This is a genomic window from Clostridium beijerinckii, assembly GCF_036699995.1.
GTDB classification, from domain to species: Bacteria; Bacillota; Clostridia; order Clostridiales; family Clostridiaceae; genus Clostridium; species Clostridium helianthi.
The window spans coordinates 1,333,700-1,391,370 of sequence record NZ_CP144906.1 but is presented as its reverse complement, the minus strand read 5'-3'; the positions used below and the strand labels follow the sequence as shown (position 1 = coordinate 1,391,370).

At 30.3% G+C, this 57,671-nt stretch carries 56 protein-coding genes (2 of these 56 running past the window's edge); 3 read left to right on the top strand and 53 right to left on the bottom strand.

Annotation, left to right across the window (positions count from 1 at the left end; all coding sequences use genetic code 11):
* The 9 genes from smc to pta form a co-directional block, all read right to left on the bottom strand.
* Window positions 1–1,220, bottom strand: the 5' portion of a protein-coding gene (smc, locus tag PZA12_RS06490; protein WP_103698119.1) for a chromosome segregation protein SMC. The gene continues 2,338 nt to the left of window position 1, outside the view; only the first 1,220 of its 3,558 coding nucleotides appear in the window; it begins with the start codon at window positions 1,218–1,220; the stop codon falls past the left edge of the window.
* Window positions 1,221–1,610: 390 nt separating this feature from the next.
* Window positions 1,611–2,642, bottom strand: coding sequence for an elongator complex protein 3 (locus tag PZA12_RS06480; RefSeq protein WP_078114857.1), 1,032 nt, complete (start codon window positions 2,640–2,642; stop codon window positions 1,611–1,613).
* Complete coding sequence (rnc, locus tag PZA12_RS06475) at window positions 2,635–3,333, bottom strand: ribonuclease III (protein WP_103698118.1); 699 nt, start codon at window positions 3,331–3,333, stop codon at window positions 2,635–2,637. The genes PZA12_RS06480 and rnc overlap by 8 nt, the downstream gene beginning before the upstream one ends.
* Window positions 3,334–3,607: 274 nt before the next feature.
* Complete coding sequence (acpP, locus tag PZA12_RS06470) at window positions 3,608–3,838, bottom strand: acyl carrier protein (RefSeq protein WP_009169140.1); 231 nt, start codon at window positions 3,836–3,838, stop codon at window positions 3,608–3,610.
* An 80-nt stretch (window positions 3,839–3,918) separates the two neighbouring features.
* A complete protein-coding gene (gene plsX / locus PZA12_RS06465) occupies window positions 3,919–4,920 on the bottom strand; it encodes a phosphate acyltransferase PlsX (RefSeq protein ID WP_103698117.1) in 1,002 nt (333 codons plus the stop codon).
* 242 nt (window positions 4,921–5,162) lie between these two features.
* A complete protein-coding gene (gene rpmF / locus PZA12_RS06460; RefSeq protein WP_011968506.1) occupies window positions 5,163–5,345 on the bottom strand; it encodes a 50S ribosomal protein L32 in 183 nt (60 codons plus the stop codon).
* A 3-nt stretch (window positions 5,346–5,348) separates the two neighbouring features.
* Window positions 5,349–5,855 (bottom strand): YceD family protein, encoded by a 507-nt coding sequence (locus PZA12_RS06455; RefSeq protein WP_077844564.1) that lies wholly within the window; start codon window positions 5,853–5,855, stop codon window positions 5,349–5,351.
* 346 nt (window positions 5,856–6,201) lie between these two features.
* Window positions 6,202–7,404, bottom strand: a complete 1,203-nt coding sequence (locus tag PZA12_RS06450) for an acetate kinase (protein WP_103698116.1) — start codon at window positions 7,402–7,404, stop codon at window positions 6,202–6,204.
* Between the two features lie 96 nt (window positions 7,405–7,500).
* A complete protein-coding gene (pta, locus tag PZA12_RS06445; protein ID WP_087701578.1) occupies window positions 7,501–8,502 on the bottom strand; it encodes a phosphate acetyltransferase in 1,002 nt (333 codons plus the stop codon).
* A 560-nt stretch (window positions 8,503–9,062) separates the two neighbouring features.
* On the opposite strand from pta, the gene PZA12_RS06440 reads away from it, so the two are divergent.
* Together PZA12_RS06440 and ylbJ are read left to right on the top strand one after the other, a co-directional pair.
* Window positions 9,063–10,268, top strand: coding sequence for a nucleotidyltransferase (locus PZA12_RS06440; RefSeq protein WP_103698115.1), 1,206 nt, complete (start codon window positions 9,063–9,065; stop codon window positions 10,266–10,268).
* Window positions 10,269–10,320: 52 nt separating this feature from the next.
* Entirely contained in the window at window positions 10,321–11,502 is a 1,182-nt protein-coding gene (ylbJ, locus tag PZA12_RS06435) for a sporulation integral membrane protein YlbJ (RefSeq protein ID WP_103698114.1), read from the top strand.
* Here the strand turns inward: ylbJ and PZA12_RS06430 are convergent.
* The 6 genes from PZA12_RS06430 to PZA12_RS06405 all read right to left on the bottom strand — a co-directional run bounded on the left by PZA12_RS06430 (window position 11,482) and on the right by PZA12_RS06405 (window position 17,527).
* Window positions 11,482–12,024 carry an ATPase gene (locus PZA12_RS06430; protein ID WP_077838835.1) on the bottom strand — a complete coding sequence of 181 codons (543 nt, stop codon included), beginning with the start codon at window positions 12,022–12,024 and terminating at the stop codon, window positions 11,482–11,484. The genes ylbJ and PZA12_RS06430 overlap by 21 nt on opposite strands.
* Before the next feature lie 174 nt (window positions 12,025–12,198).
* Window positions 12,199–12,678 (bottom strand): pantetheine-phosphate adenylyltransferase, encoded by a 480-nt coding sequence (gene coaD / locus PZA12_RS06425; RefSeq protein WP_077838834.1) that lies wholly within the window; start codon window positions 12,676–12,678, stop codon window positions 12,199–12,201.
* A 3-nt stretch (window positions 12,679–12,681) separates the two neighbouring features.
* Window positions 12,682–13,239: a 16S rRNA (guanine(966)-N(2))-methyltransferase RsmD gene (rsmD, locus tag PZA12_RS06420; protein ID WP_077838833.1), complete on the bottom strand. Its 558-nt coding sequence runs from the start codon at window positions 13,237–13,239 to the stop codon at window positions 12,682–12,684.
* Between the two features lie 189 nt (window positions 13,240–13,428).
* A complete protein-coding gene (recG, locus tag PZA12_RS06415; RefSeq protein WP_278286274.1) occupies window positions 13,429–15,519 on the bottom strand; it encodes an ATP-dependent DNA helicase RecG in 2,091 nt (696 codons plus the stop codon).
* A 3-nt stretch (window positions 15,520–15,522) separates the two neighbouring features.
* A complete protein-coding gene (locus PZA12_RS06410; RefSeq protein WP_103698112.1) occupies window positions 15,523–17,163 on the bottom strand; it encodes a DAK2 domain-containing protein in 1,641 nt (546 codons plus the stop codon).
* 13 nt (window positions 17,164–17,176) lie between these two features.
* Window positions 17,177–17,527: an Asp23/Gls24 family envelope stress response protein gene (locus PZA12_RS06405; protein WP_041894943.1), complete on the bottom strand. Its 351-nt coding sequence runs from the start codon at window positions 17,525–17,527 to the stop codon at window positions 17,177–17,179.
* A gap of 799 nt (window positions 17,528–18,326) precedes the next feature.
* On the opposite strand from PZA12_RS06405, the gene rpmB reads away from it, so the two are divergent.
* Entirely contained in the window at window positions 18,327–18,518 is a 192-nt protein-coding gene (rpmB, locus tag PZA12_RS06400) for a 50S ribosomal protein L28 (protein WP_008424849.1), read from the top strand.
* Window positions 18,519–19,025: 507 nt separating this feature from the next.
* On the opposite strand, the gene PZA12_RS06395 is transcribed toward rpmB, so the two are convergent.
* From PZA12_RS06395 to PZA12_RS06210, 38 genes are all read right to left on the bottom strand, one after another.
* On the bottom strand, window positions 19,026–19,661 hold the full coding sequence (locus PZA12_RS06395; RefSeq protein ID WP_103698111.1) for a thiamine diphosphokinase: 636 nt from the start codon (window positions 19,659–19,661) through the stop codon (window positions 19,026–19,028).
* A gap of 4 nt (window positions 19,662–19,665) precedes the next feature.
* Window positions 19,666–20,310, bottom strand: a complete 645-nt coding sequence (rpe, locus tag PZA12_RS06390) for a ribulose-phosphate 3-epimerase (protein WP_077838829.1) — start codon at window positions 20,308–20,310, stop codon at window positions 19,666–19,668.
* Complete coding sequence (gene rsgA, locus PZA12_RS06385) at window positions 20,304–21,176, bottom strand: ribosome small subunit-dependent GTPase A (protein WP_078114848.1); 873 nt, start codon at window positions 21,174–21,176, stop codon at window positions 20,304–20,306. The genes rpe and rsgA overlap by 7 nt, the downstream gene beginning before the upstream one ends.
* Window positions 21,177–21,550: 374 nt before the next feature.
* Complete coding sequence (pknB, locus tag PZA12_RS06380; protein ID WP_103698110.1) at window positions 21,551–23,497, bottom strand: Stk1 family PASTA domain-containing Ser/Thr kinase; 1,947 nt, start codon at window positions 23,495–23,497, stop codon at window positions 21,551–21,553.
* Window position 23,498: 1 nt separating this feature from the next.
* Window positions 23,499–24,218, bottom strand: coding sequence for a Stp1/IreP family PP2C-type Ser/Thr phosphatase (locus tag PZA12_RS06375; protein WP_077844574.1), 720 nt, complete (start codon window positions 24,216–24,218; stop codon window positions 23,499–23,501).
* On the bottom strand, window positions 24,202–25,263 hold the full coding sequence (gene rlmN / locus PZA12_RS06370; RefSeq protein WP_103698109.1) for a 23S rRNA (adenine(2503)-C(2))-methyltransferase RlmN: 1,062 nt from the start codon (window positions 25,261–25,263) through the stop codon (window positions 24,202–24,204). The genes PZA12_RS06375 and rlmN overlap by 17 nt, the downstream gene beginning before the upstream one ends.
* An 11-nt stretch (window positions 25,264–25,274) precedes the next feature.
* Window positions 25,275–26,594 (bottom strand): 16S rRNA (cytosine(967)-C(5))-methyltransferase RsmB, encoded by a 1,320-nt coding sequence (rsmB, locus tag PZA12_RS06365; RefSeq protein ID WP_077840599.1) that lies wholly within the window; start codon window positions 26,592–26,594, stop codon window positions 25,275–25,277.
* A 14-nt stretch (window positions 26,595–26,608) separates the two neighbouring features.
* Window positions 26,609–27,301, bottom strand: coding sequence for a zinc metallopeptidase (locus tag PZA12_RS06360; RefSeq protein ID WP_103698108.1), 693 nt, complete (start codon window positions 27,299–27,301; stop codon window positions 26,609–26,611).
* A 15-nt stretch (window positions 27,302–27,316) separates the two neighbouring features.
* Complete coding sequence (gene fmt, locus PZA12_RS06355; protein WP_103698107.1) at window positions 27,317–28,243, bottom strand: methionyl-tRNA formyltransferase; 927 nt, start codon at window positions 28,241–28,243, stop codon at window positions 27,317–27,319.
* 22 nt (window positions 28,244–28,265) lie between these two features.
* A complete protein-coding gene (gene def / locus PZA12_RS06350) occupies window positions 28,266–28,724 on the bottom strand; it encodes a peptide deformylase (RefSeq protein WP_077844578.1) in 459 nt (152 codons plus the stop codon).
* A 12-nt stretch (window positions 28,725–28,736) separates the two neighbouring features.
* Complete coding sequence (priA, locus tag PZA12_RS06345) at window positions 28,737–30,935, bottom strand: primosomal protein N' (RefSeq protein WP_103698106.1); 2,199 nt, start codon at window positions 30,933–30,935, stop codon at window positions 28,737–28,739.
* A 179-nt stretch (window positions 30,936–31,114) separates the two neighbouring features.
* The gene (gene coaBC / locus PZA12_RS06340; protein ID WP_077840594.1) at window positions 31,115–32,299 is read right to left on the bottom strand and encodes a bifunctional phosphopantothenoylcysteine decarboxylase/phosphopantothenate--cysteine ligase CoaBC; all 1,185 of its coding nucleotides are present in this window, start codon (window positions 32,297–32,299) and stop codon (window positions 31,115–31,117) included.
* Between the two features lies 1 nt (window position 32,300).
* Window positions 32,301–32,519 (bottom strand): DNA-directed RNA polymerase subunit omega, encoded by a 219-nt coding sequence (rpoZ, locus tag PZA12_RS06335; protein WP_077840593.1) that lies wholly within the window; start codon window positions 32,517–32,519, stop codon window positions 32,301–32,303.
* Window positions 32,500–33,138: a guanylate kinase gene (gene gmk, locus PZA12_RS06330; RefSeq protein ID WP_077840592.1), complete on the bottom strand. Its 639-nt coding sequence runs from the start codon at window positions 33,136–33,138 to the stop codon at window positions 32,500–32,502. The genes rpoZ and gmk overlap by 20 nt, the downstream gene beginning before the upstream one ends.
* Complete coding sequence (remA, locus tag PZA12_RS06325) at window positions 33,138–33,410, bottom strand: extracellular matrix/biofilm regulator RemA (RefSeq protein ID WP_011968480.1); 273 nt, start codon at window positions 33,408–33,410, stop codon at window positions 33,138–33,140. Before remA ends, gmk begins: the two co-directional genes overlap by 1 nt.
* 14 nt (window positions 33,411–33,424) lie before the next feature.
* Window positions 33,425–34,306, bottom strand: a complete 882-nt coding sequence (locus PZA12_RS06320) for a YicC/YloC family endoribonuclease (RefSeq protein ID WP_103698105.1) — start codon at window positions 34,304–34,306, stop codon at window positions 33,425–33,427.
* A gap of 426 nt (window positions 34,307–34,732) precedes the next feature.
* On the bottom strand, window positions 34,733–35,158 hold the full coding sequence (locus PZA12_RS06315) for a hypothetical protein (RefSeq protein WP_078114843.1): 426 nt from the start codon (window positions 35,156–35,158) through the stop codon (window positions 34,733–34,735).
* Window positions 35,159–35,600: 442 nt separating this feature from the next.
* Window positions 35,601–37,079 carry a stage IV sporulation protein A gene (spoIVA, locus tag PZA12_RS06310; RefSeq protein WP_011968476.1) on the bottom strand — a complete coding sequence of 493 codons (1,479 nt, stop codon included), beginning with the start codon at window positions 37,077–37,079 and terminating at the stop codon, window positions 35,601–35,603.
* Between the two features lie 356 nt (window positions 37,080–37,435).
* Window positions 37,436–38,428 carry an NAD(P)H-dependent glycerol-3-phosphate dehydrogenase gene (locus PZA12_RS06305; RefSeq protein WP_023973347.1) on the bottom strand — a complete coding sequence of 331 codons (993 nt, stop codon included), beginning with the start codon at window positions 38,426–38,428 and terminating at the stop codon, window positions 37,436–37,438.
* A gap of 2 nt (window positions 38,429–38,430) precedes the next feature.
* The gene (der, locus tag PZA12_RS06300; protein WP_023973348.1) at window positions 38,431–39,747 is read right to left on the bottom strand and encodes a ribosome biogenesis GTPase Der; all 1,317 of its coding nucleotides are present in this window, start codon (window positions 39,745–39,747) and stop codon (window positions 38,431–38,433) included.
* Between the two features lie 58 nt (window positions 39,748–39,805).
* Window positions 39,806–41,140: a DUF512 domain-containing protein gene (locus tag PZA12_RS06295; protein ID WP_103698104.1), complete on the bottom strand. Its 1,335-nt coding sequence runs from the start codon at window positions 41,138–41,140 to the stop codon at window positions 39,806–39,808.
* Window positions 41,141–41,519: 379 nt separating this feature from the next.
* Window positions 41,520–42,182 carry a phosphate signaling complex protein PhoU gene (gene phoU, locus PZA12_RS06290; RefSeq protein WP_077844585.1) on the bottom strand — a complete coding sequence of 221 codons (663 nt, stop codon included), beginning with the start codon at window positions 42,180–42,182 and terminating at the stop codon, window positions 41,520–41,522.
* A 263-nt stretch (window positions 42,183–42,445) separates the two neighbouring features.
* Entirely contained in the window at window positions 42,446–43,108 is a 663-nt protein-coding gene (phoU, locus tag PZA12_RS06285) for a phosphate signaling complex protein PhoU (RefSeq protein ID WP_077844586.1), read from the bottom strand.
* 18 nt (window positions 43,109–43,126) lie between these two features.
* On the bottom strand, window positions 43,127–43,876 hold the full coding sequence (gene pstB, locus PZA12_RS06280; protein WP_077844587.1) for a phosphate ABC transporter ATP-binding protein PstB: 750 nt from the start codon (window positions 43,874–43,876) through the stop codon (window positions 43,127–43,129).
* A 9-nt stretch (window positions 43,877–43,885) separates the two neighbouring features.
* Complete coding sequence (gene pstA / locus PZA12_RS06275) at window positions 43,886–44,770, bottom strand: phosphate ABC transporter permease PstA (RefSeq protein ID WP_103698103.1); 885 nt, start codon at window positions 44,768–44,770, stop codon at window positions 43,886–43,888.
* A complete protein-coding gene (gene pstC, locus PZA12_RS06270) occupies window positions 44,770–45,663 on the bottom strand; it encodes a phosphate ABC transporter permease subunit PstC (RefSeq protein ID WP_103698102.1) in 894 nt (297 codons plus the stop codon). The genes pstA and pstC overlap by 1 nt, the downstream gene beginning before the upstream one ends.
* Window positions 45,664–45,686: 23 nt before the next feature.
* A complete protein-coding gene (locus PZA12_RS06265) occupies window positions 45,687–46,595 on the bottom strand; it encodes a phosphate ABC transporter substrate-binding protein (protein ID WP_103698101.1) in 909 nt (302 codons plus the stop codon).
* 202 nt (window positions 46,596–46,797) lie between these two features.
* Window positions 46,798–48,504, bottom strand: a complete 1,707-nt coding sequence (locus PZA12_RS06260) for a sensor histidine kinase (protein ID WP_078114839.1) — start codon at window positions 48,502–48,504, stop codon at window positions 46,798–46,800.
* A gap of 2 nt (window positions 48,505–48,506) precedes the next feature.
* Window positions 48,507–49,208, bottom strand: coding sequence for a winged helix-turn-helix domain-containing protein (locus tag PZA12_RS06255; RefSeq protein WP_011968465.1), 702 nt, complete (start codon window positions 49,206–49,208; stop codon window positions 48,507–48,509).
* A gap of 15 nt (window positions 49,209–49,223) precedes the next feature.
* Complete coding sequence (gene pgeF / locus PZA12_RS06250; RefSeq protein WP_103698100.1) at window positions 49,224–49,964, bottom strand: peptidoglycan editing factor PgeF; 741 nt, start codon at window positions 49,962–49,964, stop codon at window positions 49,224–49,226.
* A 268-nt stretch (window positions 49,965–50,232) separates the two neighbouring features.
* Window positions 50,233–50,682, bottom strand: coding sequence for a transcriptional regulator NrdR (nrdR, locus tag PZA12_RS06245; protein ID WP_011968463.1), 450 nt, complete (start codon window positions 50,680–50,682; stop codon window positions 50,233–50,235).
* A gap of 70 nt (window positions 50,683–50,752) precedes the next feature.
* Window positions 50,753–51,022 carry a YlmC/YmxH family sporulation protein gene (locus PZA12_RS06240; protein ID WP_041894905.1) on the bottom strand — a complete coding sequence of 90 codons (270 nt, stop codon included), beginning with the start codon at window positions 51,020–51,022 and terminating at the stop codon, window positions 50,753–50,755.
* A gap of 40 nt (window positions 51,023–51,062) precedes the next feature.
* A complete protein-coding gene (sigG, locus tag PZA12_RS06235) occupies window positions 51,063–51,836 on the bottom strand; it encodes an RNA polymerase sporulation sigma factor SigG (RefSeq protein ID WP_103698099.1) in 774 nt (257 codons plus the stop codon).
* 82 nt (window positions 51,837–51,918) lie between these two features.
* Window positions 51,919–52,626 (bottom strand): RNA polymerase sporulation sigma factor SigE, encoded by a 708-nt coding sequence (gene sigE / locus PZA12_RS06230; protein ID WP_011968460.1) that lies wholly within the window; start codon window positions 52,624–52,626, stop codon window positions 51,919–51,921.
* Window positions 52,601–53,443 (bottom strand): sigma-E processing peptidase SpoIIGA, encoded by an 843-nt coding sequence (locus PZA12_RS06225; protein WP_181005986.1) that lies wholly within the window; start codon window positions 53,441–53,443, stop codon window positions 52,601–52,603. Before PZA12_RS06225 ends, sigE begins: the two co-directional genes overlap by 26 nt.
* Window positions 53,444–54,526: 1,083 nt before the next feature.
* Window positions 54,527–55,666 (bottom strand): cell division protein FtsZ, encoded by a 1,140-nt coding sequence (gene ftsZ / locus PZA12_RS06220; protein ID WP_077839694.1) that lies wholly within the window; start codon window positions 55,664–55,666, stop codon window positions 54,527–54,529.
* A 14-nt stretch (window positions 55,667–55,680) separates the two neighbouring features.
* Window positions 55,681–56,934 (bottom strand): cell division FtsA domain-containing protein, encoded by a 1,254-nt coding sequence (locus PZA12_RS06215; RefSeq protein ID WP_103698097.1) that lies wholly within the window; start codon window positions 56,932–56,934, stop codon window positions 55,681–55,683.
* Window positions 56,935–57,033: 99 nt separating this feature from the next.
* Window positions 57,034–57,671 carry the 3' portion of a type IV pilus twitching motility protein PilT gene (locus PZA12_RS06210; protein WP_103698096.1) on the bottom strand. 394 nt of this gene lie beyond the right edge of the window, so the window shows 638 of its 1,032 coding nt (coding positions 395–1,032); its start codon lies beyond the right edge, outside the window — the gene reads right to left on this strand; its stop codon occupies window positions 57,034–57,036.

Below are 57,671 nucleotides of genomic sequence, written 5' to 3'. Positions count from 1 at the left end.
TTATTTAGCATAGTAATCTCATTCTTCATATCTGAGTTACTTCTTAAAAGTTCAAATTCACCTTCTCTTAGAGATTTTATTTCTTCATCTATACTTTTAAGTTCCTTAGAACTTTTTATATTGTTTTCTTCTAAACTTACTATATCTTCTTCTCTTAATCTTTGTTCCTTTAGTCTTTCACTCAATTCGCTTTCTAATAATTTCTTGTTTTCATTAAGCTGATTTACCTTAACTAAAATATCATCCAGCTCATAATTATTCCTATTAATCTTTTCTTCAAAACTCTTAATTCTTTCTTTGTAAAGTTCTATACTTTTTTCATCTTCACTAACAGTTTCTTTTAGGCTATAATATTTCTCTTTTTCTTCTAAATTCTTCTTTTCTAGTTTTTCTATTTTCAGTTCTAACTCTTTAAGTTGTGACTTATAATTAGACACTTCTTTACGCTTATCTTCAATTTCTTTAATTTTTAAATTTAAATCTTCATTAAACCCTTTTAATTCTTCTTCCATTTTGTCTATTGTATGTACTATAAGCGATACTTCTTTTTTCTTCAAATTATTAGATAAGTCAGTAAATTCTAATGCCTTCTCTCTTTCAATCCTTAGGGGTTCTATTCTCTCTTCATAAGTTGATAGAATATCATTTATTCTAACTAAATTTTCATCCGTATTGCTTAACTTTTTCTCTGCTTCTTCTTTTCTATTTTTAAACTTTACAATACCTGCTGCTTCCTCTAAGAGATTTCTTCTATCTTCTGGCTTACCACTTAATATGGCTTCAATCTTACCTTGTCCAATTAGCGAGTAACCTTCCTTACCAATTCCTGTATCCATAAAAAGATTTATTACATCTTTTAGCCTACACTTTGAATTATTTATTAAATATTCCGATTCTCCTGATCTAAATATTCTTCTTGATACAACTACTTCGTTATATTCTGTCGCGAGCTTTTCATCACTATTATCAAGGGTTAGCGAAACCTGAGCAAGGCCCACTGGCTTTCTAAACTGCGTTCCTGCAAATATTACATCTTCCATTTTTCCGCCTCTTAGAACCTTAACGCTCTGTTCTCCCAATACCCATCTTACAGCATCCGAAATATTACTCTTTCCACTTCCGTTAGGTCCTACAACAGCTGTAACGCCTTGTTTAAATTTTAATTCTGTTTTATCAGCAAAAGATTTAAATCCTCGTATTTCTAGAGATTTTAAAAACATGTGTCCTCTCCTTAAAAAGAAAATATACTAGGTAATAATGTTACAACAAAGATTACTATAATAAAAATAGTCATTGCAATCATCATTTTTTCTCTGGTCTTTTTTTTCATATTAAACAACTCCTTATTATAATTTAGTTTATAGTAAAGCTTATTAAATATCAATAATTCACTAATAAAAATGCCGTAAGATTTCTAAGTTACAAGTGAAAAATGATAAGTAATAAATTAAGGTAAAAAGCCCAGGCTTTTTATTCTTTATTAAAGATCTTCTTAAGAAAATTTCATCCTTAATTTGTCACTAATTAACTTTCAAGCTTTTAACTTATCACTTTCAAGTTTTAATTTGTCACCAATAATCTGCATTATTAAAAGCGAGAGTCTCCCCTCGCTAGTATTCTATATCTAAATCTCTATTTTTTAGACAAAGTTTTATATGACCTCTTTCAATATCATCATCTTGTTTTACATCAATAATTTTCCCATTATCTCTAAGCTTACTGAAATATGTTTTCTTATTAGCGTAAAGCTTACTTAAATCCCTTGGGTTAATATATAGAACTCCTATTTTTTCTTCCATCATATTTTTTAAAATGATATCTGACAATAAACTGCCTTCGACCAATTCTCTAAACGATGGATGGAACGGACCTGCCACTATATCTTTTCCTTCATTTATGCTTTCTGTTGGCTGAAGACCAATTCTTATTACATTGATGTTATGCTTTTTATACATCTCATACATAACCTTACTTACGTTAACTGCCTCTTCAAGAGAATACGGATTATACTCTTTATTAATATACATTCTTTCCATTGGAGTATCTTTTATAACTAAAGACGGATATATTCTACAAATATCTGGATTCATCTTAATTGATTCCTTAGTCGTTTCTATATCTCTTTCAAAAGTATCTCCTGGCAGTCCAGGCATTATTTGATGCCCTAATATAAATTTATATTCTTTTATTAATTTAGATGCATTTATAACGTCACTAACACTATGTCCTCTACCAGCTTTTTTTAACACCTCTTCATTTAGAGATTGAACTCCAAGCTCTATTATGTCAACTCCATACTCTTTAAGATATGTAAGTATATAATCATTGATATAATCTGGTCTTGTAGAAAGTCTTATTTTATCTATGAGGCCTTTTTCTTTGAACTCCTTAGCCACTTTTAGAAGTTCCCTTTGTTTTTCTTCCCTAATCCCTGTAAATGTACCACCAAAAAATGAAATTTCAATAGTTGCATTTTTATTCTTTATAGTTTCTAAATAATCATTTATTGTGGTAATTACTGAACTTGCCGTAACCTCTTCATCATCAACACCTGTTATTCTATCCTGATTGCAGAATACGCAATTATGCGGACATCCTTCGTGAGGTACAAATATCGGTATTATATAATAATTTTTACTCATGTTTACCTTCCAATATATCTAATGCCTGTTTAGCTGCATTTTGTTCTGCTTCTTTTTTACTATAGCCTGAACCTTCACCCATTAATTTTTTATCTATAACTACATTCGTAAAAAATTTTCTTCTGTGAGGTGGTCCTTCAAATTTTGTAAGTTCATATTGAATTGCTACTTCTCCATCTTTTTGAAGAAGTTCTTGAAGTTTTGTTTTGAAATCTAATACTATTTCATTATTTATTGCTTTATTTATTATCTCTTCAAAATGAAGCAATATAAAATCTCTTACAAAACCAATGCCTTTGTCTAAATAAACAGCTGCAATGATTGCTTCAACAGCATCTGCTTGTATTGAAATTCTTTCTCTTCCACCTGTAATTTCTTCACCTTTACTCATTCTAATATAAGATCCTAAGTTTATCTTTTTTGCAATTTCGTAAAGAGAATTTTCACAAACTATCAAGCTTCTTATTTTTGTCAGCTCACCTTCTGTTTTATGTTTGTAATTATTAAAAAGGTATTCTGTAATACAAAGCTGCAATACTGAGTCCCCTAGAAATTCAAGTCTTTCATTATATTCCGCATCCTTAAATTGATTTCCAAAAGAGCTATGAGTAAGAGCCGTTTTTAGTAGTGTGTGGTTATTAAAAAAAACCCCTAAATTTTCTTCTATTTCTTTAAGTGTATATCTATTCATGTATTCCACTCCTTGAAGTTTATTCTTCAACTTGCTAACTTATTACTGTATGTCACACATAACAAATTCAAGAATAAACTATTAATTTGATATTTTAGTTACTATATTGATTTTCATTCCTAATTTCCAACTAAAAACATCGTTATCATAGACAGTAACATTTGTACGCAAATATATTACTAAAGTACATTTCTCACTAAAATCTATTTTAAAATGATTTTAAATTTAGTTCTCACTTTGTAAAATATAAAATCCCGCAAGATGCGGGATTATTTTATTCTTCGTGATGAGCTTTTACGTAATTGACAACATCTCCAACTGTCTTGAAGTTTTCAACGTCTTCGTCAGGTATTTCCATATCTAGTTCATCTTCTAGAGCCATTATAAGCTCAACTATATCTAATGAGTCCGCATTTAAATCTTCAATAAATGATGCTTCCATAACAACGCTTTCTACATCGATACTTAATTTATCAGCAATAATTGCTTGGATCTTTTCAAACATTTGTTTCACCTCCCAAGTTCTACATTTAGATAATATTATATATTGTTTAAATCGTCAATATTAGTTTCAATATATTTTAACTAATTTTCCGAAGAAAATTCATTTCTTATATCTTTTAATACATTATTATCATAGAAAATTTTAGTTTGTTTAATAGAATTCTTAAACGCTCTTGCGTCAGAACTGCCATGAGCTTTTATACAAATCCCATCAACTCCCAAGAACGGAGCTCCACCATATTCCTTATAATCAAACTTTTTCATTATATTTTTTAGCACAGGTTTTAGGAGAACTACTCCTATTTTAGATATAATCGACGATTTAAGCACCTCATCTTTAATTATACCTAATATACTCGAAGCGGATCCTTCATACATCTTTAAAGCTGTATTTCCCACAAAACCATCACTTACTAAAATATTAGTGTCGCCAGTAGGTATTTCTCTAGGCTCTATATTCCCTTTAAAATTTATAGAACTCTCTTCCTTCAAAAGCTTAAAAGCAGCTTTTGTAAGTTCATTTCCTTTTTCTTCTTCTTCTCCAATATTTATAAGTCCTATAGTCGGATTTTCAACACTGAAAACCTTTTGATAATATATTTTACCCATCTTTGCAAATTGCACCAAAAATGAAGGTTTGCAATCAACATTAGCACCAACATCTACTATCATAAACTTTCCACGTCTACCCGGCATTATAGGCGCAAGAGCAGGCCTTTCTATTCCTTTAACTCTGCCTACTATCAACGTACACCCAGCTAAAAATGCACCTGTACTGCCTCCTGATACTACAGCATCACAAATTCCTTCTTTAACTAAGTTTAGTGCCTTAACTATACTTGAATCTTTCTTCTTTCGTAGAGCCATAACAGGATGCTCATTAGGTGAAATTACTTCCTTTGCATCTACTATAATAACTTTTTCCTTGGGATAAGTATATTTAGCTAACTCTAGATTTAGAACTTCTTCTGGACCGGTAATATACAATTGGATATCATTATATGCCTTAAGAGCTTGAATAGAGCCTTCTATTACTGCCACAGGTGCATTATCTCCCCCCATGCCATCTATAGCTATTTTCATCTGAATACCTCCCTTCTTCCACTTTAATTATAAATAAATTAGTTTAATTAATAAATAGAATATTCTCTTTTTTAGATAAAGATTATTCAACTTATACTTATGTGGTAATAAACCCAAAGTAGAAACATCGTTATTTCTCAGAACTATGAAAATTTCGCTAAGAAGTTTTAAGTATAAATTTAATAGCACAACATGTATATATATTTCTTTATATAAGAAAAGAAAGTCATAAAGACTTTCTTTTATTTTTCAGAAGCTACAACTTCCTTACCTTTATAATAACCACAATTTTTACATACTCTATGAGCAAGTTTCATTTCGTGGCATTGTGGACATTCAACTATGCCAGGTAAACTAGCTTTAAAAGTTTGAGCTCTTCTTGCTTTTACTTTAGCTTTTCCTGATTTTCTTGCTGGACAACCCATTCATTACACCTCCTTATTATCAAACAAACCTTTCAAGGCCTCAAAACGTATATCTACATCTTCTTTTTGGCACGAACATGAGTTGTGATTTAAGTTACACCCACATTCTTGACATAGCCCTTTACAGTCGTTCTTGCAAACTCTTTTAATAGGTAGTGTTGAAATTATGCTACTTTCAACAATTTCTGTGATGTCTAAAACATCATCCATTACAACAATAGCTTCATCGTCATCACTATCTCTATTAGTTGTAAACCTTTCTTCTATATCAATATCTATTGGATAGATAAAGGTATCTAAACATCTTGAACATATCATTTCTAAATCAGTTTTGATTTTAGCATTTAATATTAATATATCCCCATCTGATGCGATCTTCCCAACAACTTCACAAGGTTTTATTGGCTTAATTATATCTCCCTCAAAATCAAATTGTGGTGCATCAAATGTATAATCAATCTTCTTGCTTCTATCTTTACCTGAAATAATATCTGAAATTTGTACTTTCATAAAATCACAGGATAATTATATAATAAAACTAATGTAAACTATATAATATTTCCTCTTTCACTCCTTAGCACATATATTTATAAAACAAACACAACTAATTATATAAATTGCGTGCCAAAAAGTCAAGAAATTTATTATAAATTCCTATTTCTCCATATGAAAGAAAACAGCAGGCTCGTGATATAAGTGTATTTGTATGTATAATAACTGCTCCCTTTTACGTATATATTTTCTTCTATAAAGGAAGTACAGCCAAATATATTGTAGAAAGCTATTGAAAAAACATGCTGATAAATTATAAATAAAAACAATCAGCATGTTAACTTACTATTTTTTCAATTATGCCTTACTTAACTAATTCTAAAGTTTCTTTAGCAATCATTAATTCTTCGTTTGTAGGTATTACAACTACTTTAACCTTTGAAGTTTCCTTAGAAATTTCCATACCATCTCCGATGTTATGACTTTCGTTCTTTTCTAAATCTACTTCTATTCCTAAGAATTCCATATTAGTTAAAGCTCTTGATCTTATTTCTGGAGCATGTTCTCCTATTCCTGCTGTAAATACAATTGCATCAACACCACCCATTACGGCAGCATAAGCACCTATTTGCTTCTTAACTTGATATCCGAATATATCCATTGTAAGTAATGCTCTAGGATCATTATCATTTTCCACAGCACTTCTAATATCTCTAAAATCTGTTCCTATTCCTGATATACCTAGAACCCCTGATTTCTTATTTAAGGTATCATTTACTTCATCTATAGAATATCCTTTTTCTTTTACTAAATAAGTAACTATTGCTGGATCTATGCTTCCAGATCTTGATCCCATTATAATACCATCTAATGGAGTGAATCCCATTGTAGTATCTACAGATTTTCCACCATCAACAGCTGTAATACTTACACCATTACCTATATGACAAGTTACTATCTTTAAATCGCTTATGTCTTTATCCATCCATTTTGCCATTTCACCTGCTACATACTTATGAGATGTACCATGGAATCCATATCTTCTTACGTGATCTTCTGTGTATAATTCATATGGAAGAGCATACATAAATGCTTTTTCTGGCATAGTTTGATGGAATGCTGTATCAAATACTGCTACCATTGGAGTTTTTGGCATAAGAGCCTTACATGCATTTATTCCAATTATATTTGGAGGATTATGAAGTGGTGCTAATTTTGTAAATTCATCAAGTGCCTTAATTACTTCTTCATTAATTACTACTGAAGTTGCGTATTTTTCACCCCCATGAACAACTCTATGTCCAACAGCTGATATCTCATCCATTGAACTTATTACACCATGGTTTTCATCAACTAAGCATTTTAAAACAAGTTCTATTGCATCTTGATGATCTTTTAATGGTGTTTCAACTACATATTTATCTTTTCCTTCAACTTTTTGAGTCAATATTGACCCAGTAATTCCTATTCTTTCAACAAGTCCTTGAGCCAAAGACTCTTCATTACTCATATCAATAAGTTGATATTTTAGTGAAGAACTACCACAATTTATAACTAATACTTTCATAACTCTACTCTCCTTTTAACATTCAAACCTTTTGTATTTTTGTTTTAACAATCTATAAGCTAACCTACTTTAAATTATCTGTAAAAATAATACTTACTATTTGTTTGTTTGAGCTTGAACTGCTGTAAGCGCAACAACATTTACAATATCATCTGAGCTACAACCTCTTGATAAGTCATTGATTGGTTTTGCAAAACCTTGACAGATAGGTCCAATAGCTTCAGCATTTGCAAATCTTTGAACTAATTTATAACCTATATTTCCAGCTTGTAAATCTGGGAATACTAAAACATTAGCTTTTCCAGCAACAGTACTTTCTGGTGCCTTTTGAGCTGCTACTTTTCCAACTATAGCTGCATCTAATTGTAACTCACCATCTATATCTAAGTCAGGTCTCATTTCTTTTGCTTTTTGAGTAGCATTTCTAACCTTATCAACTAATTCATTATCAGCACTTCCCATAGTAGAGAATGATAACATTGCCACCTTAGGTTCCATGTTACATAAATTCTTAGCTGTTTCTGCAGTAGCTATTGCAATTGCTGCTAATTGATCCTCGTTAGGGTTAGGGTTAACTGCACAGTCTGAGAATATTAATGTTCCTTCTTCACCATAAGATGATCCTGGAACTTGCATTATAAAGAAGCTTGAAACAACAGATACCCCTGGTGCTGTCTTTATAATTTGTAATCCTGGTCTTAATAAATCTCCAGTTGTGTGAATTGCTCCTGATACCATTCCATCTGCATCATCTAATTTAACCATCATCGTACCAAAATATAGAGGATCTCTGACTATTTTATCTGCCTTTTCCATTGTAACGCCTTTTGTCTTTCTAAGTTCATAGAAGGCTTCAATATACTTTTCTAATTTATCTGATTCATTTGGATCGATAATCTCAATTCCTGATAAATTTACATCTAATTCCTTTGCCTTATTATTTATCTCTTCTTTGTTACCTATTAAAATTGGGTAAGCTAATCCTAATTCTTGTATTTTTTCTGCAGCTGCTATATTTCTTTCCTCGTTTCCCTCTGGAAGAACAATTTTTTGTTTATTTGATTGTGCTGCAGTCCATATTTTTTTCATAAGGTCCATAATCTATTTATCTCCTCTCTATATCCTATCTCTAATACTAATATACTCCTTTATCAGTGCTTTTTTCAACACAAATTCTCTATAAAATAGAAGTCTTTAGATTTGAAATAATCTAAATTGTCAGACAATACTCCTGTAAAATAACAATATAGGAAAAGTATAATTTTTAACAATTAAATTTTATTTAAAATTATTTTATAATTTATTATTAAACGCTATCAAATGTTTTAAATTATTGACCCAATATATGAAAAACACATGTCCATTTCCCATTATTTTCATTTAATTTTTCTTAAAAATCTATAGTATATTCGTTCAACTAGCTGTATATAAGCTATTTTCTTGTCAATATTAAGCAATAATTAAAAATTCACCATTCTTTTAATGTTCTGAATATTTTTTAAACTACTTTTTAATTGAGTAATATTAAAAAAGTATATTTTTTAACAATAATTTTATAATATCTTATTGACATTTTACAAAAAATACATAACATATTAAACTCTTAACAACTAATATTATAAAATTACATAATATGCTATACTAGCTTTATAAAGGAGATGATTTTAATACTTACAGGAATAATTACAGAATATAATCCATTTCATAAAGGTCATGAATATCACCTTAGCAAGGCAAAATCTGACACAAACGCAGATGCTATAGTTTGTGTAATGAGTGGTAATTTTATGCAAAGAGGAATTCCAGCAATTATAGATAAATGGAAAAGAGCTGAAATGGCTATTAAAAATGGTGTTGATCTAGTTCTAGAACTGCCTCTAGTTTATTCCATTTCTTCCGCTGAACATTTTGCTTTTGGAAGCGTGTCTCTTCTTAACTCGTTAGGCGTAATAGATCACTTATACTTCGGAAGTGAAGAAGGAAATGTCTCTATATTGGAAGACATAGCAAAAGTTTTAGTTTCTGAACCTTTAAGATACAAAAAACTTTTAAAGGATAATTTAGACTTGGGTTTACCATTTCATTTGAGTCGAGCAAATGCACTTAAAGATTATTTAAACTCAAATAAATTATTAGATACAATATCAAATTCTAATAATATTTTAGGTATTGAATATATAAAATCTCTAATTCGTTTAAATAGCGAAATAGTTCCTAAAACTATTAAAAGAGAAGGTTCATTATATAATGATATCAACATAAGTGCTTCATTCGCTTCCGCTACATCAATAAGAAAACATTTGAAAGAGAAATCGCTGAATGATTTAGCTGACATTATACCAAAGGCGAGCTATGACATTCTTCTTGATCTATCTTCTTCTAAGTACCCTTTTATTTTTGAAGAAGACACATTTAAATATATAAAATATAAATTACTTACTAACGAAAGATCTCTTTCAAATCTGCCAGATGTATCAGAAGGCATAGACAATAAAATATTAAAAGAAATCTTAAGATCCAATTCACTTAATGAATTAATATTAAATTCTAAAAGCAAGAGATATACGTATACCAGGATAAGTAGAATTCTTTTGCAAAGCTTTTTAAACCTTGAAGATTTTGATTTATTAAACTTATCTAAGAGCCCTGTTCCTTACGCAAGAGTTCTTGCTTTTAATTCTACAGGACAAAGAATTCTAAAGAGTATAAAAACCAATTCTAGTATAAATTTAATAACAAAGGTACCAAGAAACAATCAATGTGATCATCTAAAAATAGATATCTTAGGAACAAAAGCATATTCGCTGCTAAATCCAAAAGTAAACCCTATGGATGACTATTTAAAAGGTCCTTTTATAATGTAGTAATATTTTACATAACCATAAGAATATAAATATTATTGATTGGAGTGATTTCATGATATATATTATTGTCTTATGGTTTCTTATTATTAGCTTAATTTTTATTTTAATCAAACAACTTAATATTAAAAAAAATACTATCATTTGCATATTTATATCTGTCTTAATAGTTCTTTTTGTTTTAAACATAAACCAATGCATCATTGCAGCTATTGATGGGTGTAAATTATGGTATAACTCAATATTGCCAACTACCTTTCCTTTTGTGGTTATATGTAATTTACTAATATACTACGATGGAATAAATCTTTATTCTAAATTTCTTGGACCATTAATTTGCAAACCATTAGGTCTTTCTAGAAATTGTTCCTTTCCAATTGTAGCGAGTATACTATGTGGCTATCCATTAGGTGCTAAATATTGTGTAGATTTGTACAAGATGGAGTATATAGACAGAAATGAATACGAAAGACTTTTAAACATAGCTTCTAACGTTGGGCCCTTGTTTTTAATCGGATCTGTTGCTGGAACTTTATTAGGAAATGTATCATTAGGTTATATTTTGCTTCTAGGAAGCAATTTATCAATAATCATAATGGGATTTTTAACGAAAAAAAAGAGAAACTTAAATAATATAAGTTCTCTCCCTTGTCCAAAAAATGAAAGTATGAATTTCGGTAATGCTGTAAAAAATGCAGTTCAAAACGGAATAAACACTACATTATCTATAGGTGGTTTCATAATAATTTTTTCGGTTGTTATATCTCTCGTTAAAAATAATCCTTATATCAACATTGCATTTAGACAGCTAGATAATATTTTAAAATTGCCTTCCCAAACTTTATACAGCATATTTTTAGGAAGCATTGAAATGACTAATGGGTGCAGTATAATCTCTCCCCTAGAAATTTCTATTCCCTTAAAGCTTGGTATAATAAGCTTTTTAACTTCATTTTCTGGTCTTGCTGTAATCGCACAAGTAAGTTCTTTCGTAAGCGATACTAAGATAAATTATAGTAGATATATCTTTTTAAAAGTAATCCAAGGAATCGTTAGTTTTATTATAACTTATGGGTTATGCAAAGTGTTTCCTACAAGTATTTATACATCAAACTTACAAATGAGCCATTCTTCAAGTTTATTTGTATATATATACCCAGCATTAACGATACTGTTATTAACACTTTTGCTAAGTATATTTAATAGAACCTTGAAATTATTTTTTCATGCTGCGTAATTCTTTAATGTTCTCTTTTATAACATCGCATGTACCAGTTAAATTTGTATCTATCTCTTTAGCTACTACTTCAAAACTTTCTTGAAGACTCTTTATTAATTTTATTTTGTGTTCTTCTAGCTCTTGATCTAATTGCGTTAATATTTCATCAGAATAATCTCTAGATCCTAATCTTATAGCCTTGGCCTCTCTCTGTGCTGAGGCTATAATTTCTTGAGCTCTTCCTTTGGCTTCCCTTACTATATCGTGATTCTCGATATTCTGTCTCATCATAGTCATTGTTTCTTTTCTAACAGAATCATACTCTTTTTTAGCTTCATTAAGAATTCTTTCTCTCTCATTCATAACCCACTCAGCCTTTTTAAATTGATCAGGCATATAGTTAATTATTTGATCTATTACATCAACAACTTCTCTTTTATCTATCATAACTTTACCGCTCATTGGTACTTTAGGTGAATTTTCCACCAAGTCTTGTAAATACTCTAATAATTCTATTATATTTACCTCCATCTTTTCCATAAAAACACTCCTTAGATATTTATTCTATAAATGAGCAAAATACCATGAACAAATCTTCATCTAGTACTTCTAATTGCTTTTAGCATTATTAATAGCGTTAATTTTAAGTTAATGCAGCTACTTAAACATAGCACATTCTAATTATGAAAATACTTTTCCTTAGAAAATGATCATTTATAGATTTATTCTGGACATTATATCTGAAATAATTTCATTGGGAACAAGCCCGCTAATATCTCCCCCAAACCTTGCCACCTGCTTAACAGTTGAGGAACTAATATGTATATTTTTAGATGATGACATCATACATACAGTTTCAGTATCATGATCTAATTCTTTATTAATAAACGCCATTTGAAATTCATACTCAAAATCAGAAGCCGTTCTTAATCCTTTTAATATTATATTAGTCTTACATTCTTTTAGAAAATTAACCAAAAGCCCATCAAAGCTTCTTATTTCAACATTCCCAATATCTCTTGTCACTCTTTTTATAAGTTCAACTCTTTCGCTGCTTTCAAAAAGATACTTCTTATCAACATTAACTAATACTGCAACTATTACTTTATCAAAAACCTTTGCTCCTCTTTTTATAATATCGAGATGTCCATTAGTTATGGGATCAAAGCTTCCAGGGTACACTGCAACTCTCATTATTTACTTCTCCTCATGCTTGTAATAACATACTGTTGTATTTCCATACTTCTTACTTTTTGTTAATTTTATATCTTTATACCCTTCATAAATTTCTTCAATAGTATCTATTTTAGTAACTATTATTCCATCATTTTTTAAAATTTCATTATCCTTAACAATTTTCATGGCTTCTGGAATCATTTCTTTGCAATAAGGTGGATCAATAAATATTATGTCAAATTTCTTTCCCTTCTTCGCAAGATTCTTTAAGCCTTCATAAGCATCTATATTCATAGGAAAACAGAAGTCTTGAAATTTAAGGCTTTCTACATTTTCCTTCAACAAAGGAAAAGTCACAGAGCTTTTATCAAATAAATAAACTTCACTTGCCCCTCTGCTCGCTGCTTCCAATCCAAGGCTTCCTGTTCCAGCAAAAACGTCTACAACTACTGCTTCTGGTATATACATTTGAATAGAACTAAACATAGCCTCTTTAACTCTATCTAGCGTAGGTCTTGTTTCCATTGTAGCTGGAGGTATTAATTTATGTCCTCTTGCTTTTCCTGCTATTATTCTCAAATTTTTATTCCTCCTAAAATAAGCATATAAGAAAATCTACTCTCTAGATTTTTTAATTTACAATTTAAAATTAACCTTAGTTGTACACCTCGTGCTCTTTTCATCAATGAAATGATCTTGGTTGCGCTTCGCGCTCTTTTAATAGGTGTATATTTTATATATTAACATATCTATACATAATATTTCAAATTAATTAAAGCATATATATTTACTACTTTTTTCCAAATTTTTACTAAGTTCATTGATTATTTCTCTATTTACCTCAAATTCGTTTTGTAAAATGTTATTCGCCTCTAATTTAGCACATCTTAAAATCTTCATATCATCATAAAGATTTGCAAGTACAAATCCTTCATCACCACTTTGTTTCTTACCAAACATCTCTCCTGCGCCTCTGAGTTCTAAATCTTTTTCTGATATTAAAAATCCATCACTACATTCTGTCATTATCTGCATCCTTTTTTTAGTCACATTACTTTTAGCCTTTGCTATTAATATACAATAAGATGAATACTGACCTCTTCCAACTCTTCCTCTTAATTGATGTAACTGTGACAGTCCAAATCTTTCTGCATTTTCAACAATCATTACAGATGCATTAGGAACATTAACACCTACCTCAATAACAGTTGTTGATATTAGAACGTTAACTTCATTATTCTTGAACCTTTTTATTATTTCATCTTTTTCAGAGCCTTTCATTTTTCCATGAAGTATCTCAACTTTTAATTCCTTAAAGATTCCACTGGTAAGTTTATCATACAAAGTTTCTACCGAATTTAACTCCTCTTTTTCATCCTCCTCAATAAGAGGACATACAATATACACTTGGCGACCTTTTTTTATTTCATCGTATGCCAAATCATAAGCTATATCTCTTTGATTATCAGCATAAAATCTAGTATCTATTTTCTTTCTTCCAGGTGGTAGCTCATCAATTATAGATACATCAAGATCTGAATATAAGTATAACGCCAACGTTCTTGGAATTGGAGTCGCTGTCATAACTAAACAATCAGCCCTTTTTCCCTTGTTTATAAGTTTACTCCTTTGCTCAACACCAAACCTATGCTGCTCATCGGTTACTATAAGCCCTAGCTTTCCAAATTCCACATCATCTTGGAAAAGTGCATGAGTTCCTATCACTAAAATTGGTTCTTTAGTTTTAATTCTTTCTTTGATCCTCTGCTTTTCTTTTGCTGAAGTTGTTCCTGTTAGTAATTCAATTTCTATGTTAAATTCATCATAAACTTTCCTTGCTTCTTCAAAGTGTTGATTTGCAAGAATCTCTGTTGGAGCCATAAATGCACATTGATAACCATTTTTGATCACATTAAAAATAGCTATAAGTGCAATTATTGTCTTTCCACTTCCAACATCTCCTTGTATAAGTCTATTCATTGATGAATTTGATTTTTGATCTCTCAATATTTCACGTATAACTCTTGTTTGAGCATTAGTAAGAGGAAATGGTAACTTCTCTTTAAATAAGCTAAGTTCATCTACCCACTGAAAAAGTATACCATTTTTGTTTTTCTTAATTTTATTTTTAAGAAGTAGTAACTTTAGTGAATATGTAAATAATTCCTGAAATTTAAGTCTTATTATAGCGTTTTCCAGCACTTCCTTATTATCAGGAAAATGGACGCCTCTAATAGCTTCATTTAATGAAATTAAAGAATACTTATCTAATATATTTTGTGGTAAATTCTCCTTAACTGTCATCTTGGACAAAATTTCATTAATTAATTTTTCAAACAATTTATTGCTTATATCACCTTTTAGAGGATATTTAGGTATAATCTCATTCGAAATAGCTTCTTCACATGTGACCATAGGATTAACCACCTCTAAAGTATTTCCTATCCTTTTAAATTTCCCCATCAAATTATATATTTCTCCTATTTTAAAGGAGTTTTTTATATACCTTTGATTAAACCACTTTCCAGATACTTTGTGTCCATTATAATCAAATTCTACAGTTGTTAATAATTTACCAGTTTTAGTTTTTACATCGCTTCTAAATCTAATGACTTTACACTTTAAAATCTGCTTGTCTTCTCCTGTAATATTTTCAAATTCCACATTACTATCTACAAATTCATAATCTCTTGGAAAATATAACAGAATATCTAATATATTAAAAATTCCACATCTATTTAATTTTTCTGTGGCCTTTGGGCCTACTCCTTTTAATGTTGAAATATTGCTATATATATCCAAAGCCCTTCTCTTCCTCCTTAAATAATAAGAGCACCTAGCATTAGGTGCCCTTACTATTTCTTATTCTACTGATATTAAAAAGTAATATAGTGGTTGATTTCCTTTATAAAATTGAATATCTAAGTCTTCGTACTTTTCTTGTAGCTCAGCTTCAAATTCATTTGCATCTTCATCACTTACATCTTCACCATAATATACAGTAATAAGTTCACTTTCATCATCTATCATATCTTCTAGAACTTTACCGGCAACAACCTTCTTGTCTTCGCCTACCTCTTTTATTTTACCTTCTACAAGTCCTAACATATTTCCTTGTTTAATATCTATTCCATCAATTTCTGTATCACGGACTGCGTATGTCACCGAACCAGTTTTAACTACTTCAATTGTATCCTTTAAATTAGTGAAATTTTCTTCAACTTCAGAATCATAGTTAAACATTGTGGCACATGCTATTCCTTGAGGAATAGTTGTTGTAGGTACTACTAATATATTTTTACTTGATATTTCTGCCGCCTGATTCGCTGCCATAATTATATTCTTATTATTTGGCATGATAAAAATATGTTCAGCATTTATTTTCTCAACAGCATCTAAAATATCCTGAGTAGATGGATTCATTGTCTGACCACCTTCAATGACATAATCTATTCCTAAGTCCTTAAAGATATTTGAAATTCCATCTCCCATAGCAACTGTTATAAAGCCGTACTTTTTCTTTTCACTATCGACACCTTCGTCTTCAGATGAATTTTCTGTTAATCCCTTAGTGCTTATTAATAACTCTCTATGCTCTTCTCTCATATTATCAATCTTTATCTTTGATAATTCCCCTATAGCAACTGCCTTTGATAAGACTAATCCAGGATCATTAGTATGTATGTGCACTTTTATAACATCATCATATCCAACAACTATCATGGAATCTCCAAGGCTCTCTATCTCATTTTGGAAATCTTGCGCACGTTTAGCATCACCAAGTATTATAAATTCAGTACAATACCCAAACTTTATATCAATTTCCTCTGTAGCTTTAGCTAAAGTACCATTTGCATCACTTATTTTCATATCGCTTAATTCAGCTTTAATATCATTTTTCAATGCTTCAAACATACCTCGAAGTATAATATAAAGCCCCATTCCACCAGAATCAACCACTTTAGCCTTTTTTAGTGCCGGCAATAATTCTGGAGTTCTATCTAACATTTCTTTTGATTTAACTGTTATCTCTTCCATAAAGGCAACCATATCCTTAGCATCAGATGACACTGCCGCTTCAGCAGCGGCTCTAATTACAGAAAGTATAGTACCTTCAGTAGGTCTCATTACCGCCTTATATGCCGACTTTGATCCTTCTGAAAACGCTACTGCAAACTCTTTAATATCTACTTCTTTTTTTCCTTCTAGGCCTTTAGAAAAACCTCTAAGAATTTGCGATAATATAACGCCAGAATTCCCCCTGGCTCCCATTAAAGCACCTTTAGCTAATTTTTTTGATATTTCTCCTATAGAATAAGTATCCATACCTTCTATTTCCTTAACTGCCGCCTTAAACGTCATAGACATATTAGTTCCAGTATCTCCATCTGGAACAGGAAATACGTTAAGTGCATTTACGAAATCACTCTGCTCTAGCAATTTATTGCTAGCGTTCACAACCATGTTATAAAAATCATGGCCATTTATCTTTGTATATTCCATTTAGTTTAACCTCCTAAACTCTAACCGCTTGCACATTTACTGTTATAGATGACACCTTAAGTCCTGTATAGTTTTCAACACTATAACGTACTTTTTGAATTATATTATTAGATATAACCGATATCTTTGTTCCGTATTCAACCATCACAAACAATTCTATTTGTAATTTTTTCTCGCTTGTTAGCTGTATCTTTACACCTTTGCCAAAATTTTCTATACCAATAAGTTCCCAAAAGCCTTCACTGGCATTTCTAGAAACCATTCCAACTACTCCATAACATTCCATTGTGGATAATCCAACAATTTTTGCTATAACTTCCTCTGAATAATTTATATTACCATTTTCGTTTGAAAATCCAACCATCCATATTCCTCCTAAATTCTTATATCTTATTTTCTATTCTATATTAGAACAATATTTTATTCAAGTATCCAAAAAATATACACCTTATAAAAAGCGCGTAGCGCAATTAAGATCATTTACCTTATAAAAAGCACAAACTGAAATCAAGATCCTTCCATCTAAAAAGTACGCATATATGAAAAGATTTCAAATCACAATTAGGAACTTACTATGGGTAATCAAGTCCTTTCCCTAGACAGAAGAATCGAATCCACTTAAGATGATTCTCAATTTAGAAATCATAAAGTACAACCGTTCATCTTCTCTCTTAAAATACGCAGTATAACCAAAGCTCTTTTTACCTTTAAATAAAACATTCATGTACAAAAAAACTAGTGCCAATTACAATTAAGAGCTTTAAAACCAAAGCTAAAAGTTTTTCTCTTCTTTAAAAATCTATCTCTACAAAGTCTTTCCTTCCAAAAAGTTTTTAAAACATAATCATGAGAATAATTTACCTATGAAATAAATATATATATTGCAAAAATAATTCTTCATCATAATTCTAAAAATATTGCAAGAATTTTAGCCGTAATTGTAAATTGTGAAATGTGCATTGTGAATTGCAACATAATATATATCAAATTTCGGCAGGTATTCACATAAGCTTCACTCCCATTGTAAAGCCCTATATTAGCTGCAATACATATTTTTTATTTTATAATTAATAATTTATCTTGCCTATTACATTTTCCTATGATATAATTTACTCTGTCCTATTGAAGATGATTATCTTTGGAATATAAGGAGGTGTTTTCTAATGGCAAGAAGATGCGAAATTTGTGATAAGGGTGTTGTAGCTGGAGTAAGCTATAGCCATTCACATCGTCAATCAAAGAGAACTTGGGCTCCTAACATAAAGAAAGTAAAAGCTTTAGTTAACGGAACACCAAAAACTGTTCATGTATGTACAAGATGCCTTAGATCTGGAAAGGTTCAAAGAGCAATATAAGTTCATAATAAAAAATGCAATTGTTATCCCAATTGCATTTTTTATTTTTAAGGCATATTAAAGAAAATAACGAGCCTAAAATGCCATGATTATTTTTCATCAGGCGAAGAAGCAGATTGGGCTCATAGCGAGCCTATTAGTACAATCTGTTGATGAAGCATGATGGAAAATGGGCGCTTATGAAAAGAGCAGCTATGCTGCAACAAGGAACTTTTCTTGGCAGATGGACTTGTTATTATTTTTGATTATGCCTAAAGCTATTTAGAAAGCCTAAAACTAAACTATACCTTATGTACCTCTAGCCTTTTTTTCTAAAAAACTTTATTATATTAGATAGAAACTTAGGTAATTTAAAAGCTATTATTTTCATTTATAAATCCTCCCAAATATTAATACATTAAAAATAAAAATCAAAATTTAATCCGTCTTATTATATTAATATTCAGTTACTACTCAAAATGTTCCACTTTATAAATATAAAAAATAATTTAATAAGTTCATGAATATTTAGTCTATGGAATGAATAACTAATAACTCCCCTTCTTCATAAGTTATATCTATTGGTGTATCAATAAATTCATTACATATAGCTCGTGGATCTAACAAGCCCAAATCATAACTTGGTAGATTGTACTTACCACCACTAATTTCAAGTTTGCTTACTTTATCGCTCAATGCATGAAATGATATATTTTCACCATATTTTCCGTATAACCTCATTTTATTTTCTCCAAGATAAAGCCTATTATTATCATCTAATATTTCTAAATTAGCACCTTTTTTTTTCGTAGTTAGCATAAGTCCTATATTTCCTAGTGTATGATCCATTCTAGTTCCAGTCGCCCCGAATAAATATATCTTTTCTGCGCCTCTTTTTATCGCTTCCATAACTGCAATTTCAGTATCAGTATAATCTTTCTCTGGTCGAAATTCTAAGACTTCCTTAACCTTTAACTTCATATTATCCAAAATTTCCTTTTTGGCAGAGTCAAAATCACCTAAAAGCAAGTCTGGAATAATATTATACTTATAAAGACATTCACTTCCCTTATCAGCTGCTATTATAAATTCAACTTCACTAATATATTTCTTTAGTAACTTCTCTGAAGGTGGGTTTCCTCCACTTACAATTGCAACGTTCAAATTATTACCCCCTTAGAGCTTTTATATTCTCATCAATTTCCCCACCATTAAATACTGCTGAACCTGCAACAATGACATTTGCACCTGCTTCTATAACCTCTTTAACATTTGTCTTATCAATACCACCATCAACTTCTATTAAAAGCTCTGGGTTCAATCTATCGCTAAGTGCTTTTATCTCTCTAATCTTATCTAAAGAATAAGGTATAAATTTTTGTCCTCCAAATCCCGGATTAACAGACATTATCAAGACCATATCTAAACTTGGTATTAAATCTTTCAATACGCTTGTTGGAGTTCCTGGATTTAAAGAAACCGCTGCTTTTTTTCCTTTTGACTTAATATAATTAATTGTCCTATCTATATGTTTATCTGCCTCATGATGAATTGTAATTATATCAGCCCCAGCCTCTATAAAAGCATCTATGTAATTTGATGGATTATTTATCATTAAATGAACGTCAAATACCTTCTTTGTTCTATTTCTAATAGATTTTATAACTGGTAAACCAAAAGATATATTAGGAACAAAAGATCCATCCATTACATCTATATGAATAAAATCTGCTCCTCCTTTATCTATTCTTTCTATGTCCTCTCCTAACTTTGAAAAATCCGCTGATAATATTGATGGTGCAATCTTTACCATTTATTTTTTTCCTCCTCAATTATTTCTTCTAATGCTCTTACATAAAATTCATATCTGTATCTATTAATCTTTTCGCTTTCTACAGCCTCTTTTAGAGCACAATTTGGTTCTTTATAATGTAAACAACCTCTATATTTACACTTATCATTATACTGTGTAAATTCAGGAAAACAATATTTTAAAGAATTTTTATCCATTAAATCTTTTATTTCTAGTGTAGAAAATCCAGGGGTATCAACGATATATCCGTCCGCTACCTCAATTAACTCACTATGTCTTGTAGTATGCTTACCTCTTCCAAGCTTCTCACTTACATTACCTGTTTCCATATGTTCTTTGTTGGAAAGCTTATTTATTAATGTTGACTTTCCTGCTCCTGATGGTCCACAAAAAACTGTTATATTTCCTCTAATCTTTTCTTCTAACCGCTCTATTCCTATTCCTTTTTTAGCATTTATAAAAAGAACCTCATAACCTATGACATTTATTCGCTTCTTTATTTCTTCTCTTTCTTCTTCCGATACTAAATCTATCTTATTCAAGCAAACTATAACCTCAATGTTATTATATTCACATAGAATTAAAAACTTATTTAATAAATCAAAATTTATGTCTGGATTCTTAACTGCAAAAACAACAAATGCTAAAGAAACATTTGCCACAGTAGGTCTAACCAATTGAGATTTTCTCTTATGTATCTCTTCAATAACGCCTTTTCCATGTTCCATCTTAATTGTAACATCATCCCCTACCATAGGCTTTATGTCCTTATGTCTAAATTTCCCTCTAGCTTTACATTCTATTAAGCCTTCATCTGTCTTAATATAATAAAAGCCTCCTATGCCCTTTATTATTTTTCCATTCATAATTTCCCTCCATAACTTATAAAATAAATTTATATATTCTTCTATAGAATGTTAATATATGCTGCAATAATTAATCAGATAAACGTAAGTTTAAGATTTTAATAAACCAAGTGCCTAAACCCGACTAGAACTTAACAACTTAATTGCAAAATATATTAAATTTCTAAATTAGTATTTTCTATCATAGTATATTTTCTTTTTAGAGATTTAATGTAGGTCTAAATACAAATATATATTGCAAAAATAATTCTTCATCATAATTCTAAAAATATTTTAAGAATTTTAGCCATAATTGTGAATTGTGAAATATGCATTGTGAATTGCAACATATATATCATAGAAGGAGAGGTTTTTATCAACCTCTCCTTACCTTATTATTGATGGTTTTGATTTGATGTTTTAGTTTGAGTGTTGTTTTGGCTGTTATTTGTATCATCCCATGGGCCTGTAGGATTAGTTGTACCTGGAGTATTAGGAGTCTTTCCTGGTGTATCAGTAGTAGTACCACCTGTTCCTCCAGTGTTTTTATCAGGAGTACTTCCATTTCCACCTGGCTTAGTATTTCCTTGAGGAGGATTATTAGTTACAGGCGGATCTTGTTTTGCAACATATTTACCAACTGTTATAACAATTGTAGTACCCTGCTCTACTCTATTTCCTTCTCCTGTTTGTTTTAAAACTTTACCATTTTGGCTTTCATCTTGTGTTTCTTGGGAATTTACAGATACTTTTAAACCAGCATCTTGTAATTCACCTGTAGCTGTATCTTGGTCTTTACCCACTACACCAGGTACTTTTGTAGTCTTAACTTCCGGTCCTTTACTTACAACGACTGTTATCTTATCATCTGCTGTTACTTCAGTATCTTTTTTCGGAGTTTGACTTATTATTTGTCCTTCTGGTATACTATCGCTAAAAGCTTCGCTTTTATCACTAATCTTAAGTCCAAAGGATTTTAAAATAGTAGTTGCAGTATCTATATCATACTCCTTTAAATCAGGCATCTTAAGTTTTGTTGCTCCTCCACTTACAATGACTCTAATCTGACTTTTTTCTTTAACTTTAGTTCCAGCATCTGGATTCATCTTAAGAATAGTTCCTTCTGGCTGATCGCTTGCTTCAGTTCCACCTTCTACTAAAACTAAATTTAAAGCTTCAAGTGCTTTCTTCCCATCATCCACATTCTTTCCTACTATGTCAGGAACCTGAACTTCCTTACTGTTAGCAGTAGCAGAACTAACCATTTTAAAAGCTGCAACACCTAAAACTATTAATAGTAATGCTAAAACTACACCTATTGTTATTTTCATTATTCTCTTCTTGTTTATTCCACTGCCTTTTTCATCTTCATCATCTTCGTAGTAATAATCATCATCGTCTTCATCATCATAGTCATCATCTTTTTTATTGGGCAACTTTTCCTCTTGCTTTGATATCTGTTCAGTTACGGCAGACATTATTATCGTATGATCATTGTCGTCTTCTTTATCTATCTTTGCATTAGGGTCATCCTTTATTCTTTGGAGATCTGAGATCATTTCCTTAGCATTCTGATATCTCTTAATAGGGTCCTTTTCCATTGCTTTTAAAATTAATTGATTTAAACTCTCAGGAATTTTTGAATTAACACTTTTTGGCGGAACAACCTCTTCCTGAAGATGTTTTAAAGCTATAGTTACAGCAGTATCTGCTTGGAATGGGAGATTTCCAGTAACCATTTCATATAATACAACTCCTAATGAATATAAATCCGTTCTACAATCAATAAAATTTCCTTTTGCTTGTTCTGGAGAAAGATAATGAGCAGATCCCATTATTGTACTAGTATTTGTAATAGTTTCAGAATTTGATGATTTTGCTATTCCAAAATCAGTTACTTTCATAACTCCATCTTCTGTTACTAAAATATTTTGTGGCTTAACATCTCTATGTATTATATTGTTTCTATGAGCACAATCTAAAGCTTTGGCTATTTGAATTGCAACTGATATAGCTGTTTCATAATTCATCTTTCCAACTTGTTTTATAATATCTTTTAATGTTTTTCCTTTAACATATTCCATTACAATATAATTTATTTCATCCTGTGTTCCTACATCTAGTATATTTACTATATTATTGTCAGATAAGGCTGCAACAGCTGTTGCCTCACCTTTAAATTTTTCTACAATATCAGGGTTGTCGCAAAGTTCTTTCTTAAGTATTTTAACTGCAACAAACCTATTTAATTTATTGTCTCTTGCCTTAAATACTTCTGACATTCCGCCTTCCCCTATTTTTTCTAACAACTCGTATCTGTTTCCAAGTACAATTCCATCCATGCTACATCTCTCCTCCAAACAACAATACTGTTATATTATCTCTGCCACCGTTTTGCTTTGCCAAGTATACAAGTTTATTAGCAATGTTTACATAACTTTCTCCTTCAGTGACGACTTGTAGAATCTCTTCTTTAGTTAATTCATTTGTCAATCCATCTGAACACAATATATAAAGGTCATATTCTCTGTTCTCTAACTGAAATATATCTACATTCACATTAATGCTAGTTCCTAATGCTCTTGTAATAATATTTTTCTTAGGATGATTTTCCGCCTCTTTTTCACTTATACTCCCAATATCAACTAGTTCTTGTACTAAAGAATGATCTTTAGTAATCTTTTTAATTTCATTGTTTTTAACTGCAAAACAACAACTATCACCTACATTTGCAACCTGTATAAAATTTTTAGTCATAAAACAAGTTGTAACAGTAGTTCCCATTCCACTTAAATTTTCGCTAGTGTTAGAGAAAGTAAATATATCTTTATTTACTTTCTCTATAGCTTCTACAAGTAAATTTTCTGCTTTACTAGAAGAAAAGTTTTCTTTTACGTAATCAACAATATTCGTTGCAGCCATCTGGCTGGCCACTTCTCCTGCATTATGTCCACCCATTCCATCTGCCACTACATAAATCTTGAATTCGTCTCTTTCTAAATACGAAGCAGAGTCTTCATTTAATGTCCGCCTTAACCCAACATCACTAACTAAACCTACCATTTTGCTCCCCCTCTATTTCTTGGGTATTTATGTAACTTCTTCTAAGTTGTCCACATGCTGCATTAATGTCACTTCCCATTTCACGTCTTGTAGTAACTTCTATTCCATGATTTTTTAGTATTTCCGAAAAATCTTCTATCGCCTTTTTTGAAGATCTCTTATATGTATTTTCCTTTATTTCATTTACTGGTATCAAATTAACATGACAAAGCATACCTTTTAACAATTTGCCTAATGCTTTTGCATCTTCTCTGCCATCATTTACGTCTTTCACTAGTGCATACTCAAACGTAATTCTCCTATTAGTTTTGCTTATATAATATCTACAAGCTTCTAATACTTCCTCAATACTATACCTATTAGCTATAGGCATAATCTCTTTTCTCTTATCATTACTAAATGCATGTAACGATATAGCTAGAGTTATACTAAGTTCTTTACCTGCTAATTCGTATATCTTAGGTACAATTCCACAAGTAGATAATGTTATATGTCTCTGCCCAATATTTAATCCATATTCGGCAGAAACTATTTTTAGAAACTTCATAACATTATCATAATTATCAAGTGGTTCACCACTTCCCATTAATACGACGTTAGAAATCCTTTCATTGATATAATCTTGAACAACCATAATTTGCGATAAAATTTCTCCAGTTGTAAGATTTCTAACTTTACCTTCAATTGTAGATGCGCAAAATTTGCATCCCATCGCACATCCAACTTGAGTGGATATGCATATGGAATTTCCATGCTTATATCTCATTAGTACAGATTCTATTAAGTTTCCATCCTTAAATCCTAACAAGAATTTTTCTGTACCATCTATATTAGATTTATATACTTCTATTATCTTTGGCAAACCTACAAAAAAATTTTCTTTTAGTTTGTGTACTAATGGCTTTGGTATATTTCTCATATCATCGAATTCTTTAACACCTTTATAAATCCATGATAATATTTGTTGACCTCTAAATGCACTTTCACCATTTTCCTTCATCCATGCTTTAAGTTCTTCTAAAGTAAAATCTAGCAAATTGTTCATTTATTCACCTACTATTGTCTTTTTTCTAATTTAGCCACAAAGAATCCATCCATATTTTCATTTGGCATAATAGTTAGAGAACCATCTCTATTGTATACTAAGTTATCTTGTTTACCAATAAAGATCTTTTTCACGCTACAGTCTTTATGTCTGCTAACAAACCACTCAATATTTTCTTCATTTTCTTCTTTATTTAATGTACAAGTTGAATATATCATTATTCCATCCTCTTTTAAATACATCCATGCACATTCCATTATATCTCTTTGAATTTTTATAATTTCTCTTAATTCATTTCTTGTCTTGTTCCACTTTATTTCCGGTTTTTTTCTTATTATTCCAAGCCCTGAACAAGGAACATCTATTAAGATTCTATCACTAGATGCTATTAAATCTGGGTTTAATTTAGTTGCATCACTTGTATTAACTTCAACGTTAGTTATACCTAATCTCTCACAATTTTCTTTTATTAATCCAAGTTTAGATTCATGAAGATCATACGCTAATACTTTTCCAGTGTTTTGAAGTATTTCAGCAATATGAGTAGTTTTACCACCAGGTGCACTACACAAATCTGTAACTGTCATTCCTTCTTCCAATTCTAATAATGGTGCTATAATCATTGCACTTTCATCTTGAACTGTGATTTTTCCTTCTTGGAATAGCGGATTATTTTCTATAGATTTACCACCTTTTATGCAAATTGCTTCTGGGCAAATAGCGCCTTCTTCAACTTCATATTCAAGTTCTTCTAATTTTTCAAAGACTTCATCATAATCTGCTTTAAGTTCATTTACTCTAACACTTACTTGTGGGATTGAATTTAATCCAGACATTATTTTCTTTGATACATTTTCACCATATTGTTTTATTAAAAGTCTTATCATCCAAGGTTCAAATGAAAACTTATATGCATATTCATCAATTTTATTTCCTAGAACTTCAATATCATCAGGATTTTTAGTGAAATTTCTAAGTATTCCATTTACTAACTTTGAATCATTTTCTGATATTTCTTTAGCTTCCTCTACTGCTTCATTACAAGCAGCATAGCTAGGTATCTTATCCAAAAAGTTCATTTGATATATTGCTACTCTTAAAATATTTAAGATATCTTTATTCATTAACTTAAGGTCTTTTACAAAGTTTGAAATTATAATATCTAATGTTTTTTTCCTTCTTAAAACTCCATAGACAATTTCAGTCAATAGTGCTTTATCTTTATCACTTAATTCTGCTTCATTTAACTCTTTTGCTAATACTATATTAGAGTAAGCCCCTTCATTTAAGACTCTTCCTAATATCTTTACTGCTAATTTTCTACAATTCATACGCTACCTCTTTACTAATCATTTCTTCTATTGCTTATAGCAATTAATCTTATTAACTGTGATACTGCCATTAACGTTGCAGCTACATATGTCATTGCTGCTGCGTCTAAAACCTTTTGTGCACTTTTAGTTTCGTCACCATATAATATTCCTCTAGACTTTAATATATTCAAAGCTCTGGTAGATGCATCAAACTCTACAGGTAATGTTATTAGCTGAAAAATTACAACTCCTGAAAATAGAATTATTCCAAGTGTAGTTAATCCCTTAAAACCTAATAATATACCAACAAAGAATAGCATCCATGATACATTTGAGCCAATATTTACAACTGGCACAATAGAATTTCTTATTACTAGTGGAGCATACCTTTCTTTATGCTGCAATGCATGCCCAACCTCATGGGCAGCTATGCCTGCTGAAGAAATAGATCCACCTGAATATACCTCTGGGGACAGTCTGAGGATTTTACTTGTAGGATCGTAATGATCTCCAAGCTTTGAATTTATCAATTCTATTCTAACATCAAAAAGCCCAGCTTCATCTAACATCATTCTTGCAACTTGTTGACCAGTATATCCATTTATTGTTCTTACTTGGCTATACTTACTATACGCACTATTAATTTTGGATTGAGCCCAAAATGAAATTATTATAGCTGGAACTAATAATATCATTGTTGGATCAAAAAACGGATAAAAATGCATTAAACATCAACTCCATTATTGTAAAATTATATTTTCCTCTATTTCATGTCCATTAATATATTGTTCTATTGTCAAAGGCTTACCATTAGGAAACTGTACTCTTTTTATTAAGAGAACATCTTCCTTACATGAAACTTTCACTCCATTTTTGCTTACATCTATAATAGTACCAGGTTCTTTGTTGCTTTTTTCTCTTAGAACTTCTGTTTCATATATCTTCATTCTTTCATTCTTATAATCGGTGTAAGCAATTGGCCATGGATTTAGTCCTCTAACTAAGTTATGAATCTCTTCAGCACTTTTATTCCAATCTATATTAGCGATGTTCTTATCAAGCATCTTGGCATAAAAAGTCTCATTTCCTTGCTTTTCTGGAACTATCTCTCCTTTAGAAATTCCCTCTATACTTTTTACAAGTAAGTCTGCTCCTCTAATCATTAATATATCATGTAATTCACCAGTTGTCATATTATTAGGAATTTCAACTTCATCCTTAAGAATCATATCTCCTGTATCTAAACCAACATCCATAAGCATTGTGGTATTCCCAGAAATCTTCTCTCCATTTATTATTGCCCAATTTAGTGGTGCAGCACCTCTATACATTGGAAGCAAAGATGCATGAAGATTTATACATCCATACTTTGGTATATCCAATACTTCCTTAGTTAAAATCTGCCCAAATGCCACTACTATAATAAAATCTGGTTTGAGCTCTTTTAATTTCTCTATCAAATCTCTATCATCTTTTAACTTTATTGGCTGGTATATTGGGATTTCATGTTTTAATCCTTCTTCTTTAACTGCAGAGTACGCCATTTTCTTTCCTCTACCCTTTGGTTTGTCTGGTTGAGTCAAAATAGCAGTAACATTGTACTCTTTAATCATTCTTTGCAAAGAAGGAACTGCAAAATCAGGAGTACCCATAAATACTATATTCATTATATTATCCTCCTATCAGTATTTATTTTTTTGAAGCCCCTCTACCTTTAACTCTATCTATAAATAAAGTTCCATTTAAATGGTCATATTCATGTAATATAGCTCTTGCAAGTAACTCTTCAGCTTCTATTTCGAATTCTTCTCCCTTTTCATTTAAAGCTTTCGCTCTAACGTAATTAGGTCTCATAACTTCTTCTGTTTCTCCTGGTAAACTAAGGCATCCTTCTTCGTCTATTTGAGACCCACTTGTTTCTATTATTTCTGGATTAATAAATACTAGTGGTCCATCTCCAATATCTACAACAAATAATCTCTTTAATATCCCAACCTGAGGAGCTGCAAGACCAACGCCGTCAGCGTCATACATTGTTTCTTTCATATCTTCAATTAATGTCAATAGTCTAGCATCTATTTTATCAACTTCTCTGCATTTCTTTCTTAGTACGTCATCACCATATTTTCTTATATTTCTTAATGCCATTTTGTATTCCCCCTATGTCATATTATTAGGATTAATATCTATACTAACCCTTATTTCATTATATACACTCTTATTTAATAGATAAAGTGTATCTTTAACTTTTTCACTAAACTCATCATCAAAATTTCCTTTTATTATTATCTGCCATCTGTAATTTTCTTTTAATTTAGAAATTATACAAGGAACTGGTCCGAGAATAGTAAGATCATCTACTACTAATTTTTTCAAATCAGCCTCTAAAGTATACATAAATTTTGTTAATTTTTCTTCAAATTTCGAAGATCCAACAATTAATAATATTTTACCAAAAGGAGGATTTTCCATCAACCTTCTAATCTTTATTTCTTCTTTAAATAGAGATTCATAATCCTCTTCTTGAGCACACTTTAAACTATAGTGGTTTGGCGTATAGCTTTGAACTATTACCTTGCCTTCATCTTCACCTCTTCCAGACCTGCCCGCAACCTGCGTTATTATTTGATATGTTCTTTCAGAAGCTCTGTAATCAGGCAAATTCAGAGACATGTCTGCCGCTAAAACTCCAACCAGTGTAACATTTTTAAAATCTAATCCTTTTGACACCATTTGTGTTCCAATTAATATGTCTGCTTCTCCATTTTTAAAACAATTATAAATGGATTCATGAGAATTTTTATGCCGTGTAGTGTCAACATCCATTCTCAATACTCTTGATTTCGGAAAATATTTTTTCACTTCTAGTTCAACACGTTCTGTTCCTGCTCCAAAAAATTTCACATATTTACTATTACATTTTGGACATACAGTTTTTGATTTCTCTGCCCTTCCGCAGTAATGGCATATCAAATATCCATTTTTATGGTATGTCATAGAAACATCGCATTCTGGACATTTAAATACATATCCACAACTTCTACACGAAATAAATGTTGAATACCCTCTTCTGTTTAAAAATAAAATTACCTGCTTCTTATTTTTTAAAGTTGCCTCTATTTCAGCTAAAAGTTTTCTACTGAACAATGATAAATTCTTACTTTTCAGCTCTTCCCTCATATCCATTATTTCCATATGCGGCATTTCTTTTCCATTAGTCCTTTTATGCATTTCTATTAACTTATATTCACCTCTGATAGCTTTGTAATAGCTTTCAACGCTAGGAGTTGCTGACCCCATAACTAATTTACAGCCCTTAATTTCGCATATGAACTCGCTTACTTCTCTAGTATGATATTTAGGATTATGTTCTGATTTATATGTATTTTCATGTTCTTCATCAATTATAATAAGTCCAAGATCCTGAAGCGGTAAAAACAAGGCACTTCGTGCTCCTATAACTAATTTAGCTTTCCCTTCTTTTACTCTATACCACTCATCAAATCTTTCACCATCACTTAACCTGCTATGAAAAAGTGCAACATTCTCTCCAAATCGGCCTTTAAATCGTTCAATCATCTGAGGGGTTAATGAAATTTCCGGAACTAAAACAATTGTACTTTTATTTTGACTTAACATCTCTTCAACTAGTCTTATATATACTTCTGTCTTCCCCGATCCCGTAACACCTTTTATTAGATATTTTTGATCAGGACTGTTTAAAATCGTATTAAGACAGTTTTCCTGCTCTACTGTAAGTTTCTTATTACTATCAGTATCATATATTCGAGTGTTGTATCTAAATACTGTTTGTTCTTCTGTCCTTAGTATACCTTTTTCTATTAACTTATTTAATAAGTATAAAGAGAAGCATCCATTACTAACAATTTCTGTTTTTGTATAAATCCCATTGTTGCTGGCTATGAAATCATATAATTTTTTGTAATTTTCTTTATCCAGCTGATCCGCTTGTATTTCTTCATTTACTAAAACTACTTTTTTCTTTTTTTCCCTTAGCCCCTTCATAATTCCAACAGGAATCATAAGGCGAATTGCATCAATAAATTTACATAAATACTTTCTTCTTAAAAATTTAATTACTTCCATATCATAGTTTGTTAATATAGCATAATCATCACATATATTTAAAATCTCTTTCACTCTATAATTGAAATTAATTAAATCATCTTCCTGTAATATTGAAAATACAAAGCCTTCTATTGGTCTGCTTTTAGGCCCAAAAGGCACTTTTACTCTAAATCCTATTCCTATTTTATCCTGAAGTTCGCTAGGTACTTTGTATGTAAATGGCTTATCAATTTCCAAAGCATCACTATTTATAATTATTTCAGCATACATGATATTTATACCTATCACCTCACATCTAATCTTATATTAACAATATTCAATATTAGATAATTACCTTCTGATTATTACGTAAAAGCTAATAATCAAAACTATTTCATTCCTATACATCTACCCTCATTTGTGTATTATATGTATAAGTATTTCCAATATTAATAAAAGAAGCGCAAATTCTAGCGCTTCTCAAGTATAATATCAAATAAGTTAGTTGCAATTTTTTCTTTGCTCATCTTATCCAAGTAAATTTCCTTACCTTCTTTAGACAAGATTATTACTTTATTATCTTCTGAGGCAAACCCAGTATCACTTGCTGTTATATCGTTTGCTACAATATAATCTAAATTTTTTCTTTGTAGTTTTGACATAGCATTGTCTTTTAACTCTTGGCTTTCAGCCGCAAATCCTACTAGAATTTGATTTTTCTTTTTGCTTCCAAGCTCCATTAGAATATCATTATCTCTAATAAATTCTATGCAAAGCTCTCCGTCACCTTTTTTTATTTTCTGTGTGCTATAATTTTTAGGCTTATAATCTGCAACTGCAGCTGACTTTATTACTATATCTGCTTCATCAAATATGTTCATAACTTCATTTTTCATTTCTTCATTGGTAGAAACCTCTACAACATTAATATCTTTTGGAGCTATTATTGATGTTGGTCCAGATATTAATGTTACATTGGCTCCTCTATTTCGTGCTTCCTTTGCTATAGCATAACCCATTTTTCCAGTTGATCTATTTGTAATAAACCTCACAGGATCTACAGGTGCTATAGTTGGACCTGCTGTTACTACAACATTTTTATTTAGCAAATCTTTATTTTCATTTAATTCCATTAAAACTTTGTCAACAATAATTTCAGGACTTTCAAGTTTACCTTTACCGCTTGTTCCACAAGCAAGTCTTCCTTCAGCTGGGTCTATAAATTCATATCCAAGTGACTTTAATTTCTTAATGTTTTCTTGGACTATAGGATTCTCATACATATTGGTATTCATTGCAGGTGCAAAAATCACTTTTGCCTTAGTTGCCATTATTGTAGTCGAAAGCATATCATCTGCTATTCCATTTGCAACTTTACCTATTATATTAGCTGTAGCAGGTGCTACTAAGAATACATCTGCTTTTTCTGCTAAGCTTATATGTTGAATCTCCCAAGCTTTCGGTTCTGCAAACATATCGCATGTAACCATATTCTGACTTAAAGATTGAAATGATAATGGGGTCACAAATTTAGTAGCTGATTCTGTCATAATTACATTAACATTAATATCTTTTTTAACAAGTAAACTTACTATTTCTAATGCCTTATATACTGCAATTCCACCACTTACACCCAACACTAAATTCTTTTTCATTTTATTTAAGACCTTCTTCTAAAATTTCAAATTCAACTGCATCTTGATCTACTTCATTTATTGCAATTGTTAAAGGTTTATTTGATTTTATTGAAATCTGAGGTTCTGCACCTTCTATTATTTGTCTAGCTCTTTTTGATGTTAAAATTACTAAAGAATATCTGTCATGTACCTTTTCTAATAAGTCTACTACTGATGGACTAATCATAGAGTTGTTCATGAATAATTCCCTCCTTTGAATCTAATATACTATCTTTTATTCTATCTACTCTGCATTTTTCAGCAGATATTATAGCTTCTAATTTTTCTACAGCTATCTCTACTTTATCATTTACTACAGCATAATTATATTTAGAAATAAAATTAATTTCCTTATACGCTGATTTAAATCTCTTCATTAGAGATTCTTGAGTTTCACTGCCCCTGTTAATGATTCTTTGTTTTAACTCTTCCATAGATGGTGGAAGAATAAATACAAAAACTCCTTCTCTTGTGTTTTCTTTAACTTTTAATGCACCTTGTATATCTATTTCTAGAATAACATCTTTCCCATTTTGTAACATTTCTTCAACGTTAGATTTAGGTGTACCATAGTAATTATCATACACTTCTGCATATTCTAAGAAATCATTACTTTCTATCTTTTCTACAAACTGCTCTTTGGACATAAAAAAGTAATTAATACCTTCTACTTCTCCAGCTCTTGGAGATCTTGTAGTAGCTGATACAGACAACATTACATCCTTATTTTTCTCCATAAATCTTTTACATATAGTACCTTTTCCAGCACCAGACGGTCCTGATATAACTATTAATAGACCTCTCCCTTTAGTAATCATTATTCATCATCCTCATCAACTGCCATATCATCTTTTGTAGATAATCTATGAGCTACTGTTTCAGGTTGAACTGCTGATAAGATGACATGATCGCTATCTGTTATTATTACAGCTCTAGTTCTTCTTCCGTAAGTAGCATCTATTAGCATACCTCTATCTCTTGCTTCTTGAATAATTCTTTTAATAGGTGCTGATTCAGGACTCACAATTGCAACTAATCTATTAGCAGAGACTATATTCCCAAAGCCTATGTTTATTAATTTTATTCCCATTTTTTACCTCCTAATTATTCAATGTTTTGAACTTGTTCTCTTATTTTTTCAATGGTATTTTTTATCTCTATTACTTTGTTAGTCATATTTATTTCTGTTGATTTAGATGCTATAGTATTAGCTTCTCTATTCATTTCTTGAATTATGAAATCTAATTTTCTTCCAATAGGTTCATCTAAATCTAAGGTACTTTTCATTTGGTCTAAATGACTTCTGAGTCTTGTTATTTCTTCATCTACTGCTGCCTTATCTGAAAGAATAGCCACTTCTAATGCTATCCTGCTTTCATCTATATCAACACCAGATAATAATTCTTCCAATCTTTCTTCAAGTTTCTTCTTGTAATTCTTAGGGATACTGTCAGCTACCTTTTCTATTTGTTCAACGTAATTCTCTATAATCTCAATTTTTGATAAAATATCAACTTTTAATTTTTCGCCCTCTTTGCATCTCATATCATTCATTAAATCTAGAGCCGATTCAATCAGAGGCGATATCTCACTAAAAATATCATCTAAATCATCATCCAACTCTTCCAATGTAATAACATCAGGAAATTTAGCTATTTTAGTTGTAGATATATCATCAATAACGTTCAATTCACTTTGGATCTGTTTTAAACACTTATAATACTCTTCAGCTAACTTCATATTTAGATTTGCTTTTCCAACGCTATTTCCATAGGCTTTATAATTAATAAAAACATCAACTTTACCTCTATTTAATCTTTTACTAATTATCTTTCTTATCTTCTCTTCTAAAGCTAACATCGTTCTAGGCATTCTTATATTTATATCTAAATATCTATGATTTACGCTCTTCATCTCTATAGAGAAACTTGACTTTCTTCCATCTTCGCTTTGAGCCCTTCCAAAGCTAGTCATACTTCTTATCAACTGTACACCTCCTTTTAACTTTTAAACAATTTGGAGTTTGCTTAACTAAGTATAATCATAATAAATTTCTATGTCAACATTCTGTTCACAAATTGTTAACATTTATATTTGCAAATTTGATAAATCTTTAAATTCATATACTTACTAAAAATTAGTGACAAGTTAAAAGTGGAATTTTCTTAGAAATTGGAACAACATCATAATTCTTATTTCGTAGATCTATATGTATAATTTCAGATCTTAGATGGTTTATCTATTTAAATAGCAAAAGATTACTTAACAACTATTTATTAAACCATTGTTAAGTAATCTCTCTAATATAATTTATTTTTTGGCAGGTCGGCGTATCCTGCATCTCTGATTACTAAGACTAGCGCGTGAGGAGCCTTTTCTCACCTCAAAAAACAAAATTTATTTCAAAATTAATTATAATATATTTTCTTTTAATTCACTATCTTCAACTTTTATTAATCTTCCCCTATATATTCTAGCATTCATTTTTGACAATGTTATTGGATACATAGTTGCGACATATATATATTGATCTTCTAAATCAACTTCCAATCCTAAAAGTAAGATAATATTATCAATCTTCTTAACTAATTCAAGAGAGTCACCAACTGATCTCTTATAATTTACACCAACATATTGTGGATCTTTAATCACTTTTTCTATAGTATCTATTATATTATCCTTGATTTTTTTTGTGAATTGCCTACCATGTCTTTTTTTTATATGGTTTACAACACCTGGAGAGGCATAAACTATTCTAGGTAAATCAAGCTCTAAGAGCTCACTTATAGAGATTTTAATTTTACCAACTTTCTTATAAGCTTTATACTCTCTTTTCATAATACCCCTCATTTATATCCTTTCTTTTATTATATCCCAGTAGTATGTATTTTTCCACCACTTAAATAAAAAATCATGGTAAAAAAAGTGTTGATTTTATTACTTCACAATACATAAGGCATATACGAGAAAAACGAGTCCAAAATACCATGATTATTTTCATTAGGCATGGAAGCAGATTTCTCTTATATCTAGCCTATTTTGGCTCTCTTCCTCCGTGAGCTGAGAACCAAAACCTATGATTAAGTGTGAATCACTTGCTCATGGATTCCAGCGAGTCGAGCCTCCCCATGTACTTGAAAATAGGTTTGGCATATGCACTCGTTATTCTCTTGATTATGCCTAATATGTAGTATCACTAATATAACTAATTTACTTAACTACAATATAAAATCAACACTTTGTTAGGATTAAATTATAAAAATCTTTATATCAGATTTTTTTAAAGTATTATACAGATTAATCCACCATTACCTTCATTAATAATTTTCTGCAAAGTTTTTTGAATCTTAACTTGAACATCTTCCGGCATTTTATATAGCTTGTTTTGTAATCCTTCTTTTACTAACACTTCTAAAGATTTTCCAAACATATTACTTTGCCAAAGAAGAGCTGGATCTGTTTCAAATTGTTCTAGAAGGCCTTTTACTAGTTCTTCGGATTCCTTTTCTGATCCCATTATAGGGCTTATCTCAGTTTTAATATCACACTTTATAAGATGTAAGCTTGGAGCACTTGCCTTTAATTTAACTCCATATTTATTACCTTGTTTAACTATTTCAGGTTCCTCAAACTTCATTTCTGAAAGTTGTGGTGCAACCAATCCATAGCCACTCTCTCTTACATCCTCTAATGCGTCTTTAACCTTATCATATTCACATTTTGCATGACTTAGGTCATTTATTATGCTGAGTAAGTCACTTTCTGAACCAACTTCTAAATTACATATCTCACTAAGAACCTTATAGAAAATTCCATCTTTAGGTTTCATAGATATTTTTGCTGTTCCACTGCCTAAATCAACTTCATTTATAGTTGCTTTTCCCATAAAGTCTTCATTTTCAAAATCATTTAAGCAGTATTTTATGTCTCTTACCTTAGAGACATCTTGACTCATGTTCATAATTATGTTGAAAAAATCTTTTTTTAGCCAATGGTTACATTCTAATTTCTCTAACCATTCAGGCATATCAATATTTATTTCTTTTACAGGGAATTCCTTAAGTACGTGTTTAAATAAATCCTCAATATCTTGTTCTTCCATATTATAAACATCCATAACTTGAACAGTTACATTATATTTATCTTCTAATTCTTTTTTCAATGCCTTAGTTTCTTGAGAATTAGGCTTATTAGTATTAAGAACTACAATAAATGGTTTATTTAGTGACTGTAATTCATATATTACTCTTTCTTCTGGTTCTACATAGTCATTTCTATCTATTCCAGTTATACTTCCATCAGTTGTAATTACTAATCCTATTGTTGAATGGTCCTTTATAACTTTTCTTGTCCCAATTTCTGCTGCATCCTCAAAAGGTATTTCGTAATCATACCATGGTGTATGAACCATTTTAGTTTCCTCACCATCTAGATATCCTAATGCTCCTTTTACAATATATCCTACGCAGTCAACCATCCTTACTTTAAATTTTATTTCATCCCCTAAATTTATTTCTACTGCTTCATTAGGTACAAATTTAGGTTCTGTTGTGTGAATATTTTTTCCTGAGCCACTCTGTGGTAACTCATCTTTTGCTCTTTCCTTTTTATAAGTATTATCAATTTTAGGTATTACCATAAGATCCATGAACTTTTTGATAAATGTAGATTTCCCTGTCCTAACTGGTCCTACGACTCCTACATATATGTCCCCTTGGGTTCTATCGGCTATATCTTTGTATATGTTAAAATTGTCCACATTTTTCCCTCCCATATTCTTTTTTCCAATATATATATATTCATCCTTTATTTAAAATATACAAATATAATAAATAAAAAATTTTAATACAATTCTAATCACTAAATATATGATTAAAATCATATTAAAATTCCTATCTTTAAAACTAAACATTAACATTAGGCATAATCAAAAAAGAATAAAAAAATAGTAGCCAACATGTTCAAACCTACGGATGGATTTAATCAAACTATAATTTACTAACATTTGAAAATACAAAACCAGCTATACAAAAAATTACTCTTTTTTGTATAGCTGGTACAAATAACTTGAATATAAATTCCTAAAGTATACTTATAATTTCAATGCTATAAATATTAAAATAATTCACTCTTTTTGTCTCTATTCATGAGTTCATCAATAATAGACTTAGCATTCTTTCCTTCAAATAATCCTTTATAGAGCCCATCTGTTATAGGCATTGATATACCTATTCTTTCCTTCAGTTGATAAAAGGCTCTACAAGCTTTTACTCCTTCAACAACCATTCCTACTTCTTTTAAAGCATCTTCAAGAGACATACCTTTACCTATCAGTAAACCAGCTCTTCTATTTCTAGAATGCATAGATGTACAAGTAACTATTAAATCTCCCATACCAGTTAATCCGTAAAAAGTTTCCGCTCTTCCACCAAGTGCTATCCCAACTCTAGAGATTTCCTTCATCCCCCTAGTTAAAAGTGCAGCTTTTGTATTGTCTCCATACCCAAGACCATCTATAACTCCTGCAGCTAACGCAATTACATTCTTCACAGCGCCACCAACTTCTACTCCTATTATATCGTCATTAGTATAGACTCTAAAATATGGTGTCATAAATAAATCTTGAATATCAGTTGCAAATTTCATTTCTTTAGATGTACTAACTATTGTAGTTGGTATCTTCATTACAACTTCTTCAGCATGGCTTGGTCCTGATAAAACTACAACTGGATTATCTAATTCTTCCTCAATTACAACTGATAATCTTTTATCTGTATCTTCCTCAATACCTTTTGCAATAGATATTATTGGAATATCTCTAGGGATTTTCCCTTTAATAGCTATACACATACTTCTAATTACATGGGAAGGTACTGATAAAACTATATAATCAGCACCATCTATTGCTTCTTCAATACTATTAAATGCAGTTACTCCTTTAGGAATTGCAAAATCTTTCATATACTTTTCGTTTGTTCTCTTAATGTTTATTTCATTAACAACATTCTTATCTCTATCGTATATATTAACAACATTATTTTTTTCTGCAAGTAAAACAGCTAAGGCACTTCCAAAGCTTCCTCCTCCTAAAAAAGTAATTTTACTCATAACTATTCCTTTCTTTGTCTGTATTCAATTTGTATTCCAGTTCCTTTGAAATCAAAACTATCTCTCAATTGATTTTCTAAATATCTTTCATATGAGAAGTGTCTTGCACTTTCATCATTTATAAAGAACACAAATTTAGGTGGTTTAGTTGCAACTTGAGTCGCGTAGTAAATTTTCATTCTCTTAATTCCAACAATAGGCGGTTCCTTCATAAGTACAGCTTTGCTTATGACCTCATTTAATATACCTGTTGAAATTCTCTTATTGTAGTTATCATAGCAATATCTTGCTAACTTAAGTACTTTATTAGTTCTTTGACCTGTTAGTGCAGATATAAATAGGTATTCAGCATAACTTAAGAACTTTAAATTTGATTGTAGATCCTTTTTAAAATTATCTAAAGTTTTATCATCCTTCTCAACCAAATCCCATTTATTAACAATAACCATAATAGCTTTTCTCAATTCATGAGCATAACCTATTATTTTTTCATCTTGTTCTGTAATTCCTTCTGTTGCATCAATCATAAGTATACACACATCTGCTCTTTCAATTGCTGCATAAGTTCTTACAACACTATATCTTTCAATTTCTTCTTTTACCTTGCTCTTTCTTCTAAGACCAGCTGTATCTATTAATATGAACTTACCTTCTTCTGTTTCTAAGTAACTATCTATTGCATCTCTTGTAGTACCAGGTACATCAGAAACTATTACTCTTTCCTCACCTAATAACTTATTAATTAAAGAAGATTTACCTACATTAGGCTTACCAATCATTGCTATTCTAATATATTCATCCTCTTCTTCATCATAAATAGATTTGTCAAAATGCTTAACCACTTCATCAAGCATATCACCAAGACCTAATCCTTGACCTGCTGATATTGTTATAGGATCACCTATTCCTAAATTATAGAATTCATAAGCATTATTTTCATCTTTTAAATTGTCAACTTTATTAACAACTAAAACTACTGGTTTTTTGCTCTTTCTAAGCATAGTAGCCACTTCATTATCTGCAGCTGTTAATCCTTCTTTACCGTCGACTATAAATACTATTACATCAGCTGTCTCAATTGCAATATTCGCTTGTCTTCTCATTTGTTTTATAATAATATCATTATTTTCTGGTTCAATACCACCTGTATCTATCATGGTAAAATTATAATTTAACCACTCTGCTTCTGCATACACTCTGTCTCTTGTAACTCCTGGTGTATCCTGTACTATTGAAATTCTTTTTCCTGCCAATCTATTAAACAAAGTTGATTTTCCAACATTTGGTCTTCCAACTATGGCAACTATCGGTTTACCCATTAAAATTCCTCCTCTTTATATCTAGACATACTCAAAAATAACAAGCTATCACGCTATTTTATTTTTCTTCACATGCCTCATTAAGTTTTTCTATTAAATCTTCACCTGTATAGTCGACTACTATCACCTTAACATCTAAAGCTGATTCAATATCTTTAATTTTAATATCATCCAGCATTATCTGCTCGTTAGAATCAGATAATTCATAGCCTTTCCTAAACATGTTATTAGACATTATTAAATACTTAGTATTTATTATTCCCTTCATCTGATTTATTATATCAGTTCCAGTTAAAAGTCCTGCTACAGTAATTGTTTCTCCAAAATAATTATTTATTATCTTATAAACATCAAGCTGTATATTAGGATTTCTTTCCTTTATTTTATTGCTAGCTTCTAACAATTCATCATAAGCCAACGCTCCTGTAACAATTGAAAAGCTTCCTTTCATATTTGAACTTAAATCATCTAAAGTGCTATCTATTGCATCCCTAAAGCATCTAACCATTCCTATACCATCTTCTATTTGATGATAATCATCATAAAATTCCTCATTTGGAATCTCTTTACCTGCTACTAAATAAAATTCATCAGATAATCTTACAAATGGCTTGCCAGTTTCTTTAATATATATATCTTGCAATTCCTTAATATTATTGATTTCTTCAATAGATTGCTCTTTTGTATACGTATTAACATGTTTAAGTCCTTGCCTAAACTTAGTAATACCTATAGGAACTACTGCTACATCTGAAACTTCTGGATAAAGTTTATATAAATCTTCAATTGTTCGTTTAAGTTCATTTCCATTATTTATTCCTGGAACACAAACTATTTGTGCATTCATTGTGATACCAGCATCAGCCAGTCTTTGCATTCTTTCAAGAACATTGCCTGCAAATCTGTTATTTAGCATTTCAACCCTTAGATCTGGATTAGTTGTATGTACAGAAATATTAATTGGACTTATATGATATTTTATTATCCTATCAATGTCCTCATCTTTCATATTTGTTAATGTCACGAAATTTCCTTGTAAAAATGACAATCTTGAATCATCATCTTTAAAGTATAATGTTTCTCTCATTCCCTTAGGCAGCTGATCAATAAAACAAAATATACATTTATTACTGCATGATTTTGCCTTATCCATGATGCCTCCACCAAATTCTATTCCTATGTCTTCACCATACTCTTTTTCAATTTCAATTTCCCATATCTCACCACTAGGTTTTTCTATCTCTAACACAATTTCTTCATCCGCAGACAAAAACTTATAATCTATAATATCATTTATTTTCTTATCATTAATAGATAATAATATATCATTTTCTTCTATCCCGACTTCCTCTGCAATTCCATTAGAGGTTACTTTTGTTATAATATTTTTCATTTTTTCACCCCTTATTATAACATTCTTATCTTTGTTATATTACATTAAACCCTTAGTTAAGTCAACAATTCATATTGTTAAAACATATTTAAACAATTGAAAGAACAAAATCCCAGGCGACTGTGGAGCCGGAGATTTTTTTACGCATCTGCCTTTTCGAACGCATGTGAGAAAAATCTGCACATCAGAAATGGCAGCTATGCTGCATATAAGAACATTTTATGCAGGCGAATATATTTTCTTTTTTATTCTCTTTTAAAAGCCAACCTTCTAAATCAGCCTTTCTTATAAGTTATCCACAGATTATCCAACAATATAATTTCCTAGAGAATAAAAAATGTTCTTAATAAAAAGAACATTTTCCTACATTTATATATCTCTATTCATTTAAATCAACATAAGCTCCCGTTTTTGAAAAAATCGTCCATTCACATATATTAGTTACGTGATCTCCTATTCTTTCCAAATACTTTATTACAAATAACAATTGAGTTCCTTCTTGAAGTAAGCTTTCATCTTTTTTTATTGCTTTAATAAAAGAAGCAAACAGCGATCTATATATAGTATCTATCTCATCATCTTTTTTGCAAATTCTATATGCCATTTCATCATCATCATTAACGTGAGAATCTATAGATGCCTTTATCATATATCTTGCTTTTCTTTCCATATCCCATAAATCCTCTGAGACCTTTTTAAGAGAATTAACATTTTTACCAATTCTTTTTGTTATTTTACAAATATCCACTGCATAATCTGCTATTCTTTCTAAATCTGTCACTATTTTCGAAACAGTGAATACCCTTCTCAAATCTGTTGCCAAAGGCTGCTCTGATGCAATAAATTTAATACACTGTTCTTCAATTATTTTTTGTAATTCATCAACTTTATCATCAGCCTTAATAATTTTATCTGCTACTTCTACGTCACAATTCTTTAAGCACAGCATACTTTCATATATTTGCTTCTCTACCAAGTCTGCCATAATTACTAGTTGCCTATTTATATTTTTTACTTTAGCATCTTGTGATCCTCTTGTCATTCTTCCATTACCCCTTCATACTTAAATTTATCGTTTACACCTAATTACACCTTAGTTACATATAAAAAAATAATCCTTAACTAGATTCTTATTAAATTTCAGATTAACTGCTATGAATCACTTTATTATATAATATATTTACTTTATGCTTTCAATTTATTTTTTTCATATTACATTAATATAATACCTAAGTCAAGAAATTCATGATCAAATGATAAAAATGTCCTCAATAAATTAAGGACACTTTATAATACTCATACATCTTATTCATTTAAATCAACATAGGAACCTGTTTTTGAAAAAATAGTCCATTCACATATATTAGTTACATGATCTCCTATTCTCTCTAGGTATTTTATTGCAAATAGTAATTGAGTTCCTTCTTGAAGCAGATTTTCATCTACTTTTATTGAATTAATCAAAGTAGAGAATAAAGATTTATAGAATGCATCTATTTCATCATCCTTTTCACAAACCTTATATGCCATTTCCTCATCTTCATTAATATATGAGTCTACAGACGCTCTTATCATGGCTCTTACTTTATCATCCATCTCCCATAATTCTTCCGAACCTTTTTCAAATGAGCTAATCTTTTTCCCAATCCTCTTTGTTATCTTGCATATATCTACTGCATAGTCTGCCATTCTCTCTAAATCTGTCACTATCTTAGATGCTGTAAATACTCTCCTTAAATCTGTTGCAAGCGGCTGTTCAGTTGCTATAAATTTGATACATTCCTCTTCTATCATTTTTTGCATGTCATCAACAATATCATCATTCTTAATAACTTGCTCAGCCTTTTCTAGATCATATTTTTTTAAACTTAGCAAACTCTCATATATTTGCTTTTCAACTAGACTAGACATTTTTAACAACTCTCTATTTATATTTTTTACTCTTGCATCCTGCGATCCCCTTGTCATAATTATCATTTCCCCCTTTTAGCCAAATCTACCTGTAATATAATCTTCTGTTCTCTTATCTCTTGGATTATAAAATATGTCTTCTGTTTTTCCGTACTCTATAACTTCTCCATTTAAAAAGAATGCAGTTTTATCAGCTATTCTTCCTGCTTGCTGCATATTATGAGTTACAATGATAACTGTATATTTTTTCTTTAATTCATCCATAAGTTCTTCCATTTTTCCAGTTGATATTGGATCTAATGCAGATGTTGGCTCATCCATCAGAATTACTTCTGGAGAAACCGCCAATGTTCTAGCAATACATAATCTTTGTTGTTGCCCGCCTGACATTCCAAGCGCACTTGATTTTAGCCTATCTTTAGTCTCGTCCCAAAGCGCTGCTCCTCTTAAGCTTTTTTCCACTATTTCATCTAAGATCTTCTTATTTTTTGTGCCGTGTATTCTAGGTCCATACGCAATGTTATCATAAATTGACATTGGAAATGGATTTGGTCTTTGGAATACCATTCCGATTCTTTCTCTTAAATATATATCATCATAGTCCTTATATATATCCTTACCTTCAAAAAAAACTTCCCCAGTTATTTTTACAATCTCAATCAAATCATTCATTCTATTTAAAGTTCTTAGGAAAGTTGATTTTCCGCAGCCTGAAGGTCCAATTAGTGCTGTAACTTCATTTTTATTTATGGACATATTTATATCTTTAAGAGCCTGATTATCACCATAATATAAGCATAAATCTTTTGTTTCTATAATATTCATAACTATCTCCTACTTCCCACTATAAGCTTTCATCAATCTATTTCCAATTAACCTTGCACAAACATTGAATAAGAGAACTGCTATTATAAGCACAGCCGCTGTTCCATTAGCTATTTGAGCTGCATCAACCACCGCACCTTCTGAATTTAGCTTCCATATATGGACAGCTAAAGTTTCTGCTGGTCTAAAAAGTGAAAATGCTGAACTATTCCCAGTCATACTTATAGTATTGAAATTTAAATTTTTAGAACTTAATCCCGCAGTATATAAAAATGCTGCTGCCTCACCAAAAATTCTTCCTGCCGCTAGTATTATACCCGTTAATATCTCTCCCATAGCTGTCGGAACTGTAAGCTTCGCTAATGTTTGCCATCTAGTCGCTCCAAGCCCCAAAGATGCTTCCTTAACCCTTTTGCTCGCTGTATTTATTGCATTTTCTGAAATTCTAGTCATTGAAGGTATATTTAATATACTTACAGATAAAGCACCTGCAAGTATAGAATATCCCCACCCCGCCATATTGACAAAAACCAGTAATCCAAACATACCAATAACAATAGATGGAAGTGAAGACATTGTTTCAAGAGACATTCTTATAAATTTAAGAATAGGCCCTTCTTTAGCATACTCTGCCAAATAAATTCCAGCTCCCACACCAATAGGAATTGTTATAATCAAAGAAATAACAAGCATATAAAACGAATTAAATAACTGCGGTGCTATTCCTCCTCCTGCTCCTGTAAGCTTTGGATTACCAAAAAGGAATGACGGTTTTAACATACTTCCACCTTTATATAAAATATATAAAATAAATGCACCAAGTAAAACCACTATGAACATACTTATTATATAAAATATAACTGTCGCAATTTTATCTACTTTTTTTGCATTCATTATACCGCACTCCTTTTCTCAATTACTCTTACTATAACTATAAATATAAAAGAAATCACAAGTAAAATTAATGCTAATGTCCATAATGCATCATTCCATGGCGTTCCACCTACAGTATTAGCCATATCCATTGTTATTATACTTGTTAATGTTGCCATTGAGGAAGTAATACTATCAGGTATTTTTACAGTGTTACCAATTACCATTTGAACTGCTAACGCTTCTCCAAAGGCCCTTGCAATCCCAAGTACTACACCTGTTAATATCCCTGATTTCGCACCTGGAACTATTATCCTATAAATCGTCTGCCATCTTGTAGCTCCAAGGCCATATGATGCCTCAATGTGATCTTGAGGTATTGTTCTTATAGCATCTATAGATAACGTTGCTATAGTTGGTAAAATCATTAATGATAAAACTAATATCCCTGCAATTAAAGAAAATCCCATTCCTCCAAAATTTCCTTTTATAAATGGTACTAACACAGAAATACCAACCCAACCATAAACAACAGAAGGTATTCCAACTAATACTTCTAATGAAGGTTTAATTATCTTTTTTCCAAATTTACTTGATATGACATTCACAAATATCGCCAAAGCAATAGCAATAGGTGCACTTATAATTACTGCACCTACTGATACTAAGGTTGACCCTAAGATGAAAGCGAGAGCTCCAAAGGAAGGCTCTCCACCTTTGTTTGGCTTCCAATTATTTGTGAATAAAAATTCTGTGACACTATATCCATCTTTTGTGAATATTCTTATCCCTTTTGAAGCTATAAATACTATGATTGATATTGTTATCACTATTATTAATATTCCACATAGCCCTGCAAAGCCTTGGCCCAAATACTCATTTTTAAGCCTTTCTTTAAAACTTCTTTTTTCCATCTTTACTCATCCCTTAATTGAAATTATTTTACTTTCATTTCACTTCCTGAAACAAATCCTAAATTATCTAGAACTGACTTATCAACTTTGTTTGTAACATAATCTATAAAACTCTTAGCCACTCCTGTTGCTTCACCTTTAGTATACATGTGTCCCCATGACCAGAACTTATATGATCCATCAGCTATATTTGCTTTTTCAGCTGCAACTCCGTCAAGTTTTACTATTTTTATAGCATCCTTAGCTTCTTGTGTGTTCATATATGCAAGACCTAAATAACTAATTGCACCATCATTTTGTTTCATTGCACTTAAAACTGCTCCATTTGAATCTTGAGTTACTCCTAATGATTCGTTTTCTGCTGACTTATCTCCACCAAGAATTACCTTTTCAAAAGTTGCTCTTGTACCAGAACCTGCTGTTCTATGAACTAATAATATTGGCTTATCAGGTCCTCCAACTTCTTTCCAGTTAGTTACTTTACCAGAGAATATATCTTTGACTTGAGCTGATGTTAAATTATCTATTCCAAGTGATTTGCTTACCGCAACACCAAAACCTTCTGCTACAACTTTATGATCAACTAACTGACTTGCTTTATCCTTATCTAATTTTTCTTCCGCGAAAATATCTGAATTTCCTACATCTACTGATCCATCTAGCACTTGAGTAAGACCTGTACCTGATCCACCTGCTTGAGCACTAATTTCTGCATCTGGATTTTCCTTATTATATGTTTCAATCGCTTGTTCCATTAATGGAAGTAAGGCTGATGAACCACTTAGAGTTATAGATCCACTTACTTTATCGCTTGATTCAGTCTTTGTACCTGTTTCTGATTTATTTGATGAGCTTCCACACCCAACCATTGCACTTCCTATAACTGTCACTAACAAAGCCCCTACGACTAACTTTAAAGTTCTTTTTTTCATTATAAATTCCCTCCATCAATAAATTCGACATAAATTATGTTGGTTAAATTATTTCTTATTACATATCCTATAATATACCCATTTAGTTAATCTATTATTAGAGAATTGTTAAGTTATATTAGAGGTATGTTAAGAAAATTTAACATACCTTCGATAATAATTAAAAAATGCGCAAAGTTTCTACCACTTTGCGCATTATCTGTTATAAATATGGAATTTTTACTTCAAAACAGGTTCCTACTCCAAGCTCACTTTTAACATAAATCTCTCCGTTAAAAATTTTAACAATATGTTTTACAATTGCCAAACCAAGACCTGTTCCACCTTTTTTTCTTGATTTATCAACTCTATAAAATCGTTCGAAGATTCTTGATATATCTTCCTTAGGTATTCCTATTCCATTATCCTTTACTCTTAAGCAATAATATTTATCTTCATTATAACTTAACACTTCGACTTTTCCGGAAGTATCCTTAGAGTATTTTATTGCATTTTCTATTAAATTCAAAGCTAGTTGATGGAATTTATCTCTATCTCCAAAGATCTTCTCATTATTGTTATCTTTAAATTCTAATTTAATATTTTTATTAATAGCAGTTTTTCTTATTATATTAATCACTTCTTCAATCACTGATCCCGGTTCAAACTCATGCATATCAACTGCTAGATTGCTTTCAATATTAGATAACACCAATATATCATTTATAAGCCTTGATAACCGTTCAGCTTCTTTATCTATAATATCTAAAAATTTTTCCCTTGTTTCATCATCCTTAACAAATTTTAAAGTTTCAGCAAATCCCTTTATAGATGTTAACGGAGTCTTCAATTCATGAGATACATTGGCAACAAACTGGCTTCTCATAAGTTCTACCCTATTTATATCAGTTATGTCTTGAAAAGTTATAACCTTTCCTACTCCTTCCATTCCATCTACCATATCTGATTTCTTAATTTTAAAATCTCTTTCTATTGGATGACGTATTTTTATTTCTTTATCATTTACATCATCTTGTTCTAAGAATTTTATTATATCATAATCCTTTATATGGTCTAATAAATATTCGCCTACAATATTTTTTTTAATGCCAAGCAATGATTCTGCACATGGATTAATTGAAATTACCATATTGCAATTATCCACTGCTATAACACCGCTTTCCATACTTTTTAATATTGATTCTATTTTATTTTGATTGTCTATAACTTCACGAATCTTTATTTGTAACTGTTCCGCCATATTATTGAAACTGTTTCCTAAAGTTCCGAGCTCGTCATTTGTACTAATATTGGCTCTTATTTTATAGTCCCCATGAGTCATTTTCAAAGTTACGCTTTCTAATTCTTTAACTGGATCAACAATTTTTTTTACTAGTCTTAATGATAAAAATAAAGAAAATGGCATAACCACAAGCAATATTCCTAAACAATACTTAATATTTTCTTTGAGCAGTATTGTAACAGAATTTATACTTACAGAGCTTCTAATTACAAAGTTATTATTAAGCCTAGTTGCATAATATATTAAATAAGACTTAATCGTCTCGCTATATCTCTTTGAATAACCTTCACCAGTTTCCATTGCTTTCTTAACTTCTTCTCTGTCCTTATGATTTTCATCACTTTTCTGTTCATTATCATATAATACAACTCCATCATTATCTATAAGAGTAAACCTTACGTCTATACTATTTATTTTTGTATTATTTAATGCTTTTAATTCCTCATAATCATTTCTGCTGATATCAGTAACATCATTAAGTTCAGAAATTAGTGAATTTATATTTCTAAGTTGTTCTTTTGTATTTTTAATTTGCTCTAAATTTATTATTGTAATAAAAGAAGATGCTACAATTAATAGTGCAAATAGCACTGTTATAATAACTGAAGTTAATATTTTGTTTTTCATTTTTACTCAGCTGGGTTAAATCTATAACCTACTCCTCTTATAGTTTCGATAAATCTCGGATTTTTATCATCTTCTTCTATCTTCTTTCTAAGATATCTTATATGAACATCTACAGTTCTTGTTTCTCCTATATACTCATAACCCCAAATCTTATCTAATAAGGTTTCCCTTTTGAGTATTCTTCCTTTATTTTTTATTAGTATTTGTAAAAGTTCAAATTCTTTTAAAGTTAAATCAACCTTTCTGTCATTCACATATACCTCATGACGTTCAAAGTCTACTTTAAGATTTTCTGAATTATAAACATCATCTTCTGCCTCATTAAATGAGCTTGTTCTTCTTAAAACTGCCTTTACTCTTGCAAGTAATTCCCTGACGGAAAATGGTTTTGTTATATAATCGTCAGCTCCAAGTTCTAGCCCAAGTATCTTATCAAGTTCTTCGCCTTTAGCTGTTAACATTATTATTGATGTTTTTTTCATTTCAGAATCTCTCTTTATTTCCTTACAAACATCAAATCCATCCATACCTGGCAGCATTAAATCAAGCAATAACAAGCTCGGCTTTTCAGCTTTAGCTATTTTTACTGCATCAATACCATTATTAGCACTTAAAACCTCATACCCAGCATTAACTAAATTGAAATGTAGCAATTCAACTATATGTTCTTCATCATCTACAATTAAAATTTTTTCATTAGCCATATTCCATCTTCCCCCTTAACGTGAAATAATAAAAGAAAACATTCTACCATAGGAACCCTGAGATTTTCTGTATGAATGCAATTTAATATCACTACTACAATAAGTACATAAATCTAAACTATTTATATTACTCTCATTTATTCCAGCTTTCCTTAAATCGTCTATTATGCACGCTTCAAGGTTAAGATTATTTCCATTAAATAGCTCTTTTTCATTTATTGTATCTTTCTTTTCAATAAACTTCTGCTTTAAATCTTCTGAAACTTCATAACAACATTTTCTAATATGTGGTCCTATATAAGCCTTAATATTTCTTTCATCAGACCCAAATTCATTTCTCATTTTATTGATTGTTCTTAATGTAATAGACTCAAAAGTACCTCTCCATCCACTGTGTATAGCAGCTGTAACCTCTTTTTCTTCATCTACCAATATAATTGGTACACAATCAGCAGTAAAAACCCCAATAATAACATTTTTTTCGTTTGTTATTATTGCATCGCCCTCTTCATCAATAATATTTTTCCCATTACCTTGATATTTTAATATTCTATCACTATGAATTTGCTTTATATATATTATATCATCTGCATTAAATTCTTTTTTTAATGAATTTAATTCTCTAACTCCCTCTTCTGTATTTCTATTGAAACTTCTTCCTTTTTCTGCATTTGTGAAGACAATTTCAAAATTTTTATCCTCCATTATTGTAAAATCATCTTTAATTTCTAAGTCTTTCAACTCTAATGTATTCACTCTAATCCTCCAATAAATTAATACTTTTTAATAAGGCATATGAAAATAAATAAAAGTCGCAAAACCACCATAAAATATTCTTATATATAGCATAGCTACTTTTTATAAGAATAAAATGATTGTACTCTTTAATTCATTTAAATTCTTTACTTAATATTAACATTTTATTAGCTGCTTGACATCTTTATTAACTGAAGTTTAACTTATATCTAACATTTTTAATTATAAAAAGGACATTGAAAACTTTTCAACATCCTTAATTATGTGATTATGTTCTAAGATTTTTTATTTCTTCTAGGAAAGTATCTATATCCTTAAATTGTCTATAAACTGACGCGAATCTTACATATGATATTTCATCTAACTCTTTCAATCTAGCCATAACCATTTCCCCTATTTCATTTGATGGGATTTCAGTGAGCATACTATTAGATATTGTTTTTTCTATATCATATGCTATTTCTTCGATTTGCTTTCTAGATATGGGTCTTTTTTGACATGCAATAATTAATCCATTAATTATTTTTTCTTTGTTGAAATTTTCTCTAGTTAAATCTTTTTTAATTACTAGGATTGGAAAATCCTCTATTTTTTCATATGTAGTATAACGCTTATTACATTTTAAACATTCTCGTCTTCTTCTAATTGTTGTATTGTCATCTGTTGACCTTGAATCAACAACCTTACTTTCTTCAAATCCGCAAAATGGACATTTCATACTTTCATTCACCTCTTTGCTTTCGTATATCAAAACCTATACTTATTATAACTATATTTTTGAAATATGGCTATACATTGTTTGCATTTACTTTATCTTTATCTTTTGCCTTCACCAATATAACATCTGTTCCTATTTTTACTATATCGCTCCACAAAATCTCTTTTTCATCTTCTTTTGCAAACCATGATTTTATTTCTCCTGGTAATATTAACGCAACTATTTTATTTTCATCGCAGTCTATTTTAAAATCTTTTATAAACCCGATTTTAGTTCCTGTTAATATATCTATAACTTCCATACTTCTCATAGCATTGAGTGAATGTAATTCAAGTTCCATAATTATCCCCCACCATTATAATATTATTAAACTCTCATTCTTATACGTGTTTTCTCATATGCTTTAGTGCTGTTTTTTCTAATCTTGAAACTTGTGCTTGGGAAATTCCAATTTCATCTGCAACTTCCATTTGAGTTCTTCCATTGAAAAATCTTAAATTTAATATAAGTTTCTCTCTATCAGTAAGTTTCTTCATTGCTTCTTTTATAGAGATGTTTTCAAGCCAATGCTCATCTGTATCTTTAGCGTCACTTATTTGATCCATTACATATATGGCATCTCCTCCATCATGATAAATTGGCTCATATAATGATACTGGATCTTGTATTGCATCTAACGCAAATACAACTTCTTCTCTTGGCAATTCAAGTTCTTTTGCAATTTGAGATATAGTAGGCTCTTTATTATTGTCTTTTATAAATTTTTCTCTCATAATAAGAGCTTTATAAGCTATATCTCTTAAAGATCTACTTACCCTAATAGAATTATTATCTCTTAGGTATCTTCTAATTTCCCCAATTATCATAGGAACTGCATAAGTTGAAAATTTAACATTTTGAGACAAATCAAAATTATCTATTGATTTCATTAAGCCTATGCAGCCCACTTGGAATAAGTCATCGATATTTTCTCCTCTATTATTAAACCGTTGAATAACACTAAGTACTAATCTCAAATTTCCCTTTATAAATGTTTCTCTTGCGTTCTTATCTCCAGCTTTCATTTGTAAAAAAAGTTGCTTTTTTTCTTTTTCTTTAAGTATAGGGAGTTTTGAAGTATTAACGCCACATATTTCTACTTTGTTAATTATCACAAGTATTCACCCCTTCGAAAGTAATAATCCATTGCATTAAACATTATCTCCGATAGGCAATACTTTTATACTTGAAGACAAGCTAAATCATTCTACTTATTTCTTTTTTCAATCTTTTAATTATCTTTTTCTCTAATCTAGAAATGTAAGATTGTGAGATTCCAAGCATATCCGCGACCTCTTTTTGCGTCTTTTCTCTTGTTCCATTTAAACCAAATCTAAGTCTTACTATTTCTTTTTCTCTATCATTTAAGCTCTTTAATGCCATGACTAATAACTGCTTATCTACTTCATCTTCTATCAAATTATAAACAGTATCGTTTTCAGTTCCTAATATATCTGATAACAGAAGTTCATTTCCATCCCAGTCAATATTAAGAGGTTCATAAAATGATATTTCAGCTTTTATCTTGCTATTTCTCCTTAAATACATAAGTATTTCATTTTCTATACATCTAGAAGCATAAGTTGCAAGCTTTATCTTTTTCTCTGGATTAAAAGTATTTACTGCTTTTATTAATCCAATGGTACCAACTGATATTAAATCTTCTACATATACACCTGTGTTTTCAAATTTTCTTGCTATATAAACAACCAATCTTAAATTTCTTTCAATTAAAGTACTTCTTATATTTTCATCTCCACCATTTAATTTATTTACCAAATCTTCTTCTTCATCTTTTGATAATGGTGGTGGTAGAGCATCATTTCCTCCTACATAATATAACTTTTTTCTAAACAACTTGAACTTACATAATAATTTATTAAAAAACAGAACTAACTTTTCCATAAATATCCCCCTTATAGACTATTCCCCTTGATAATAAGGCATTAAATTCGCATTCTTTACTTAATTTTTCTTTACATGGACATATTATTGCATCGACTTCTTCATATAGATGATAATTATTGCTTATTTTTATGTTGTTAACTTTTATACCTTTAAGACTTCCTCCATATCCTATTGAACTGTAAAGCACATGATGTGTATTAATACTATTAAAATCCACATCACTTATTAGGTTTTCTTCAATTAAAATGCATGGAAGATTTGTAATTGGCTCTCTAAGCTCATTTCCAGTATCTAAAAAGCTTTTAATACTATATTGCTTGCCTTCTATATTGAATTCAATCTCAAAAACAAAATTCCTTACAAACAGTTTGTCTCTAATGTATTCCACAAGTCTGCTAAAAATTATATACATAATCATTACTCCTAGCATAATATACTTAATTGAATACTTCTCTATTTTGAATGTAGTTCCTAATAAATATAAATTTTGCTTTAATGAAAATAGAAAACATACTCCACTTAAAGTAAATGTCATCATTAGAAATATAATAAGAATCTTGATCATATTAAGAATGTTTGTTTTTCCATACACTATTCTGAGCATTATGAAAGCAACAATTAATTCAATAGGTAAACAAGAGAATATGTTTAACTGTGGAATAACTAAAACCAATGTATAAATTCCACCCAATAAACTGGAGCTTAAGAGCGCAATCACCTTACATTTATGCTTTATGCATTTCATAGTTACTGTTAACAAAAAGAAATTTACTATGCAATTTTCCAAAACTAAGGTATCAACATAAATTTCCATCTCAACGCCTCCAGTCTGTCTGGATTTTATTATATACTTCTTTCTCATAAAAATTTGTCACAATCACATTAAATCTTTTTGTTTTTTTAATTAAACTTTTTACATTTATTTACACTATATTTTTTTGTACTCTTTTTTATATTTAAAACTAACTTAATATGTAAAAATAAATTCTTTTATCTTATATAAATTTGCTAAAAATAAGTGGAATAAAATTCAAGTGATTCTATTCTAAATTTAATTATGTAATTTAAATTTAGAAATACCCAACTTTAAAACTAAATTTATATGATAACTTACCGAAATCATAAATATTTTGATTCCGAAAAGCTATGAAAATATCGCTGAAGGTTCTAAGCAGCAGGTTGTATCCAATTTAGCATGCTCCAACTTTCCTAGGGAATCTCGACTCATTACATTCGCTGAGGAAGTTCGAGAACCCAAAATAAAATTTTGGACTCTCACTTCACAAGCTAAATTGGAACAACCGTTAGCAGAAACATGACTCACGTTCGTTCACTGAGTAAGCGATTCTCACCAAATCAAAGATTTGGGTTCTCTGCTTAAGAACCTTTAACAGCTCATTTTCAAATGTTTTCTTCATATTATGACCCTTGTGGTTACAAATATATTTATGATTTCTAGTGAAGATATGAGCTCAAAGTTTTAGCAACTTTGTAAATATGTTCATCTAATAAGCCTAATTCTTAAATTGTCTATCTAATAGGGTTTATTGATACCAATACATATCTACTGTTCAAATTTCCTGAATACCAGCGATATTGAAATTTTATAAGTTTGAATATCATTGTGGAACCCTATAGATAATCCAACTAAGACGCGAACTTATGCATATAACTCGCCGAAATGAATAACATAATTATAAATTATGTTATTCATAAATTGAAGATAATATCTTCATTGGTGACAAGTTTCTGAGAAAAATATAACATACTAAAAAACAAAAAAATAGAATGAAAACTTGTATATCAAAGACTAAAAAACTATTTAATAGATTTTTTAGTTTCTAAAACAAATTTTCATTCTATTTAACTTTATTTCTTAATATTATAAATTCCGTTATTAATGTCTCTTTTGTCTTCTTAAGAAAACAGGTATATCTAAATCATCTGGCTCATAATTGTTAGAATTCATTTCTGGTTCTTTTGCATCTACTGCAACTTCTTGCTGTTCTTTTGCTACTTCCTTAACTTGAGGTTGAACTTTTTTAGGTTCTTCTACTATAGAACCTAATGATAATCTGTTGTTTTCACTTTCAAATCCAGTTGCTATAACAGTAATTCTTATTTCTTCATTAAGAGTTTCATCTATAACAGCTCCCACTATTATATTAGCATCTGGATCTACAGCCTCACGAACAACATCAGCAGCATCATATACTTCTAATGCTCCAAGGTCTGCTCCACCAGTGAAGTTTATAATAACATCTGTAGCTCCATCTATTGATGTTTCTAAAAGTGGAGATGAAATTGCTTGTTTAACAGCATCTTGTGTTCTAGTGTCACCTTTACCAAAACCAACTCCCATATGAGCTAGTCCTTTATTAAGCATTACTGCTTTTATATCTGCAAAGTCAGCATTAATTACACCTGTTATTGTGATCAAGTCCGAAATAGCTTGAACACCTTGTCTTAAAACTTCATCAGCTAACTTAAATGAATCCAATAATGTTGTTTTCTTATCAGCCATATTAAGTAATCTTTCATTAGGAATTATAACTAATGTGTCAACTTTTTCTTTTAATGTTGCTATACCCATTTCAGCATGTCTCATTCTTCTTTTACCTTCAAAAGGGAAAGGTTTAGTTACTACTCCTACAGTTAAAATATCCATAGATTTAGCAATTTCCGCTACTATTGGTGCAGCACCTGTTCCTGTTCCGCCGCCCATACCAGCAGTAATAAATACCATATTTGCTCCTTTTATAGAAGCTGTTATTTCTTCTCTGCTTTCTTCTGCTGCTTTCTTTCCTATTTCCGGATTAGCTCCAGCTCCTAGTCCTTTAGTTAGCTTTTCACCTATTTGAATTTTTTGATCTGCATTAGAAAGCATAAGTGCTTGCTTATCTGTATTTATTGCAATAAATTCAACATTTTTTAGTCCTTCAACTATCATTCTATTTACGGCATTACTTCCGCCGCCGCCGCAACCAATAACTTTTATATTGGTTAACTCTTGCATATCTGTCTCAAAATCTAACAAAACAATTCCTCCCCTTAAAAAATCTTATCAAAAAAAACTTTAACTTTTTTTAGAATATGATTTTCACCTTCATTATTGTGTAAATGTTCTTTTTCATTAATTACTTTATTATCATTATGTTTATTAGTTAGAATTATATTATCATTCTCTAATAAATTTAATCTATCATATACTTCCTTAGCAATAGCCATAGAAGTTATATTTTCTGAATTTTTTATTCCCAAATCATTTTTTCTTATAACTTTAGTTTTTATTTCGAAAATTTTACGAACGATTTCATCTATATCCTCAAAATAATTAACTCCATCCCCATATAGAATTATACTACAAATTCTATCATAATGACCAGTATTTTTTAATTTTATATTGATATGGCTTAATATTTCTTCAATTCTAGCATTTACCACTTCATAGAATAATTTCCTGGATACTTTAGTAGTTCCTACATCAATTTCTTCTTCAAGCGAATTATCTAGATATAAAGCCTTATAATTGCTAGCGTAAATCTTTTTCATATTATCTGCTTTTAGAAACGAAAACTTCCCGCAAATTGCCAAATCTCTAGTTATATTTCTTCCACCTATTGGAATAGCATTTATGCTTTTAGGAATTCCATCTGTAAATAATGCTATATCAGTAGTCCCAGCTCCAATGTCTGCAATCACTATATTCTCCATAGAGTTTTTTTCATTTAAGAACACTTGCTTTCCTACTAATATATTCAATTTTATAGATCCGATATCATACTCCGTTTTTCTAAAAAGTTCATAATATTTTTCTATTTCACTTTTAGCTGCTATTATTAAGGTAAGATTTATTTCAAGTTTGCTTCCTTTCCAATTTAATATATCTTTTCTTATAACCTTATTATCCAATATATAAAAATTGATAAGCACATCTACTATAAATTCATCATTACTTAAAATAAAATCTCTTTGTGCGTTTTTCAGCGCTTTTCTTATATCCGCACTTGTAACTTTTTCTTGAATATTAACTACAGTTGACGCTTCAGTAATTCTTGCTTTATTAGAAGAAATTCCAATGGCTATTCTTTCACTTTTTACTCTTGTCTTTTTTTCTAAATCTTTTAATAAATTTACTGCAGCATCCCTGCATTTATCAATATCTACCAACAAACCTTTCTCTATACCTGCTGATTTGCATGATTGAACTCCCAAAATTTTCAGTTCATCTTTTTCTCTAATCGCTACAGTAGCAGATAATTTTTGAGTACCAAAATCTAAGGACGTAATTATCTCTTGTTGCATGATTAAATCTTTCCCTTCTCCGCAGAAAAAAATCTACTAATTGCAATATATTCAACATATTTATTAAAATTCCTTTTTTATTTATGCAGTTATTATTTTTTATTTATTATTTCGTATCCATTTTTCATATTCTTCTCTCGATATAGTATTATTACTTACTAATCTTTTTAGATCCATCTCAATAGTCTGCATTCCAAATTTAGAACCCATCTGAATAAAACTGTTAATCTGCTCAAAATTTCCTTCTCTTATAAGATTTTTTATACTAGAGGTACATACCATAATTTCCATTGCAGCAGTTCTACCCTTTCCTGACGCATTTGGCAATAATACCTGAGAAACAACTCCCCTAAGCAATGATGATAGTTGAATTTTCACTTCATTTTGATGGCCTGATTCAAAAGAATTTATAATTCTATATATACTATTTGCTGCTCCCATATTATGCAAAGTAGAAAAAACCAAATGTCCTGTTTGCGCAGCTCTCAAAGCTATTTCAATTGTCTCAGGATCTCTCATCTCTCCAAGTAATATAACATCTGGATCTTGTCTTAATGCCGCTCTAAGTCCCATTGCATAACTTTTTGTATCTTGTCCAACTTCCCTTTGATTTACCATTGATTTCTTCGTTTCATAGATATATTCTATTGGTTCTTCTAATGTAATTATATGCTTTTCTTTAGTCATATTTATTTCATTTACCATGGCAGCAAGTGTTGTACTTTTTCCTGATCCCG

Bases quoted from the DNA above. Each gene is read 5' to 3' on its own strand.
- PZA12_RS06480 (WP_078114857.1), bottom strand. From the start codon at position 2,642: ATGAGTAAAAATTATTATATAATACCGATATTTGTACCTCACGAAGGA.
- rnc (WP_103698118.1), bottom strand. From the start codon at position 3,333: ATGAATAGATATACACTTAAAGAAATAGAAGAAAATTTAGGGGTTTTT.
- acpP (WP_009169140.1), bottom strand. From the start codon at position 3,838: ATGTTTGAAAAGATCCAAGCAATTATTGCTGATAAATTAAGTATCGAT.
- plsX (WP_103698117.1), bottom strand. From the start codon at position 4,920: ATGAAAATAGCTATAGATGGCATGGGGGGAGATAATGCACCTGTGGCA.
- rpmF (WP_011968506.1), bottom strand. From the start codon at position 5,345: ATGGGTTGTCCAGCAAGAAAATCAGGAAAAGCTAAAGTAAAAGCAAGA.
- PZA12_RS06455 (WP_077844564.1), bottom strand. From the start codon at position 5,855: ATGAAAGTACAAATTTCAGATATTATTTCAGGTAAAGATAGAAGCAAG.
- PZA12_RS06450 (WP_103698116.1), bottom strand. From the start codon at position 7,404: ATGAAAGTATTAGTTATAAATTGTGGTAGTTCTTCACTAAAATATCAA.
- pta (WP_087701578.1), bottom strand. From the start codon at position 8,502: ATGGACCTTATGAAAAAAATATGGACTGCAGCACAATCAAATAAACAA.
- PZA12_RS06440 (WP_103698115.1), top strand. From the start codon at position 9,063: ATGATTTTAATACTTACAGGAATAATTACAGAATATAATCCATTTCAT.
- ylbJ (WP_103698114.1), top strand. From the start codon at position 10,321: ATGATATATATTATTGTCTTATGGTTTCTTATTATTAGCTTAATTTTT.
- PZA12_RS06430 (WP_077838835.1), bottom strand. From the start codon at position 12,024: ATGGAAAAGATGGAGGTAAATATAATAGAATTATTAGAGTATTTACAA.
- coaD (WP_077838834.1), bottom strand. From the start codon at position 12,678: ATGAGAGTTGCAGTGTACCCTGGAAGCTTTGATCCCATAACTAATGGA.
- PZA12_RS06410 (WP_103698112.1), bottom strand. From the start codon at position 17,163: ATGGAATATACAAAGATAAATGGCCATGATTTTTATAACATGGTTGTG.
- PZA12_RS06405 (WP_041894943.1), bottom strand. From the start codon at position 17,527: ATGGTTGGATTTTCAAACGAAAATGGTAATATAAATTATTCAGAGGAA.
- rpmB (WP_008424849.1), top strand. From the start codon at position 18,327: ATGGCAAGAAGATGCGAAATTTGTGATAAGGGTGTTGTAGCTGGAGTA.
- rpe (WP_077838829.1), bottom strand. From the start codon at position 20,310: ATGGTAAAGATTGCACCATCAATATTATCAGCGGATTTTTCAAAGTTA.
- rsgA (WP_078114848.1), bottom strand. From the start codon at position 21,176: ATGAATGGAAAAATAATAAAGGGCATAGGAGGCTTTTATTATATTAAG.
- pknB (WP_103698110.1), bottom strand. From the start codon at position 23,497: ATGGATGGAATTGTACTTGGAAACAGATACGAGTTGTTAGAAAAAATA.
- PZA12_RS06375 (WP_077844574.1), bottom strand. From the start codon at position 24,218: ATGGTAGGTTTAGTTAGTGATGTTGGGTTAAGGCGGACATTAAATGAA.
- rlmN (WP_103698109.1), bottom strand. From the start codon at position 25,263: ATGAACAATTTGCTAGATTTTACTTTAGAAGAACTTAAAGCATGGATG.
- rsmB (WP_077840599.1), bottom strand. From the start codon at position 26,594: ATGAATTGTAGAAAATTAGCAGTAAAGATATTAGGAAGAGTCTTAAAT.
- PZA12_RS06360 (WP_103698108.1), bottom strand. From the start codon at position 27,301: ATGCATTTTTATCCGTTTTTTGATCCAACAATGATATTATTAGTTCCA.
- fmt (WP_103698107.1), bottom strand. From the start codon at position 28,243: ATGAATATAGTATTTATGGGTACTCCTGATTTTGCAGTTCCTTCTTTG.
- def (WP_077844578.1), bottom strand. From the start codon at position 28,724: ATGGCATTAAGAAATATAAGAAAATATGGTGATGACGTACTAAGAAAG.
- priA (WP_103698106.1), bottom strand. From the start codon at position 30,935: ATGTATGCTGAAATAATTATAAATAGTGATGCTTTGGAAATTGATAAG.
- coaBC (WP_077840594.1), bottom strand. From the start codon at position 32,299: ATGAAAAAGAATTTAGTGTTGGGTGTAAGTGGTGGAATTGCAGTATAT.
- rpoZ (WP_077840593.1), bottom strand. From the start codon at position 32,519: ATGAACAACTCTATGATTAGTCCATCAGTAGTAGACTTATTAGAAAAG.
- gmk (WP_077840592.1), bottom strand. From the start codon at position 33,138: ATGATTACTAAAGGGAGAGGTCTATTAATAGTTATATCAGGACCGTCT.
- remA (WP_011968480.1), bottom strand. From the start codon at position 33,410: ATGGGAATAAAATTAATAAACATAGGCTTTGGGAATATAGTCTCTGCT.
- PZA12_RS06315 (WP_078114843.1), bottom strand. From the start codon at position 35,158: ATGAAAAGAGAGTATAAAGCTTATAAGAAAGTTGGTAAAATTAAAATC.
- PZA12_RS06305 (WP_023973347.1), bottom strand. From the start codon at position 38,428: ATGAGTAAAATTACTTTTTTAGGAGGAGGAAGCTTTGGAAGTGCCTTA.
- der (WP_023973348.1), bottom strand. From the start codon at position 39,747: ATGGGTAAACCGATAGTTGCCATAGTTGGAAGACCAAATGTTGGAAAA.
- PZA12_RS06295 (WP_103698104.1), bottom strand. From the start codon at position 41,140: ATGAAAAATATTATAACAAAAGTAACCTCTAATGGAATTGCAGAGGAA.
- phoU (WP_077844585.1), bottom strand. From the start codon at position 42,182: ATGACAAGAGGATCACAAGATGCTAAAGTAAAAAATATAAATAGGCAA.
- phoU (WP_077844586.1), bottom strand. From the start codon at position 43,108: ATGACAAGGGGATCGCAGGATGCAAGAGTAAAAAATATAAATAGAGAG.
- pstB (WP_077844587.1), bottom strand. From the start codon at position 43,876: ATGAATATTATAGAAACAAAAGATTTATGCTTATATTATGGTGATAAT.
- pstA (WP_103698103.1), bottom strand. From the start codon at position 44,770: ATGAATGCAAAAAAAGTAGATAAAATTGCGACAGTTATATTTTATATA.
- pstC (WP_103698102.1), bottom strand. From the start codon at position 45,663: ATGGAAAAAAGAAGTTTTAAAGAAAGGCTTAAAAATGAGTATTTGGGC.
- PZA12_RS06265 (WP_103698101.1), bottom strand. From the start codon at position 46,595: ATGAAAAAAAGAACTTTAAAGTTAGTCGTAGGGGCTTTGTTAGTGACA.
- PZA12_RS06260 (WP_078114839.1), bottom strand. From the start codon at position 48,504: ATGAAAAACAAAATATTAACTTCAGTTATTATAACAGTGCTATTTGCA.
- PZA12_RS06255 (WP_011968465.1), bottom strand. From the start codon at position 49,208: ATGGCTAATGAAAAAATTTTAATTGTAGATGATGAAGAACATATAGTT.
- nrdR (WP_011968463.1), bottom strand. From the start codon at position 50,682: ATGAAATGTCCATTTTGCGGATTTGAAGAAAGTAAGGTTGTTGATTCA.
- PZA12_RS06240 (WP_041894905.1), bottom strand. From the start codon at position 51,022: ATGGAACTTGAATTACATTCACTCAATGCTATGAGAAGTATGGAAGTT.
- sigE (WP_011968460.1), bottom strand. From the start codon at position 52,626: ATGGAAAAGTTAGTTCTGTTTTTTAATAAATTATTATGTAAGTTCAAG.
- PZA12_RS06225 (WP_181005986.1), bottom strand. From the start codon at position 53,443: ATGGAAATTTATGTTGATACCTTAGTTTTGGAAAATTGCATAGTAAAT.
- PZA12_RS06215 (WP_103698097.1), bottom strand. From the start codon at position 56,934: ATGCAACAAGAGATAATTACGTCCTTAGATTTTGGTACTCAAAAATTA.